Below are 55,485 nucleotides of genomic sequence, written 5' to 3'. Positions count from 1 at the left end.
GTTCCACCGGAACCTGGATGCATCGCCGCACAATGCTTGTCTCATCTTTCGCTGGATCGCTCTCCCTCCTTGGAGGCTGCCACGGGCCATCGCGCTCGCAATCGCCCGATCAGATCGCTCTCTGGCCCGACACGCCACCCGGCGGAGGCGGACCCGGTGGGGTCGAGCAATCCACGGCTACGGGCGCTCTCTATAATATTCGTGAGCCGAGGCTGGAGATATTCCGGCCAGAACGCCCTAATGGCAGCGCCGTTTTGGTGGCGGCGGGTGGTGGTTATCAGCGCATCGGCATGCGCCGCGAGGCCTATCCGGCGGCGCGCTGGCTGACAGCGCGCGGCATTACGGCGTTTGTTCTTGTCTATCGCCTTCCCGGTGAAGGTTGGGCTGAAGGGCCGCTGGCCCCGCTTCAGGATGCGCGGCGTGCGCTGACTCTCATCCGGCATCGCGCTTCGATCGAAAATCTGGATCTGAAGCGGATCACTCTTCTCGGGTTTTCAGCTGGTGGTCATCTCATGGGCATGACCGCTACGAATTGGGCCGGAGCTGGGCCGTTTTCAGTTGGGGCAGGCGAGGGGGAATTGGCGCCTCTTGCAGGCGCTGCCCTGATCTATCCGGTCATCACGTTGGAAAAGCCTTACGATCACACGGCAACACATCGCGACCTTGTAGGGTCAAACCCCGACCCGTCTCTTGCGCGTCTATGGTCTGTGCAAAGTCATGTTGCATCAGGCTATCCGCCAGTTTTTCTGACCCAGGCGGATAATGATCGCATCGCCAACCCTTATAACGCAGCGCTCATGGCTCGTACCTGCGAGGCGATCGGTACTGATGTCGATTATCATCGCCTGCCGACGGGTGGGCACGGCTTTGGTATGGGGGAGCCAGATCGGGTCACGTCGGAGTGGCCCAACTGGTACCAGGCCTGGCTGGCCAAACGTGGGATGCTCTGAAAGGATCGGGTTTTCAGCATGCCATCGGGCGGTGGCGTCGCCCCATAACATAAGTCGCTTCAATGGCGCGGTCGTCCCCCAGCATCGACAGCGCGAAAAGCAGATCCGGCACAGATTCTGCCCGCTCGGCCCGTTGCGCCATAAGGGGAGTGGCCATGGGGTTCATGACGCAGAGATCGGCCTCGGCACCCGGTTCGATCTGGCCGAGCTGCGGTGAAAGACCGAGCGCCTGTGCCGCGCCTGCGGTGGCCAGCCAGTAGGACTGCACCGGATGCAGGCTCGTGCCATGCGATTGTGCCGCCGTATAGGCATCGTTCATGACGCGCAGCATCGAAAGACTGTTGCCCCCGCCAATATCGGTGCCCAGAGCGACCGCCACGCGACGGTCAGGGCGCAACGCCTCGAACAGGCGAAACGCTCCGCTGCCCAGAAAGGCGTTCGAGGTCGGGCAATGAGCGAGGGTGCAGCCCGCGTGTGAGCAGCGCGTGAAATCCTGCTCCGTCATATGCACTGCATGGCCGAAAATGCTGCGCGGCCGCACCAGTCCGGCGCGGTCATACACATCGAGATAGCCTGAGCGTTGCGGAAACAGCGCCTCGACCCAGCGCGCCTCCTGCACCGTTTCAAGCAGATGGGTCTGCATGAACAGCCCCGGTGCCGTGTCGAGCAATGTCCCGGCCAAAATCAGCTGTTCTTCCGTGCTCGTCGGAGCAAAGCGTGGTGTGACGGCATAAAGCTGTCGCCCGGTGCCATGCCAGGTGTCGATAAGGCGCCGCGAATCGTCGTAACCTTTTTGTGCCGTGTCACGCAGATAATCCGGCGCGTTCCGATCCATCAGCACTTTGCCCGCAATCATGCGTGTGTTGCGCTTTTGCGAGGCCGTAAAGAACGCCTCGACCGATTCCGGGTGCACGGTACAATAGACTGCGGCTGTCGTGGTGCCATGAGCGAGCAGACTGTCGAGAAAACCCTCGGCAATCCGATCGGCGTAGTTGCGCTCTGCGAAGCGACGTTCTTCCGGGAAAACATAGCGTTCCAGCCATGAAAGAAGCTGCTCGCCATAAGACGCGATGACACCAAATTGCGGGTAATGCACGTGAGCATCGATGAAACCCGGCCCGATCAGACTGCCTCTGTGGTCCATGACGGACATTTCCGGCGGAAGGTGGGAGCGAGTTCCGCGTAATTGCCGACTGCGCTGATACGACCGGATTCGATCACGACCAGGCCATCGGTGTCAGTCAACAGCGCGTCCTGTGGCGGCATGTCGAACGGGTTGCCGGCAAAGCGCAGGGTCGTGCCGCGCAAAGCGAGGCTTGGCAGTTCGTCTGTCATTGCGACTTCTCCAGAATATGACGGCTCGCGAAGTTCTGGGTCTCGTCGAGAAACGCCGCATTGGCCACCAGCTCATCCCTGATGACCACGAGATAGGAAATGCCTCTGATCAGTTCGAGGCGCGTGACCAGATCGCGCTCGGTGCGATCGAGCGCGCGCAGGCGCCGCACGGCTGCCGCGGCAACGCGTGCAGGTCGGTCATGGCGGTCTCGTGTGTATTCCATCCGGTCAAGCAGCAACTCGATGGCGCGTCGTGCGGTCACGGGCAGATGTTCGCGATCGAGCAGGGTGCGTAATCTGATGGCGTTGAGGCCGATGGTCATGACGGCAAGCGTGCCTTGCAGATAGCTCTCAACGACGGGCAGAGGCGAGGGGCCGGCATGGCGGATCAACCGGGCAAAGCGGTCAATATTACGCCCGATCCAGAGACGTGTTTCGGGCGCTTTGCGCAGGTGGCAGAGCGCGCGCAACTCGCCCAGCATCTGCTTGCGCAGCCGCAGCCGCTCCGATTGCGGGTTGAACGGCAGGAAGGTGTGGAAAACCAGAACTGCAGCGCAGGCCGCCATGACGGTCGAGGTCGCGCCGTTGAAGAAGGCAATCTCATCGAGGCGATGGTGATTCTGCACATTCACCATGCTTGGCATGAGCAGGCCATACGCGGCGGCAGCCCCCGCTGTGGGCAGGTTGAAACGGGCGAGGCCGCCGATAAACATGGCCGGGCCGAAGGCCATGACGAACATCTCGTATGTGTCGAATTTCGGTACGAAGATGAAGGTGAGGATACCCCCGGCAATGACGGACCAGATCGTGCCTTTCAGGAAAGTGGTGGTGCCGAGAACCGGGTTTTCCTGCGTGGCGAATAAACCGCAGATCAGAGAGGTCATTGAAATGAACGCGGTGCCATTCGGCCAGGCAGTGACCTCCCAGACCAATGCCGTGAACAGGATGGCCGCCATCACACGCAGGCCATTATTGACCGCGTTGCGTGGATCGTGATGCGATTGCAGCCGGAACTGGAAGCGATCGCCGCGAATGAGATGGGTGCTGGCATCATATTCGATGATGGCGATCTCGAGATCGTTGAGCAGTTCACCCAGTGCGACATGCAGTACGCGTTCATCGACCGGAGCAAGCAGGACTGGCTCCTCCTGATCGGATCGCATGAACGGGGCTGCATGAACGCGGCAGTCTTCGATCAGGATGTGCAAATCTGCCAGAATAGACTGGACCGGCTCCTGCGTTCGCAGGCGTGCCTCGAGCCCCCGCAGGAATTCCTGCGCGTGATGAGAGGTTTCGCGAAAACTGCCATGGCTGTGGGAGAGGGCTGCCAGACGGGCCGCCATGCCAAAACCACGTGAAAGCAGAATGGACACGGCAGCAAGCGCGGCGCGGGCGTGGTCGCCCTCATGGCCATGTGGCCCCATCTCGATTTCAGCGAACTCGATTTCACTATTGAGACGCAGGATTGTGGCGAAGAGGTCGCGCGCCTTGCGTTGGGTGGTGGCTGCATCGGAGAGAATATCGGCGATGGAAAGCGATACCAGCGAGAGTGCCGATTGCAGTTTGGTACGCACCGCCTGACGTGCCTGGCGTTCCTGCTTGTGGCGAAAATGAGCCCCATCGCCGCCTCGCAGAGCACCCCGAGCGCGATATAGGTCGAACGCGAGACCGCAATCATGAAGACGTTTTCCGGGTCGTAAACAGCGCCCATCGCAATGATGGCGCAGGTATAACCCGAGAGAACGAGCGCGTAAGCGCGGAAATTACTGACAAAAGTGGCAATGCCGGCGCAAAGCCCCATCCAGAGCGCCAGCGTCAGAAAGAACAGAAGGGGCTGCTGAGGAAACACGGTGAAGAGGCCGACTGCTGCGATGGCGCCGATGACCGTTCCGACGATGCGCCACCTGGCTTTGGACAGACTCTCGCCGCGTGTGCTCTGAGCCACGGCCCAGACGGTCATGGTCGCCCAGATGGGGCTGTCGAGTTCCATCCACATGGCGATGCCAAGGGCCAGAAGCGCCGCAACGGTGTTGCGCAAGGCAAATTCGACGGCTTGCCCTGAGGGCGCATAAAGCCACGCCCACCGATCGCGTCTCAAGAACAGAGAGACAGTGCCGAAGGACGCCGGTTTCGAAAAAAATCGGGAGAAGGAGCGCAAGACGAGCAAGACCGGGATTCACACGGTTGAAAAAGGACGATGAGGCACAGAAGTTATCATGATGACAGTCTGCCAGACCGAAGAAAAGCGCATCGGGTCCCTGACGGTCTAAACATTCATTAATTCGAGTCGGGTATAGCCGCAGAATAATTTCAGAAAGAGTGGGTGTTGCGACGCCGGGGGTACGAAAACCGTCGCGAGACCGCTTGCAATCGTAAGAGCGAGTTTGGCGAGCAAAAAAATAGTTAACATTCGTTATTGATGGGGTGATCTCACGCGAACATGCCTCGGCGCAGAGCGAGCAGATCATTGGGAGAGACGCATATTGAGATTCGACCCGCTTCGTTACGGAAGTGTTTCTTGGGTATCAATTGGATACTGAGCAGTTGATAGGCTTGACCTGTCAGGTATGTCGGAAGAACCGTTCAGTCAGCCAGCTGCGATCATGCGGAAAATTCCGGTTAACCGAATCGCGCTCTCATGAACCGGACAAAACTGTCTGTTCTTGTTGTTGCCATATTCCTTCGCATAGAAGATGGCGCATCATGAAGGATCAGAGCAGGGCGGTTTGATGAAAAGACTCAAGAATAGAGGTCGTTAAATATTCAATAATCTTTTATTCTTTCAGCACTCACCTTTGAGGATAAAAAAAACATGACCAGGTATCCTTGATTTATCAAAAAATTTACAAACATATTCTATTATATTTTGACGAGAATTGACGAAATATTCAGCAAAAAATGCTTTCAACCATAACGAATAAGGATTATTTTCTTGAGTGGATGAAGGAAACATTGTGAATTCAAGTTGCTTTTAACAAGATATGATGAAGAGAATAAAAACGAGAGAAGAAATCGTTAAACCTATTTACCTCACAAAGATGATGGTATAAAAGATCTAGTTAAAAGAGTTAAACTTCAACAAAGAGAAAATAAATGTCAGAGTCTGAAACCAACGTCGCCCTGCTCGAGCTGACCGCTCAGATTGTTTCATCTCATGTTGCTAATAATCCCATGGCCGGTGACGAACTTCCGGGGATGATCAAGCAAGTATACAACGCGCTTCAGGGTGCTGGGCAGGCTGATCCCGAGCCGGAACGTCCGCAGCCTGCAGTGCCGATCAAGCGTTCGGTTTTCCCCGATTACATCGTTTGCCTTGAAGACGGTAAGAAGCTGAAGATGCTCAAGCGCCATCTTCAGAGCGCCTATGGCATGACGCCTGAGCAGTATCGCGAGCGCTGGGGCCTGCCGAGCGACTACCCCTTGGTCGCGCCGAATTACGCCGAGCGTCGTTCGCACCTCGCCCGTGAAATCGGTCTGGGTCGCAAGATCAATGCCGGTGTCGATGCGGCGGCCCGTGCATCCGCTGCTGAAGGCACCGAGGGTGAAGAGCGCCCGGCCCGTCGTGGACGTGCGAAAAAGGCCTGATTCTGCCTTTACCTTGTAGACTAGTTCTCAAAGGCAACTCATCTTGTGGTGAGTTGCCTTTTTTATTGCCGCACGGGGAAGTGAGTCATGACGAATGAGACGATGCCGGGGGATGACACCAGTACAGTGAACCGGTACCAGCGTCGCCGCCTTGTTCTCTGGCGAGGGGTCGCCCTTGCAGCGCTCGTCGTCGCAGGTGGCGCTCTCTTCGTACCTGCGCACCCTCATCCTCCGTCAGATGCGATTGCGCGTTTCGACATCAAGGGCGTCATCTCCGATCAGGTCCGACCGCAGGTCGAGGCGATCGGGCGTGCGGAGCATGATCCCCACATCCGTGGCCTGCTTCTCGTCATCGATAGTCCCGGCGGCGGCGTGACCGGGGGTGTCGCATTGCATGACGCCGTGGCCTCATTCGCAGCGCACAAGCCTGTCGCGGTTTCGATGCAGGGCACCGCTGCTCCGCGGGTTATATGATCGCCGTTTCGGCCCAGCGTATCTTCGCGTATTCCTCCACCATTACCGGTTCGATCGGCGTCATCATGATCAGGCCCGACGCATCGGGTCTGCTCGGTCGCATCGGTCTGACGACCGATACGATCACGTCAGGTCCAATGAAGGATCAGTCCCAGCCTTTCGTGCCGCTCAAGCCTGAGGGGCGCGTCATGTTGCAGGGAATCGTCGATGATCTTTTCGATCAGTTCGTGACCATGGTGTCCAAGGGGCGTCATCGCCCGGTCGATGAAATTCGCGCCCTCGCCGATGGTCGCCCCTATACCGGTCGTCAGGCGGTCCCCCTGCATCTGATCGATCAGCTGGGTGACGAAGATCAGGCACTGGCGTGGCTGCATGGTCAGATACATGGCGGTAAAGACCTGCCTTTGAGGACAATCAAGATAGAGAAGACCCCCCATTCGCTTCTTGGTCGTCTCGAGCGCAAGATCGGCGGCGACTGGTTCGGTATCGCGCAGGCAGTCGAAGCCATGACCGCCTATCAGAAGCTTGACGGTGCGGTAGCGATTTTGCCACGGTGAGAAGATCATAGTCCTCGGACGCGCCTCAGGGTGCGTCCAATCGATTTCGAGAGCGCATAGTTTTCTTCATGACGAAATCAGAACTCATTGCTGAACTCTCAGCCGCCCATCCTCACCTGAGCGCTCGCGACATCGAATTGATTGTCCAGACGATCCTGTCCGAGATTTCTTCCGCTCTCTCACGCGGCGACCGGGTCGAGATACGCGGTTTCGGGGCATTCGTGGTGAAGAAGAGGGAGGCCCGACAGGGGCGCAATCCTCGGACAGGATCGAGTGTTGCAGTGGGCGAGAAGACGATCCCGTTCTTCAAGGCCGGCAAGGAGCTGCGCGAACGGGTCAATCGTCTGCATACCCGAAAAGCCTGATAAACGGGCCTCGGTTCGATCATGTTCCGTGCGGGAATGGCGCGTCTGACGGTGAGGCGCGTAGCAACCCGCGTCTTTACAGCTTCGAGCTCTGAATTTCGCTCAGCAGAAAATCGCGCAAGACGGTGATGCGTTTCGACATCTTGAGTTCTTCGGGATAGACGAAAAACGCTTCCACTGTCGGTACGGGCTCATGAGGAAGAATACGCACCAGCTCCGGGTGGGCCTGAGCGAGGTAGGTGGGCAGAGATCCGATTCCTGCGCCATTGGCGACCGCGCTTGCAATGGCAGGAAAACTGTTGATTTCCAGCTTGTTGCGCACTGAGCCATGGCTTTGTCGTCGCACGAGGTCGAGCAGCCAGAAAGCATCGGGCAGCGGTGGGGACAGACCGGCAAATCCGACAAGATGATGCTGGGACAGGTCGGCGATGCTTGTAGGCATGCCATGCTGATCGATATAGGCTTGGCTCGAGTAGATTGGCATCAGGAAATTGGCCAGATGGCGCTGGATCAGATCGGCCTGACGGGGCGGGTGCATGCGAATGGCCACATCCGCCTCTCTCATACCCAGATCGAGATCGGTGTCCTCCATGATGAGGCTTACTTCGATATCGGGATGAAGCCCTAGAAAGCGTTTCAGCCTCGGTGCGAGCCAGCCGAGCCCGAACCCGGAAGTGGTGGTGATCTTGAGCTCGCCCTTTGCTTTGACCTTGCTTTCACTCAGATAGGCCTGGGTGAGAGAGAGCTTGGAGAAGACCTCTCGGACCGTATGGTTGAGTGTCTCGCCCTGTTCGGTCAGGATCAGCCCACGCGCATGGCGGTGAAACAGGGGAACGTTGAGTGTTTCTTCCAGAGCAGAGATCTGGCGTGACACGGCAGACTGGCTGAGATTGAGCCTGTCTCCGGCGTGAGTGAAAGACCCAGCTTCAGCAACAGCATGGAAGATACGCAGTTTGTCCCAGTCCATGCGGCTTTCCTAGAGCTCGTCTCCGACCGCAGGACAGAAAAGGGCCTGTCAGGCTTGAACGTCTGCCAGTGTCCCGTGCGGTCATGAAATGTTGATCTCCTTGACTTGGCAGCATTCTTTGACGCTGCCAAGTCATTTTATGCAGCAGATCTTACGCAAGAATAACGATCTCGCCCTCAGGACAATCCAGCAAGAAGATGCTCGGCCTCAAGCGCGGCCATGCATCCGGTTCCAGCGGCAGTAATGGCCTGTCGGAATTTCTTGTCCTGTACGTCACCTGCCGCGAATACGCCAGGAATCGATGTCCTGGTGCTGCCCGGTGTTGTCAGGATGTAGCCTTCGGAGTCGCAATCGAGCGTTTCGCGGAAGGGAGCCGTGTTCGGGGTGTGACCGATGGCGACGAAAACCCCGTCCACATTCAGGCTCTGCTCGCTGTTGTCCTGCGTGTCGCGCAGCCTGACGCCGCATACGACCTCTGGCTTGCCCGCGCCGAGAATTTCCTCGACCGCATGATTCCAGAGCACCGTGATTTTTGGATTAGCGAACAACCGGTCCTGCAGAATGCGCTCGGCACGCAGCGTATCGCGGCGATGGATCAGCGTCACATGATCGGCGTGATGCGTGAGATAAAGCGCCTCCTCGACAGCCGTGTTGCCGCCCCCGATAACCGCAACTTTCTTGCCACGATAGAAAAAACCGTCACAGGTGGCGCAGGCAGATACGCCGCCGCTCTGAAGGCGGGCTTCAGAGGGCAGACCGAGCCACTTGGCCTGGGCGCCGGTCGCAATCACGACGGTACGGGCCAGATAGACCGCGCCGGAATCGGCAGTCAGCGTGAAATAGCCGTCTTCGGTTTTCTGGTCGAAGCGCACATTGGTAATCAGATCATAATGGATCTGTGTGCCAACGTGCTCGGCTTGGAGCCGCATCTGTTCGACCAGCCAGGGTCCTTGAACCGGTTCGGCAAATCCGGGATAGTTTTCGACCTCGGTTGTGATCGTTAACTGGCCACCAGGCTGTAGCCCGGCTACCAGAATCGGTTTGAGATTGGCGCGCGCGGCATAGATGGCTGCGGTGTAGCCCGCCGGCCCGGCGCCGATGACGAGCAGATCGGTCTTGAAACTCTGGCTCACTGGTGGGGTCCTCGGTCTGGGCCCGGGAGCATGCGCGCCGAGCCAATGTGAAGAGACATGTATCAAGAGACATGGCTCTTGGGTCATGATGCAGATATAGGTGATGCAGCGCGCCTGCCAACCGACTAGTTTTGACCGACCCTCACGGTGACGATGACTGACAACGATCCAGAAGACCCCCATTTCCATCCTGGTCTGTCGCGGGGCGATACGCCTGCGGGGGCACTCTCAGGGACCCTCAGCCGCTGGTATTGTCGATCTCGATCCGATCGATCGTCAGATCGTGGCCGAACTTCAGCGTGACGGTCGCATGACCAATGTGGAGCTGGCCCGACGCACCGGCATCTCGGCGCCGCCTTGTCTAAGGCGTGTCAGACGCCTGGAAGAAGTCGGCGTGATCGAGGGCTATCATGCCGACGTCAATGCGTCGAAGCTGGGCTGGTCTCTCACTTTTTTTGCGCTGATCGGGCTCGAAAGCCAGAAAGGCAGCGTGCTCGAAGCCTTCGAGGCCGAAATCGCCGGCTGGGCCGAGGTGCGTGAATGTCACATGATACGTGGTGGTGGCGATTTTTGGTGCGTCTGGTCGCGCGTGACGCCGCGCATCAGAATCATCTGACCAAGCGATTGACCGATCTCAACCATGTTGTGCGGGTGCAGACCCTTCAGACGATCCGTACCAGCCTGAGCAGGGCTGGCGTTCCGGTATGATTCAGCCGCTCCCTGCGGATCTGACACTCGTCATCCCCTGTTATAACGAGGCGCCCAACGTCGCACCGCTGATCGCGGGTGTGACGCGTGCCCTCGAAGGAGTAAAATGGGAGATCGTGTTCGTCGATGACGACTCTCCCGATGCACGTCTCAGGAAGTCGAGCGCGCAGCGCAGTCAGACCCGCGTGTACGGTTGATTCGCCGCGTTGGGCGCCGAGGTCTCTCTTCTGCGGTCATCGAAGGGGCGCTGTCTTCGACGGCGCCGGTGATTGCTGTGATGGATGGCGATCTGCAGCACGATGAAGCCATCCTGCGTGACCTCGTCACACCGCTCCTCGACAATCGCGCCGATATCGCTGTGGCGAGCCGCCATGTAAAAGGCGGCGATAGCAGTGGGCTGGCCAATCGCTGGCGTCATGTGCTGTCACAGGCGGGGATCAAGCTGGCTCAGAGCATCCTGCCCATGACGCTCTCCGATCCGATGAGTGGTTTTTTCGCCATGAGGCGCCCTGTTTTCGAGCAGGCCGTACCGCGTCTGACCGGCACGGGGTTCAAGATCCTGCTCGAGCTGGTGCTGTCCGTGCCCCATACGTCGCGCTTGATCGAGGTGCCGTTCGTTTTTCGGCCCCGTATCGCGGGAGAGAGCAAGCTCAGCCCGCTGGTCATGGTGCAGTTTCTCGGCATGCTGATCGAGCGCGCTTGTGGCGGCTGGCTGCCAACGCGCTTCGTTATTTTCGCTGCGGTCGGGCTTGTCGGCATTGCTGTCAATCTTCTGGTTTCGGAAACGGCGCGGTTCGCGGGGGCGGATTTTCAGATCAGTCAGGTGATCGGCACAGCCTGTGCCATTCTCGTCAATTTTCAGCTTAATAACCGTGTTACCTATCTCGATCGCCCGCTACGGGGAAAACGCTGGCTGCCAGGCCTCTGTATTTTCGTCTTAGGCGCCACGATAGGGGCTTTCGGCAATATCGGGGTGGCTCAGCTTCTTTATGACACCCATGGACATTGGAGCCGGGCCAGCGCAGCGGGTGCTGTGATTGGCGTGGTCTGGAATTATGCGATTGCCTCTACCCTCGTCTGGCGCTGACAATTTCAGCGTGTTCCGGTTGTGCGGAACACGCGCAGTTGTTTTTTTCTGGGTTCTGCTGATCGGGTTGACGCTGCTGCGTCTTGCTCTCGCTGCCCGCCTCGGCGTGACGCCGGATGAGGCCTATTACTGGCTCTGGTCTCAGCACCTCCAACCGGGCTATCTCGACCATCCGCCCATGGTGGCGCTCTGGATAGGCCTGGGCACGGCTTTGTTCGGCGATAACGCGCTTGGCATAAGGCTGTGCGGCCCGATTTCGGCGCTGCTTGGCTCTGTCGCGCTTTTCTGCGCGGGGCGCGATCTTCTGGGTAGCCGTGCCGCAGGGTATCGCGCGGCACTGTTGCTCAATGCCACGCTCATGCTGGGGCTGGGCGCCGCTACCGCAACGCCCGACACACCGCTGGTCTTTTTTCTCGCCTGGGCGCTCTGGGCGCTGGGGCGTCTGGTCAAAACCGGGCAGCCAGTCTGGTGGCTCGGCATAGGTGTATTTTTCGGCCTGGCCTTTGACAGCAAATATACTGCTGTTCTGCCCGCTCTCGGCGGCGGTCTCTGGGCACTGTCGAGCCCCTCTATACGACGACACTGGCTCTGGTTAATCGGCGGGTGTGTCACGGGGCTATGCACGATCGCCCCCGTGCTGTTCTGGAACGCGACTCACCACTGGGCGAGCTTTGCCAAGCAGGGCGGCAGAGCTGGAGACTGGCATCCCCTACGCGCCCTGAATTTTCTGGCCGAACTGGCCGGGGGGCAAATCGGTCTCGCAACTCCGTTGATTTTCGGCCTGTTCTGCATCGGTCTGGTCTGGTGCCTCAGACGTGCCGGTGACGATCTGGTTGCGCGTCTACTGGCCTGTCTGTGCGTCGTACCGATTGCGGTCTTCATGCAGCATGCTTTTGGCGGGCGGGTTCAGGCCAATTGGCCGGTCGTGGTTTACCCCGCCGCCGCTCTTGCCGCCGCTGCAACGGGACGGCGTATCGGGCTGGCAAGCGCGCTCGGTCTGATCCTGACCGGTCTCGTCACGGTACAGGGCATTTTTTCGCCTCTGAAGCTTTCCGCCCATCACGACGTCATCGCACGCCAGACGGCGGACTGGTCGGGCCTGACGCAGCGCGTGCGTGCGGCACTACCGAAAGATGAGGCGCTGGTTGCAGGAGATTACGCGCTGGCGACGATCATCGCCTATCACGATCCGGGTCATGCCCTGTTCAGCTATGACAAGCGCTGGGCCTATCTGGGGCGCGATCTCCAGCATCCGCACAAGGCGATGCTCATCCTGCGTGAGAGCGAGCAGCCGGATGTGCCGGCGTCCTGGCTCGGCCAGGTCGAAAGCCCGCGCTTCTGCCGGATGCTGCGCGGAACTCCCATGATCTGCTACAAGCTCATTCCGCTTACCCTGCCTGACGATGTGCAGATGTACAGGCTTCCCTGAGGCCGCCAGCCTCCACGCAGAACGCCTGTTTCCCTTGCTCGAACGCTGTTCTACGCTCGCCCACGTTTCCAGAAAGGGAGAGAGCCATGAGGCGCATTCTGTTGGCGATGACATCGCTTGTCTGCACGTCCCTGATCGGGACGGTACCGCTTCAGGCCAAGGCCGATCCTGCTTCTGCCGTGCGTTCGCGGGCGGTGCTGGAGCAGGTCCAGGGGAAGCAGGCCCTGGACTGGGTCCGCGCCCAGAACAGCCGAAGTGCCGCGCTTTTGCAGGCCGACCCGCGCTATCAGCGTTTTTACGACTCCGTCCTCAAGGTCGAGCAGGCTTCCGGGCGTTTGCCCCTGCCTGATCAGGCAGGCGGGCGGATCTGGAATTTCTGGCAGGATGCTTCCCATCCCAAGGGGATCTGGCGGGTTACCACACATGGGTCCTTCGAAGGCGCCAACCCTGACTGGAAGACCGAGCTCGATGTCGATGCCCTGTCCAGGCAGGAGAAGCGCGACTGGGTGTTTCAGGGTGCCGAGTGTTTGTCACCCGACGCGCGGCGCTGCCTGATCATCCTGTCGCTCTCCGGCGAGGATGCGTCTTTCTATCGTGAGTTCGACACGGTCACTCAAAGCTTTGTGGCAGGTGGGTTCGAGCTGCCGCATTCGAAGCAGCGTGCGGCCTGGCTCGATCGCGACACGTTGCTCGTCTCGCGCGACTGGGGCGCTGACAGCATGACGCGATCGGGCTACCCGTTCAACGTGCGCCTGGTAAAGCGTGGCGAGAAGCTCTCGGACGCGAAAGAGCTCTATCGTGGCACGCAGGAGGACATGATTGTCGAGCCCCAAGTGTTGCATGACAATCAGGGCAACCAGATTGCGATCATTCAGCGCAATCTCGATTTCTTCCGTAGCGAGTATCGGGTCTATGACCCGGCCACGCAGAAATTGAACCTTTTGGTCCTGCCGGAGAAGATCGGCTTTCTGGGGTATTACGCGGGCAAACTGATCGTAAGGCTCGATCAGGACTGGAAGCTGGACAAGACCTATACGCAGGGCAGCATTCTTGCTGTCGATCCTGCTGCGCCCCAGACCCGGCCGGAACTGCTGATTGCTCCGGATGCGCATGAGACGACCGCCGATATCGGGGTCACCTCAAAGGGGGTGATCGCCATCATCTATCGCGACGTCCAGCCTTCCGTGCATGTCTATCGTCCCACAGAGGGGCAGGTGCACGGTCAAGGCCAGTGGCAGGCGACGACCATCGCTCTTCCCCATAATGTCTCGGCTTCACTGCAATCGTCGGATCCGGCCGAATCCTACGCCATGCTGAAAATCGAAGGCTATATCGAGCCTCCCCAGCTCTGGAGCCTCGATGTGTCAGCGGCCAAGGTATCGAAAATCAAGGAGACACCCTCGCTTTTCGACGCGCAGGGACTTGTGACCGAGCAATACTGGGTCAAATCGACCGATGGCGTTTCGGTGCCTTATTTCGTGGTGCATCGTCACGATTGGAAGCTCAACGGCCATAACCCGGTGCTGTTTACCGCCTATGGCGGGTTCGATCTCTCCTATCTGCCGACCTATTACGCCGATATTGGCAAGACCTGGCTCGAACGCGGCGGTGTCTACGTTGTGGGTAATATTCGCGGTGGCGGCGAATTCGGACCAGCCTGGCACGAGGCTGGGATGAAATCGGGCCGCCAGCACGCTTATGACGACTTTGCTGCCATTGGGCGCGATCTGGGCAAGCGTGGCATCGCCGATCGCGATCACATGGGTATTCGCGGCCGGTCGAATGGGGGGCTGCTCATGGGTGTGGAGTTCACCCAGCATCCCGATCTGTGGAAAGCCGTCATCATAGGTGTGCCGCTGCTCGACATGGAGCATTTCGAGACGATGGCGGCCGGCGCTTCATGGGCAGCAGAATACGGCCATATGGCTGATTCTGCAGAGCGTCCGTTTCTAGAGCGTATCTCGCCCCTACAACAGCTGAAGAAAGACGTCACCTATCCGGTGCCATTCATCTTCACCTCGACCAAGGACGATCGCGTCGGACCAGTTCATGCACGGCTTTTTGCAGCGCGCCTCGCTGAACTGGGCAAACCCTTCTTCTATTATGAGGATACAGAAGGTGGTCATGCCGGCACGGTGAACGCTAGGGAGATCGCGCATGAGCGTGCGCTGGAGGCGGTCTATCTGTCTCGTAGCCTGATGGATCAGGACTCGACATCCAAACAGTAAAGCCCCACGGGAGCTTTATCCTGAGGCGGGCAGGGGGCGGAGCACCCCCGCCCAGCTTCGGCGCCTCGTCACGGAGGTTACAGACAAGCATCCATCAGCGCGCGCTCGTGAGTCGTTCAGGCACAAAAAAACCGCCGTGAAAACGGCGGTTGATCTGTTTGCCATGGAGGCAGGCTGATTAGAAGCCTTCACGCTCCAGGCGCTTGCGCTCCATCTTGCGGGCGCGGCGAACCGCTTCAGCCGCTTCACGAGCACGACGCTCGGAGGGCTTCTCGAAGTGGCGACGCAGCTTCATCTCACGGAAAACGCCTTCGCGCTGCATCTTCTTCTTTAGCGCCTTGAGCGCCTGATCAACATTGTTGTCACGAACCAGAACCTGCACGGGTCTGTCATCTCCTGTCCGACCATAGGATCATGGTCTTGTTTGTAAATGCGATGCAGGAACGCGATACCAGTGGCAGAGCGTTCCAAAGAGGCCGCCGCCTTAGCACAGGTTTTGAAGAGGACACAAACGGTTTGAGCAGTATCGTCCGAAAATTATTCATGTCACGATGCGCCTCATGATCGAAACTTTTTCCGTCGGTTAAGGACAGGGTAGCTAAATGGCGTTGCTGAAAATCGCGCGAATGGGGCATCCGGTACTGCTTCAGACAGCGCAACCGGTTGAAGACATTCATTCTTTATCCGTAAGGCAGCTTGTTTCCGACATGATCGAAACGATGCTCGATTCCCGTGGCGCCGGGCTCGCTGCGCCGCAGGTTCACAAATCCTTGCGTCTTTTTGTTTATCACGTGCCGGAGCTGCGCTGTGCTGAAGGCGAGGCGCCGATTCCGCCTCGTGTGCTGATCAATCCAGAGATCACCCCAGTAGGTGACGCTATTATGCATTGCACCGAGGGCTGCCTCTCTCTGCCGCTGCTGCGTGGCGTCGTACCGCGTCATGCCATCGTTGCGTATAAGGGGCTCGATCTCGATGGTTCGGTGATCAGCGGTGAGGCACGCGGCTTTCATGCCAATGTGCTCCAGCATGAGTTCGATCACCTCAATGGCATTCTCTACACCATGCGAATCAGGGATTTTGCCAGTTTCGGCTATGCCGATGAGCTGATGGCCCCACGCGACGGCGAGGATTGAACCATGTCAGGCCTGCGTGGCACGCGTGATGCGCCGGGACAGGCGCATCTTTATCTTCGTGAAGAGCAGATACGCCTGACCTACGAGGCGATGCTGCTGGCCTGGCGAGAGCTGAGCGCGACTTGCGACCCTTTGCAGCGCGATCATCAGCTCGGTTCAGCGCATCACAGAGTGATGTTTCTTGTTTCAACCCATCAGGGGCTGACCATGAGCGCCCTGTTGCGGCGTCTCAACATCACCAAGCAGAGTCTCAACCGCGTACTTCAGGACCTTGTGGCGCGCGGATTGCTGGAGCAGAGGCCGGATGAGCGCGACAAGCGTGTGAAGCGCCTGCATCTCACGCAACAGGGCAGCGCCATCGAAGAGGAAATCTTTGCCGCATTGCGCGACCGCATGACCCTGGCCTACCGGGCTTCGGGAGGCCAGGCCGTAGAAGGGTTTCGCCGTGTACTGGCGACCTTGCAGGGTGAGGGAGGCATGACATGAACGAATCGCATGTTCTCGTCGTCGATGACGATGCGCGTCTGCTGCGTCTGTTGCAGCGTTTTCTATCCGAGAACGGCTTTCGCATCACCATCGCGATGGATGCTGAAGCCGCGCGCAAGATACTCGCTGTCACCCAGCCGGACGCGATGGTGGCCGATATCACCATGCCCGGCGAAGACGGACTGAGCCTTACACGCTCGCTGAGAGAAAACGGGCAGGTCTTTCCGATCATTCTCCTGACGGCCAGAGGCGAGCCTGCGACCGGATCATCGGGCTGGAATCGGGTGCAGATGACTATCTGGGCAAACCTTTCGAGCCCAGAGAGCTTCTACTGCGTCTTCAGGCCCATCTGCGCCGCCATGCGCCACGCCCTAGCAGCGCCCCGCGCCTGCTGCGTCTGGGCAAGCTGGAATTCGATACGGGGCGCAATCTGCTGAGCGGACCCGAAGGCATCGTACACCTGACCAGCGGTGAGGCTGCCCTTCTGGGTGTGCTGACGCGCACGCCGGGTGAGATCCTGTCGCGCGAGGTCATCGCCGAGGCGCTGGGCATGGATGAGATCGGGGAGCGCGCTGTGGATGTGCAGGTGACGCGTCTGCGTCGGCGTATCGAGCCCGATCAGAAGGAGCCGCGCTTTCTCCAGACCGTCAGAGGCAAGGGCTATGTGCTGAAGCCTGGTAGTTGAGGGCCGTACCATGCAGATAGCCCGCGTCATGGAGCGTGTGCTCAGGCGGCTTCTGCCGCGCTCCTTTCAGGGGCGTTCCCTTCTGATCGTGCTGATGCCGCTTCTCATCACCCAGATCGTGGCCCTGCAGCTCTTTTACGGCAACTACCTCAATGTCGTATCGCGTCGGCTGGCCGATGGCGTGGTGTCCGATCTCTCTTTCATCGTGGACTCGGTCGAACACATGCCTGACCAGCGTGACTGGCTGGTCACGCAGGCGCGCTGGCGCACGCAGCTCGAGATCGATTTTCATCCGGGCGCTTCGCTGACGACGAAAAGCGCACCTTTCGTGCTCGGGCCGATGGATGAAGATCTGACCAATGCCGTGAAGCGTGTTTTCGACGCGCCTTGCTATATCGACTGGAAAGCGACGAAGCAGAGCGTCAGGCTCGAAATCCCGCTGCGTGATGGCGTGCTTGACGTGATTGTGCCACGCAAGCGGCTGGATGTCGGGCCAATCTGGCTGTTCGTCGCCTGGGAGGTCGGAAGCGCCATTCTGCTCTTCATCGTTGCGGGGCTTTTTGTGGGCAGGCAGGTGCGTGCCGTGCGCCGTCTGGCCAAGGCGGCGGAAAATTTCGGGCTTGGGCGCGATGACGGCCCGATCCAGCCTCAGGGCGCGCTGGAGATACGCAAGGCGTCTCTTGCCTTCAATCGGATGCAGGCGCGCGTCAATCGTTTTGTCGCCCAGCGCACGGCGGTGCTGGCGGGGGTTTCGCATGATCTGCGCACACCGCTCACGCGGTTGCGTTTGACCCTTGCCATGATGCCGGTCGAGGGCAGTGTAGAGGCTCAGGAGCTGCGACCCGATATCGACGACATGGTCGCCGACATCGCAGAGATGGAGCGTCTGATCGGCAGTTATCTCTCCTTTGCCCGTGGCGAGGGAGAGGAGGAGCCGGTACCCACCGACCTTCTGACCCTGATACGCGATGTGGCAGCGGACACGACGCGGGCAGGGGGCGAAGTGCTGGCCATCCATGCCGAGCAGAATCTGGTCGTGCCGGTAAGGCCCGATGCCATGCGTCGCGTGTTGATCAATCTCGCAGAGAATGCCCGCCGTCATGGAGGGCGCATGAGCTTTTCGCTGCGTCAGGCAGGACGGATGATCGAGATCACCCTTGACGACGATGGGCCGGGAATCGCCCAGTCACGGCGAAAGGATGTGTTCAGGCGTTCAGCAGCACGTCCGGCCCGGAAGGCGGGAGCGGTCTGGGGCTGACGATCGCCCGTGACATCATGGCCGCGCATGGTGGCAGCGTGGTGCTGCGCAACAGTCCGCTCGGCGGCCTGCGCGTTATGCTCAAATTGCCGCGCTGAACTCGAACGGTCTGCCGTGATCGGCAGGCAATAAGTCAGGCGGCAAAAAAATACCCGGCCGGAAGAAGGTTCCGGCCGGGTTGGCACGTAAGGAGGCTTGGCGCCTGGCAAGGAGTAAGGAAGTTTACGGGATCGAGTTGCCCGTGCCGCCATGGCCGGTGCCGACACCGGCGCCCAGCGGGCCCTGCGTGCCACCGAAGGTGCTGCCCATGTTGCTCATCGGGTTGTAGCGTCCCACATTACCCAGCAGCTGCTGGAGCACATTGACCTTGGTGCCGGTGTCGGGGTTGTCTCACCGACCATGCCGACGTCATAGCCGTTCTTGCGATGCAGCGTGTCGAGACGGCGCAGCACGCCACCATTATCGAAAGCCAGCACCAGAACATTCTGCTTGGTCACGCGCGGGAAGCCAAGGGGCTGGGGCACGGTCACCATGGAGATATAGATCCAGGTATTGTCATCGAACGTGGCGTGTGCAGTCGGCGAGCCGAGGATATCGGTCACGTCGTTGCGCGTGCTCGTGCCCGGTACGAGCTGGGAATAATCGTCCTTTTCGATCAAAGACCCGCGATTTTGCGGAATCGGACTGAAAACGGAACAACCCGCCAGCGCAAGGGGAGCGATGCAGAGCAGGGCGCGCGCAAAACCCGCATGCGCTTTCTGCCGCGGGGAAGTCTTCTGGGAGGCGCTCTTCATGGCGGGTTATGGTGTCCTGCACTGATCGAGAAAAGGTCGAGCGATCGTTTCGCCACCACGGAAACAGCGTTTCGACGCCATGGCAAGATGATCGAACTCTTCTATATTGCGGAGAGCGACGGTAAGGCAATTCGGAAAAGAAAGCCCGTCTGCGGGTTTTTCATCGTCAGTATCAGGAAATCAGTCATGAGCGACAGTCAGGGGCTCTCCCAGTCCCACTCCCCCCAGCCGGAATTTTCACGCCGTCTGCTGCTCAATCGCATCGGCCATGACGGGCTGACAGAGACGATCAAGGCCAGCGAACCCGAATGTCGGGCTTTGGCTAAGCGTCTGGGGATTCCGGCGGTTCATGCGTTGAGCTGCCGATTCAAGGTCATTTCCGAGGCTTCTGACCATTTTGTGCTCGAAGGTGTTCTGACGGCCCATGTCGCCCTCGAATGCGTGATCACGGGTGAGGTTTTCGAGGATGCGCTGAACGAATCCTTTGCCGTGCGTCTCGTACCGATCCGTCGTTTTTCCGAAGAAACGGCTTCCGATCTCGAGGCGATCGACGAGATCCCCTATGAGGCAATGCGCTCGATCTGGGTGAGATTGCCGCGGAGCAACTGGCGCTGATGCTGCCTGCCTATCCGCGCAAGCCGGGGGCCGCCCTCGAAAATGCGGTTGACGAAGCCCCCCGTGAGGCGGCAGAGGAAGCCGAAGATGAAGCAGGTGGCCGACCCAACCCATTCGGTGCCCTGGCCGGTCTGTCTCTCCCCAGAAAAAAGACGGATCTGAGCTAGAAACGCACAGGATGCTTGCGACCCGGCTTCGGGTCTGCTAGAGCCGCCCGCCTGATCATAGTGAACAGCATCGTATCCTGCTGCGGTCGAATGGCGACCAAAAGCGGGGGCGATCTAAGAAGAAAGAGGCTCCTGCCATGGCCGTCCCCAAAAGAAAGACCACGCCGTCCCGCATGGGCATGCGTCGCAGCCACCACGCCCTGACCGTTCAGGCTCACGCCGAATGCAGCAATTGCGGTGAGCTGAAGCGCCCGCATCATGTCTGCGCACATTGCGGTCATTATGACGGTCGTGAAGTCGTTGCTTCCGGCAAGACGCTCAAGACGACCGTTCGCGTTTGAGGCTCGATGGAGCCGGTCTTTTTCGGGCTGGCTCCTCTTGTTTGAAATGAGACGCGGGGCGGAGCATGACTGACCTGAATGCGACGGCCAGCCAGGCTGCGCCTTATTGTTTGGCTATCGATGCGATGGGTGGGGATCATGCCCCCGAAATCGTTCTGGCCGGTTTGGATCGCGCAGCCGATCGACACCCCTTGGCGAAAATACTGCTGGTTGGTGACGAGGCTGTTCTGCGTCCGCAGCTTGCGCGCTTCCCCAAAGCACAGCGCATATGCGAGATCCGCCACGCTCCTTCGTCCATTTCCATGGAAATGAAGCCGACTGCGGCGCTGCGTCTTCGTGACTCGTCGCTGCGTATGGCGATCGATGCTGTTGCGTCGGGTGAGGCCGGTGGGGTCGTGTCTGCTGGCAATAGCGGTGCCATGCTCGCTCTTGCCAAGATTGTTCTCAAAACTCTGCCCGGGATCACGCGACCGGCCATGGCTGCGGTCAATCCGTCTGCCCGTGGCGATGTCGTCATGCTCGATCTCGGCGCGAATATAGCCTGCGATACCCGCAATCTGGTCGAGTTTGCGGTCATGGGCGAGGCTTTTGCCAAAGCGGTGCTAGGGTTACCTGCTCCGAGTATCGGCTTGCTGAATGTCGGCGCAGAAGAGCTCAAGGGCGATGAACGGCTGCGTGCTGCTGCCGAAATTCTGCGCGAATCGCCTCTCTCATCGCAGTTCTATGGCTTCGTTGAAGGGCATGACATTACGGCGGGGACGACCGATGTGGTCGTGACCGACGGTTTTTCGGGCAATATTGCGCTCAAGACCGGCGAGGGCGCGCTCAAGCTTGTCTCCATGCTGCTTCAGCGCGTGTTCAAGACCAATCTGCTGACCCGCATCGGTTATCTTCTCGTACGCCCCGGACTGGAGCGCATGAAGGAGTGGATTGACCCGCGCCGGTATAATGGTGCTGTTTTTGTCGGGCTGAACGGCATCGTGGTGAAGTCGCATGGCGGCGCCGATGCCGAGGGCTTTGCCGCAGCGATCGATGTCGCGATGGATGCGGTCACCCATTCGATCAACGAAAAAATTCGCGAACGTCTTCGTCAGGTCGAGGCTCTGATGGCCTCTCCCGATACTGAAGGCGAGCTTGCTTCTTCATCACGGCTGCCTGACAGGCATCGTGAGGGAACGGCTGGCTGTGGCCTCACGCCCTGCTGGCACCAGCTCAAGAGGAAGAGACATGTCCCTGCGCGCGCATCTGACCGGATTTGGCAGCTATCTGCCGAAGCGTGTTGTCACGAATGCCGAGCTTGCCGAGCGTATCGAAACCTCTGACGAGTGGATCAGGACCCGCACCGGCATCGCCCAGCGTCATATTGCAGGTGAGGGCGAAACGGCGGTCAGTATGGCGACTGCCGCTGCCCGCGCGGCTTTGACCTATGCCGATGTGCCCGCCGAATCGGTCGATGCGGTGATCGTCGCGACGGCAACGCCGGATCAGGGTTTCCCCGCTACGGCTGTGCGCGTTCAGGCGGCTCTCGGCATGAGCCGGGGCTTCGCCTTCGATCTGACGGCTGCGTGTTCGGGTTTTGTCTTTGCCCTCTCGACGGCCGAAGCGTTCATTCGCAGCAACCAGGCAAAAAAAGTGCTGGTGATCGGCACCGAAATCTATTCGCGCATCGTCAACTGGGAAGACCGCACGACGTGTGTGCTGTTCGGTGACGGCGCTGGTGCGGTTCTGGTCGAGGCAAGTGACGACGAAAAGACGGGAATTCTCTCGACCCATCTGCATAGCGACGGCGCCCATGGCGATCTGCTTTACGTCGATGGTCCGACCACCGAAAAACCCGTTCTGCATATGCAGGGGCGCGATGTGTTCCGCCATGCGGTGGCCAAGCTCTCTTCGGTGGTCGACGAAGCCCTGACGGCCAATGGTCTTTCATCTGAGGATATCGCCTGGCTCGTGCCGCATCAGGCGAATCTGCGCATCATCGAAGGCATGGCCAAAAAGCTGGATCTGCCGCTCGACCGCGTGGTGGTGACGGTTGATCGTCATGCCAATACCTCTGCGGCGTCCATTCCGCTGGCGCTTGATGAGGCCGTGCGTGACGGCCGTATCAAAAAGGGCGATCTGGTGCTGCTTGAGGCACTGGGTGGCGGGCTGACATGGGGCTCGGCGCTGGTCAGGCTGTAGGCCGCCCCGAAGGTAAAACCTTTGCGAAAGCGCCTCGCTTCACTGATTTGATTGACCTTCATTACTGTCATGATACGGTGGTGTCATGACCACGGTGACCCGCGCGCAAATTGCTGAGCATATCTACAGCCAGGTTGGACTGTCCCGGCACGAATCCGCCGATCTGCTCGAGACGGTTCTCGAACTGATTGCCGCGCGGCTCGAAAAGGGCGAGACGGTCAAACTGAGCGGCTTCGGCACGTTCTCCGTCCGTCAGAAGGGCCGCAGAGTAGGCCGCAATCCCAAAACCGGTATCGAAGTACCGATTCTGCCGCGTTCGGTGCTCGTCTTCCGACCGAGCCAGATTCTCAGGGCCGAAGTGAACGGCGAATCGACCGAAGGCCTCGCCAGCGAAAGTGATGATTCATGACCACGACCCACGCCTCTCCCGAACTCTCCAGAGTGACGGAGGAGAGGGCGGATCTGGAGCGTCTGGTCAAAGGTCCGAATGCCTATCGTACCATCAGTGAAGTCGCTGATGAATTGCATGTGCCCCAGCATGTGCTGCGTTTCTGGGAGACCCGTTTTCCCGAGGTCAAGCCGCTCAAGCGTGGGGGCGGACGCCGCTATTACAGCCCTGAAGACGTCGATCTGCTGCGCCATATCACGGATCTGCTCTATGTGCAGGGCTACACGATCAAAGGGGTTCAGCGCGTCCTGAAGATGCCGCAATCCGACGTCGTTGTTGCAGAGCCTACAGTCGCTGTCGAAGGCGAGGAAATCCATCCTGTTCTGGCCGGAGATGATGCCAGAATTCGTGAGGCCTCTCAGGGCGCGGACGAGCGGCGTGCGTCGGATAACGACAGCCAGGAACGGCCAATTGAGGAAACACGTTCCTCGTTCGAAATCCCGGTTTTCCACGACGCCGATAGGCAGGAAGAGGCTGTGCTTCCTTCCGGTGGCGCCGCTGTCGAGCCTGTGACCGATCGAAGCGAGGAGACCGTGAGCCCTGACGCCGCCACGCCGGATGAGGGCGGGTTAGCGACGCCTTACGAAGACGCCTCAAATGAGGTGCCTCCGACGGCAAGCAGCGATTCGGTGATTGCGGCGGTGCTTTTCGACGAACTGCTCGAGTTGCGCACCCGACAGGCCAACTGGCAGCAGGAGAGGAAGGCGCTGCGCCTTGCGCTTGAAGATGTGCTCGGTGAACTCGATAACCTGCGTCACATGGTCCCGAGTGAAATTTGAGTGCCTGCGAGTAAAAAACCTCTTCGGAGGCGCTTGCAGTATCGGCCCCTCACTGCTAAACGGCCTTTACCGCAGGACTGACGGGCAGTAGCGCAGCCTGGTAGCGCATCAGTCTGGGGGACTGGGGGTCGTGGGTTCGAATCCCGCCTGCCCGATATCTTCGTCCTGCGGTTATTTTCTCACAAGTTCGAGTGACATTGCTCCCGCTTCGGTATCCAGCCGGTGCGGGTTTTTTGTGTTCTGCCTGCGCCGATAGCGGTCTGGCTTTCTTTTCTTGCTCTGTGTGGCGGACATGAAAAAGCCCCCTTGAAAGGGGGCTTGGACAGGCATTCGGGCAGGGAAGGGGGACACGACGACCCTTGGGGCGTCAGCCGCCCTCTGCCCGTAACTCCTGTTCCGAATCCGCGCTCCAGATGCGCCAAAGCAGATGCACGGCAGCCATGATTGCAGGGCCTAGAAACAGGCCCAGAAGCCCCCATGTCTCAACGCCGGCGAGAATGCCCAGAAGCACCCACAGGAAAGGCATTTGCGTGCTGCCACCAATCAGCGCGGGGCGGATGAAGTGATCAGCCACGAAAATCACGATGGCGCCGAGAACGACGACGACGATGGCCGAGATCATCTTGCCCTGGATCATGATCAGCAGTGCTGCAAGAACGACGGTAGGCAGGCCCAGAAACGGGATCATGGCGGCAACGCCGGTCAGCATCGCGAAAAGCAGCGGCTGCGGCGTATCGGTCAGCACATAGGCCACACCCATGACGAGACCCTCTCCAAGACCCACCAGAACGAGGCCTGCCACCGTGCCGTGAACCGACGAGATCATCTGTCGGGCAAGCGTTTCGCCGCGCTTGCCGAAGGTGCGGTTCGACACCACCAGCACACGATGGATGATGTCCGCACCGTCACGCAGCAGGAAGAACAGGGTCAGAATAGAAAACAGAAAGAGCGTGGCCCGCTTGGCAACCTGGGTCGTGACTTGACGCGTCACGGCCATGCCATGACCGGCATCGAAGGAGTGGAACAGCCGGTTGAGATGCTCCGGGTTGACCAGATTATTCTGCCACCACCGCGCTACCTGCGCGCGCTCGAAAGGAAGATCATTCAGCCACTCGGGCATGGGAATGCCGGTATGTCGTACCTCGTCGATCCAGTGCAGCGCGCTTTGCGCTTCTTCCGCAGCCTTGAACCCCACGAGGCTCAGGGGGATGAGAAAGATGAGCGCTATTGCTGCCGTAAAGAGCATCGGCAACCACTCGGTACGGCCGAATCTTTTCTCGGTGCGCTGGTAAAGCGGCCAGGACGCGATGGCGAACACGCAGCCCCAGAGGAGGGCAGGCAGAAAGTTCTTCAGCGTGAACAGGGCAAGAACGATGAAGAAAAAGCCAAGCAATCCGCGCGCACGCCGCTGGGCACGACCGATCGGCGAACTGGTCAAGGCAATTTCGTCCGGGAAATCGTCTTCCACTTCCCGTTCCCGGCCCCTTGCGGATATCTTGCCTGGGCCCTTGAGAGGGGCGGTGTTCTGGTCCGTCATCATGTTCCTCGGGCGCTGTGTCACGCGTTCGTCGTTTAGGCGACGATCATCACACCTGATCGTCGTGACGCGCCAACACGGCCTCTATTGCTGGTGAGTCCTGATCTTGTCAGGGCGGCCTGACTCATTTCTTACACGTTACGGCGGCGGGACACCATCGCAGCGTACCGGCAGACAAGTCTATAGGTCAGAAAGATGCGCAGCCGCTCTGGATGAACGCGCCAACCGAATTCTGGTTGAACTGTTCCTTGTAAGCCTTGCGAATGGCGTCGAGCTTCGAGGCAAGTTCGGGGGACTCGGGGGCAATGATCCAGATCAGCCTCGATTTCTCGCGAATGATCGGCGCCGTCGGGCCGTTCTGCCATTGTCCTTGCGCCTCGATGACCGAGAAGCCAGCAGGAAAACGCGGCGTGACGGTCTGGGCCAGAAAATCGGACCACTGGCTTGAGGAGACTGTTCCACCACCTGGTATCGAGAGCCCGAAGGCCAGGGTAATGAAGGCGTTCTGCTGACCGCCGGTTCGGGCGCAGATATCCGAGGTCATCGGGAGCGCGGGTGCACGGGGTGTCACCTGCGCGCAGCCCGGAATACCGGCGATGAGCAGACCAGCGCAGCCCAGCATCGCGAACGAACGTGCTGGGCTGGGGGGCGAAACTCCGGGAAGTATCATGGCCCTTCGAGCGCCTGACGCAGGCGCGCACTGTCCTCGGCCGAGAAGAGGCCCCGGCGCAGGAACAGATCGATCAGCACCAGATTGACGTTGAATTTGATGTCATTTGTGTCACGCACGATCTGGTAAACCTTTTCGATCGGCATGAGTTCGAAAAATTCGACTTCCCCATCGATCGGCTGAGGTACGAAATCTGGGGGGAGGGTCAGGTCATAACAGAACAGCGTATCCTGACGCAGCCCCTCGGGGCGTGCCATGGCGTAGCGCAGCGTCGCGACGGGCTGCGCCTTTGCCGCCAGTCCGGGAGGGATGGCGGCTTCCTCACCAGATTCCTTGATCAGCGCCTCCATCGGAGAGAGGCCAGTGCAGATGCCGCCTGCTGCCAGATGATCGAGCTTGCCCGGATCGAGCCTCTTGTTTTGCGCCCGATGCCCCATCCACAGGAAAATACCCTCAGGCTTTTCGACCAGCCCGTTAAGATGTACGCCCGCCGCGGTGCACCCTAGCAGGGGCAGGGCCCCACGATCGATCTTGCCGATGACGACACCGCTCTTGTCGAAGACGTCGAACAGTTCGTTATGAGGACGATAGAGCCCCTGGGCTGCAAGCGCCTCACCGAGTGGCTGCAGGGCGGCCCCGTCTGGCAGGCGGAAGACGTCGCCGTCCGCGTAGCCAAGCGCCGTCAACGCCTCGAAAAGACGGGGATCGGCAAGGCCGAATGAGCTGCTGCCCGCCAGAACGTCGCGACGAGGACCGGGCAGGATAGCGGTCTGGCAGTTCCGTATATGGGCGAGAAACGGGGCGAGGCTGTCGTCATGCATGAAAAGCGTTACTCTCCTGTCAGGTGCACGACGATATCGCGTATCACGGCGTGATTGCAAAACGCCCTGAGGAGCCTCAGTTTGAGGCAATGATCTTGCCCCGTACCCTGCCTTTTGCCGTGACCAGCCTTGCACGGGCCTGGCGTCTGGTCCTGTCTCATGACATTCGTTATTTCCGGCTCGGCATTGGGGTTACGCTGGTTCTGCTGCTCGCAGAGCGTCTCTGCCTGCTTGGCACGCCCTATCTGTTCAGTCGGCTCGTCGCGCATTTCTCGGTGCCGGATCTCCGGGTCGTCGTGCCTGTGGCGCTCATCCTTTCCTATGCGGGGCTGATCTTTTTTCGCAGCGCGTTCTCGGCATTGCAGGAACTGGTCTACCAGCCTGTAGGCCAGCGGCTTCAGGCCCTGACGGCGCAGGAGGCTTTTCGGCACCTGCTCGATCTGCCTTACCGGTTTCATCGTGACCGCCAGACGGGCGCGCTTACCCGCGCCATCGAGCGTGGTTCAGAGGCAGCGGACACGCTGCTGCGTCTGGCCTTGTTCAATATTCTGCCTGCGATTCTCGATACCGGGCTGACGATTGGCGTTGTCTTCTCGTTTCTCGGCGGGCGCTATGCTTGTGTCATTCTGGTTGCTCTGCTTTTTTACATAGGGCTGGCTCAATGGTTCGTCCGTCAGCGTGTCCGGGCAAGACGGCAGCGCAATGACGCCAATGGCAAGGCCCAGCATTTCCTGCTCGATTCCCTGCTGAACTTCGAGGCGGTTCGGCATTTCGCCAATGAGCAGCATGAATTCTCACGCTACGAAACAGCCCGTCTAGCGCAGGAGAAGGCCAGTCTGCGCATGACATTCGTGGCCGGGCTGTCTTCTGTCAGTCAGAACGCCATGATCGCCGTGGCGACGCTCATCATCTTCTTCATGGCAGCGAGTGATCTGGCAGCCGGAAAGCTCGACGTGGCAGCGTTCGTGATGATCGGCACCTATTTGCGCACGCTCTATCAGGCGATTATTTCGCTCAATATCGTCTATGCGGGCTGGCGCAATGCCTGTGTCGATCTGGAACATCTGACCGATCTGATGGATGAGGCGCCACGTGGTGGTAGTCTCGAGCGAGGCGATACGACCTGCGGGCGAGAAGACATGACGCCAGCAGCACTCGACTTCGAAACGGTCAGTTTCGATTATGACGGAAGAGAGATCCTGCATGATCTTTCCTTCAGCGTTGTTCCCGGCGAAACGATCGCGCTCGTCGGTCCCACCGGCGCAGGTAAATCGACCATCGCGCGGCTGATCCTCGGCGCCTATGCCCCGGCATCGGGGCGCATCCTGCTAGATGGGCGTGACCTCTCCGGTATCTCGCCCGCAGAATTGCATCGAATGATCGGTGTCGTGCCGCAGGAGACACAGCTTTTCAACGACACGATCGGCTATAATATCGCCTATGGCCGTCTCGACGCGACGCAGGACGAAATCCGAGACGCCGCGCGTCTCGCCCAGATCGACGGCTTCATCGACGGGTTGGAGGAGGGCTACGAGACGCTGGTGGGCGAACGGGGGCTAAAGCTCTCGGGAGGAGAGCGGCAGCGTATCGCCCTGGCGCGAATCATCCTGCGCAAACCACGCCTGCTGCTGCTCGACGAGGCGACAAGTGCGCTCGATACCGGAACAGAGCAGCGTCTGATGGACGCTCTGCGCCAGGTAACGGCGCGCCAGACCACTATCGCTATCGCCCATCGCCTTTCGACCATACGTCATGCCGATCTGATTCTGGTGATCGAGGCAGGCCGTATCGTCGAGCAGGGTACGCATGACGCGCTGATGAAGGCGCAAGAAAGGTATTTTGGCATGGTTACCAATCAATCCGACCCTGTATCTGGTTTTCCCGATGAGGCGTCCTACGTGTTGAGACGGGACATCCAGTGAAAAGAGGAGAGAGTCCATGACGAAACAGGCCGAAGCACTTGCCCGAGACTTCCACCCTGACAAAGCCGTCGAGGAGGAAATTCGAGTCCAGGCCGCTCATGAGCTCTCCAGCGAGCACGACGCGGTGGAAATCCCCGAGGAATTGCTCAAATGCGGCGTCGTGATCGACAAGGCCATAAGCTATCTGGTGGAGCAGGATCTGCCTGCCGAACTCATCGCCTCCGCTCTGCTCGGTGGCTCGCTCGGCGTTCTGGCGCGCACGACCGATGCCGAAACGATGATCCGCATGCTTCAGACGGCTATCGACAGCGTCAGATCGGGTGAACTGATCTGTGCGGACGCGTTTTCCGACGGCGAATGACAGTTTGCGACGCTTTCGGCTTGACGAGAACGGGGGGGTCCGTCATAAGCCGCGCCTTAACGCATCGTCGTATGCCGGGACTGGTCTCGGCGAACATATTACTACCGAGGATCAAGTCCATGTCACGCCGCTGCCAAATCACGGGCAAGGGTGTGCTGACGGGCAACAACGTCAGCCACGCCAACAACAAGACCCGTCGTCGCTTCCTGCCGAACCTGCAGGAAATCACCCTGCTCTCCGACATTCTCGGCACGGGCGTTCGTCTGCGTCTCTCCACTCAGGGCATTCGCACGGTTGAGCATAACGGCGGTCTGGACTCGTTCCTGATCACCACGCCGAACCGCAAGCTCCCGGTCGAAGCTCAGGTCATCAAGCGCCGCATCCTGCGCGCTCAGGAAAGCAAGGCCGCTCAGACCGCTTGAGTCTGGCGGCGCCTACCTCGCGGCCTCTGGCTGCAAAAGGCGGGCAGCAATCAAATTGGCCTTGAAAACGTGGTCGGGTTGTTTCATTCAGCCACTCGATCACAAGGCCCGACTTGGTCGATCCGGCTTCGACGTCTTACCGGAGTATTCCGAAAATAGCGTCGATCTGTGACGGCCACGGCAAAAGGTGTTTCGGGGCGTCCTGAAGCACCTTTAATCGCATTCTGGAGGTACTCCGTGTCCGAAAGCAGCATCGCAGAAGCCAAATCGGCTCTCTCGAAGATCCGTAATATCGGTATTACCGCGCATATCGATGCCGGCAAGACCACGACGACCGAGCGTATTCTGTATTACACCGGCGTGTCGCATCGCATCGGCGAAGTACATGACGGCAACACCACCACCGACTACATGGCGCAGGAACGTGAGCGCGGCATCACGATCACCTCGCAGCCGTGACCTGTGAGTGGGAAAACCACCGCATCAACATCATCGACACCCCGGGCCATATCGATTTCAACATCGAAGTGAACCGCTCGCTGCGCGTGCTCGATGGCGCCATCTTCATTATCGAAGGCGTTGCTGGCGTTCAGCCGCAGTCCGAGACCAACTGGCGTCTCGCTGACCGTTACAACGTGCCGCGCATCATCTTCATCAACAAGCTCGATCGTACTGGCGCCGATTTCTATCGCGCTTTCGATACGCTGAAGGAAAAGCTCGACATCGTCGCTATTCCGCTTCAGCTGCCGATCGGCATTGAAGAAAACTTCCTCGGCGTGGTCGACCTGGTCGAAATGCGCGCCATCATCTGGGAAGGCGGCGAGCTGGGCGCGAAGTTCCACTATGCCGAGATCCCCGATGACCTGAAGGAAAAGGCTGCCGAAGCACGCCAGAACCTTCTGGACACGGCGCTTAGCGTCGATGAAGCCGCAATCGAAGAATACTTCGAAAAGGGCGATGTAGACGTTGCAACGCTGAAGAAGTGCATCAAGAAGGGCGCCATCTCCGGCGTGTTCCGTCCCGTCATGTGCGGTACGGCCTTCAAGAACAAGGGCGTTCAGCCGCTTCTCGACGCCGTCATCGATTACCTGCCGGCTCCTGACGAAGTCGAAGGCATCCGCATTGCGCCGCCGGAAGACGAGGAAGTCGACGAGAACTTCCTGCCGATCGTGCCTGTTGATCCCGATGGCAAGTTCGCTGGTCTTGCGTTCAAGATCATCTCGGACAAATACGGCACCCTGACCTTCGTGCGCGTCTATCGTGGTGTTCTGAAGTCGGGCGACACCGTGCTGAACACGACCAAGGGCCACAAGGAACGCGTCGGCCGCATGTTCCAGATGCACGCTGACAAGCGTGAGGAAGTCAAGCAGGTCGGCGCTGGCGACATTGCTGCGTTCGTTGGTCTGAAGGACACCCAGACGGGTGACACCCTCGCCGATGCCGCCGATCCGGTGGTTCTGGAGCGTATGCAGTTCCCGGTTCCGGTTATCGACATCTCGGTCGAGCCTAAGACCAAGGAAGCTGTCGAGAAGATGACGCTGGCCCTTCAGAAGCTTGCTGCTGAAGATCCTTCGCTGAAGCTCAAGACCGATCAGGAAACAGGTCAGACCATCCTGTCCGGCATGGGCGAGCTGCATCTGGACATCATCGTTGACCGTATGCGTCGTGAATACGGCGTTGAAGCCAATGTCGGTGCGCCTCAGGTTGCGTATCGTGAGACGATCTCGCGTCCGCATATCGAGACCTACACCCACAAGAAGCAGTCCGGTGGTTCGGGTCAGTACGCTGAAGTCAAGATCGAGTTCACCCCGGTCGAGCGTAACGAAGGCATCAGCTTCGAGAACAAGGTCGTCGGCGGTACGGTGCCGAAGGAATACATCCCGGCTGTCGAAAAGGGCATCCGCATGCAGTCCTCGACGGGCGTGCTGGCTGGCTTCCCGACGGTGGACTTCAAGTTCACGCTTCTCGACGGCAAGTACCATGACGTTGACTCGTCGGCTCTGGCCTTCGAAATCGCCGCCAAGGCCTGCTTCCGCGAAGGCATGAAGAATGCTGGCCCCGTGATCCTTGAACCGATCATGGACGTTGAAGTGACGACCCCGAACGATCACGTCGGTGACGTGGTGGGCGATCTTAACCGTCGTCGTGGCATCATCCAGAGCCAGGAAACTGCCGGTTCGACCGTCATGATCCGCTCGCAGGTGCCGCTGAAGGAAATGTTCGGCTACATCTCGCATCTGCGTTCGGCTACCAAGGGCCGTGCATCGTTCACGATGCAGTTCCATCATTATGATCCGGTGCCGCGCAACGTGGCTGACGAGATCATGGCGAAGAGCGCCTGATCCCTTCGGGCTCAGTCCATCGCTACGAGAAAGCCGCCCTTCGGGGCGGCTTTTTTCGTTTTAGCCTCGTTCTTCCTCAACAGGGTCGTAGCCCCGGCAGGCTGCATAGAGACGGTAAAGCGTCTTACCCCGGAAGCTGAGCAAAATCATGACAACCAGACTGGTTTTCAAAACGATCCCGGCCGTGAAAGCATCACGTGCATGCGCGTCCAGATGAAGCAGGTAAAATCCTCTCAGCATGAAGAAGCCAGCCCATACACGCGCGTAGAACCGGAAGAAGCTGCCCAGGAATGGTGTTTCACTTCCAAAATTCGCGCCCTGCCTCTGCTCGGCAAGTGCCTGGATAAGCGAGATACGCGTCAGGCTGCCGACAAGAAATACGAACCCCAGAAGGAAGGCGCAGAGTGCGCCAAAGTTCTCAGGCGAAAGCCATCTTGCGATGGTGAGGGTCAGCACGCCAAAGCCGAGCGCCATACCGTTGAAAACGAACCAGATTGTCGGGAAACCGATATGGGCCCGCCACCGCCTAAGAGCATCGATACCGATCACGGCGAGGGTCGCAGGAAGGACATAGCTCTGCAGTCCTGTGGCGTCGCCCAGCCAGACAAGGCCCAGCGCTCCCAGTTCTCCTGCGAGGGGGCGCAAGCGGCGCAGGCGTTCCGGGTTGGGATGGAGAGCGGGCATGAGAGAAATCCTCGATAGTCTTTACAATGTAAAGACCCCTTGTTGACCTCTCGTCAAGATGAACTTTTCGATGTAAAGTTCTGGATCAGGAGATCAGTATGAAGACCGATGCGACGCCTTACCATCATGGCGATCTTGCCAATGCGCTCTTGCAGGCTGCGCGGGCTCTGCTGGAGGAGGGCGGGTTGGAGGCACTCTCGCTTCGTGGTGTAACGCGTCGGGCCGGTGTCTCGGCTACCGCCGCTGTGCCTCATTTCGGTACACTTACCGGGTTGAGATCCGTTTTGGCAGCGCAGGGGTATGACGAGCTTGCTGATGCGCTCATCAGGGCTCAGGGGAGCTTTGATCAACCTGACGATACAGCGAGGCCAACTATTTCCAGCAGTGCAGGGCCTCACACCACGGCGGCTCATGCTGCGGGGAGCGCCTACATCGCTTTTGCGCTGGCTAATCCCGATCTCTTTCGGCTGATGTTCCGCAACGCATTACTCGATCATGGCCGGAGGGAGCTGGCTTCCGCCTCAAGGCGCGCTTTCGAGGCCTTGCGGCATCTATCCGACGGCGAAGTGACCGGAGCAGAGCAATCGGCGCATATGGCGGGGCTGTGGGCGCGCGTCCACGGACTCGCGCTGCTGGCGATTGACGGCATGCTCGGACCATTGCTGGAGGAGGCGAAAGCCTCTCACTGACTGAATTTCTGCAAGATGCCCTCGCGATGTCGTCACGACGGGATTGGCGGTGACGCATTCGAGAGGAACATGAACGGTAATTAACGTTCACGTTCCAGTGACTAACCAAAATATTGCAAAAACATTATATAAAATTAATCATAACTCTGCTTCTCTCGTTTTCGGCAGAGGGGCCTATCGGGCAAAAACCCCCGCTGCTTCAGGCTCAAATCGGGAGGCTGGTCCCATGGCATTGGCCCAACAGACCACAACGGAAACGCAGGAAAACGGGGCACCGCTCCTGCATGTGGCGGGTATTTCTAAGACATTTTCCGGGATCAAGGTTCTCAAGGATGTCTCTCTCAGCGCCTATGGCGGTGAAATCCTCGCTCTGATGGGCGAGAACGGGGCTGGCAAGTCCACGCTCATGAAAATTCTGTCAGGTGCGTATATCGCCGATCCTGGTGGCGAAATTCGCATTGCCGGTGAGATTGCTAAAATCACCAACCCTGCTTCGGCCCGGGCTCTGGGGATTGGCATCATCTATCAGGAGCTGGCGCTCGCGCCCAACCTGACCGTGGCAGAGAATATTCATCTCGGCTCAGAGCTGCGCAAAGGAGGCATGATTGATCGTGCAGCCATGAACGAGGCCTGTCGCGGTCTGCTCAAGGAACTCGGCGCGCCCTTCGGCCCTGAAGAAAAGCTCTCGACCATGTCGGTTGCTGAGCAGCAACTGGTCGAGATTGCGCGTGCGCTGCATCGTGATGCACGCATTCTGGTGCTCGACGAGCCGACGACGGCCCTTTCGGCACGCGAGACGGACAGGCTTTTTGCCCTCATCCGGCAGCTTCGAGCCAAGGGTCTGGCGCTCATCTATATCAGCATCGTATGGATGAAATCGATGAGCTCGCCGATCGTGTTTCTGTGCTGCGCGACGGTGCGCATGTCGGCACCCTTGAAAAACATGAACTCTCTTCCGGACGTATCGTCAGTCTGATGGTCGGTCGCGATCTATCGAGCTTTTATGAAAAAGATGGCAATCACGTCCGTTACGATGCAGCGCCGATCCTCCAGGTTGAAGGGCTGACCGATGGCAAGCGCGTGCAGCCAGTCAGCTTCAGTGTTCGCCCCGGCGAGGTTCTCGGAATCGCAGGGCTCGTAGGCGCAGGACGCACCGAACTCGCCCGGTTGATTTTCGGTGCTGACCCCAAAGCTGCGGGTACGGTCACGCTCGATTCCCGCAAACTCGACATACGCTCGCCGCGCGACGCTTGGCAGCAGGCATTGCCTATTTGACCGAAGATCGCAAATCGCTGGGATTGTTTCTCGACATGTCCTGTAGCGGCAACATCAATCTCGGCGTGGTCGAGCGCGACTCACGGCTTGGCGTGCTTGATCAGGGGAAGGGGCGCACCCGCGCAACGGGCTCCTTCGCCGCGCTGCGCATCAAGGCCCAGAACATGCTGACCAATGTCGGCGGGCTTTCCGGGGGTAATCAGCAGAAGGTCCTGCTTGGGCGCCTGCTCGAAACCGGTCCAAAACTGCTGATTCTCGACGAGCCGACGCGGGGCGTCGATATCGGCGCGAAGACAGAAATCTACCGCATCATCAATGACCTGGCAGCCCAGGGGCTCGGGATCATCGTCATATCGAGCGAAATGGCCGAGATCATCGGCGTGAGCGATCGCGTGCTTGTCATGCGCGAGGGTCATCTCACGGGTGAACTCACGGGCGATGCGATCACGCAGGAGGCGATCATGTCTCTTGCGGTCGGTCTTGCCCCCGCTTCCTCAATCGCCGCCTAGGATTCTATCTCTATGAGCACCACTCTCAACCCGGCGGTTGCGGCTACCCCCGCCGCCCAGCTCAATGCACGTGCAACGACCCGCAGCATTCTTCAAGCAGCGGGTATGTTGCCGGTTCTCATCCTCCTCGCCCTCGGTTTCCATTTCCTTGGTGGGCATCGTTTCCTCTCGGGGCAGAATCTCTCGATCATCGCCCAGCAGGCATCGATCAACACCGTGCTTGCCTCTGGCATGACTTTCGTCATTCTGACGGGCGGTATCGATCTTTCAGTGGGTTCCATTCTGGCTTTTGCCGCGATGTGCGGACTGATCGTTTCCCTTTTGCCACATCTGGCCTGGCTTGCCGTTCCGGCCTGTCTGGGGGCGGGTCTGCTGATTGGCGTTTTCAACGGTGCGCTGATCGCGGGGGTCAAGATTCCTCCCTTTATCGTCACACTCGGTACGCTCACCGCCGTGCGTGGCCTGGCGCGCCTGATGGGCAATGACCGCACGATTTTCAATCCTGACCTGTCTTTTGCCTGGATCGGCAATGACGGCATCGCCGTGACTTCCACTTTCACCATTCCCTGGCTTGCGGTTATCGCCCTTGCCGTCGTGGTGGTGAGCTGGTTCATCCTGCGTCGTACCGTGCTCGGGGTGCATATCTACGCCATTGGCGGCAATGCCTCTGCAGCGCGTCTCGCAGGTATCCGTGTCGGTCTTGTGCTGATGTTCGTCTATGCGGCTTCGGGACTTCTGGCCGGTCTGGGGGCCGTCATGTCATCCGCACGGCTCTATGCTGCCAACGGCCTGCAACTCGGCCAGTCTTACGAGCTGGACGCCATTGCTGCGGTTATTCTCGGCGGCACCTCGTTCGTTGGCGGCGTCGGAACGATCTGGGGCACGCTGGTTGGTGCGCTTCTGATCGCGGTTCTGACCAACGGCCTCATCCTTATTGGCGTGTCCGATATCTGGCAGTTCATCGTCAAGGGACTCGTCATCATCGTGGCGGTCGCTCTCGACCGGTTCCGCGCTCCTGCGGCGCGCACCTGATCACAGGCCGCGCCTTTTCATTTTTCGAGTTTGTTTTTCTTCCGTTTCGGATGTTTCAAGATGATCACTCGTTCCAAAATCCTCCTCGGTGCGCTCGTTCTCTCCACCGCTCTGGCGGCTCCCGCTGTGCGCGCCGAAGGCATCAGCAATGTCGGCGTCTCGGTCGGCTCGCTCGGAAATCCGTATTTCGTGGCGCTGGTCAAAGGGGCCACAACCCAGCTCAAGACGACGGCGCCTAGCGCCAAAATCAACGCTCTGTCAGCCGATTACGATCTCAACAAGCAGTTCTCCCAGATGGACAGCTTTGTGGCGTCAGGCGTGAATCTGATCCTGCTCAACGGTGTCGATCCCCAGGCCGTCATGCCTGCGATCAAACGCGTGCAGAAATCCGGTGCAACGGTGATCGCCGTCGACGTAGCTCTGCCGGGGTTGATGGCACAGTTCAGACCGACAACGTGGCGGCTGGACGCGTCTCCTGCGAGTATCTGGCCAAGAAGATCGATGGCAAAGGCGAAGTCGCCATCGAGAACGGGCCTCAGGTTTCGTCGATCATCGACCGAGTGAAGGGATGCAAGGAAGTTCTGGCGAAATATCCAGATATCAAGATTGTCAGCGACGACCAGAACGGTGGCGCCGAGCGCGACCTGGGCTTCAAGGTCATGCAGGGATACCTGGTGCGCTTTCCGAACCTGAAGGGCGTCTTCGCCATCAACGATCCTGAGGCGATCGGTGGGGACCTCGCCATTCGTCAGGCACGTCGTCAGGGTATCACTGTCACGTCAGTCGACGGTGCGCCGGATATTGTGGCGTCGCTGAAAGACCCGAGATCGTCCATCGTCGCTTCCGCCAGTCAGGATCCTTACCAGATGGGCAAGGATGGCATTGCCATGGGGCAGGCGATCAAGGACGGCAAGTTGGCCAAGGGCACAGTGCGCCTCATGGCGCCGACACTTATCACGCGCGACAATGTCGGCAGCTACAAGGGCTGGACGGGCGAATAAGCCCGCTTTCCTCCCCGGCGTCGAGAGCCGGGGAGGTTTTTTTCACGCCTGATTATTGTTGGAGGCGAAGAGGCGGTAGATGAGCAGCAGGATCATCGCGCCGAACACCGATGCGACGAAGCCGGCAGGCTGGCCCGCGTGGTAGAAATGGAGTTTCTGCCCGATCCATCCGGCGAGCAACGCGCCTGCGATGCCAGGAAGATCGTGATGATGAAGCCACCCGGATCACGACCGGGCATCAGGAATTTGGCGATCAACCCAACAAAAAAACCGACGATCAATGTCCAGATCAGATGCATGTCATCTCCTCATGCGGATAGGCAGGTAGTCACATTCCCGTGACTAGCATGAGGGGAAGAGTCGGTCCACGCCCGCGATAACGCGCATAAAAAACGAGCCGCAAAGACCTCTTATGACCTGTGAGAAAATGCTTTTTCCAGCGCGTCATCTGAAGAGACAAATTGTCCGGGGAGATCGACCGTTTTTTCGTAGCGAAAATAGAGCGGCGTCCAGCCGGGGTCGCCATCGGAGGCCACAAGCCGGAAATAATAGAGGCTTGCCGGGGCAGGGTCAGGCACCGGGCCGTCCTGATGTCTCAAAGCCTCGACGACAAAGAGCCCGGGATCATGAGGATCAGTCGATTGCGCGAAGGCAAAGGAGAGCAACGCGTCTTCGCCAGTGTGAGGCGTATCGATGAGGTGATCGCGCAGCGCCTGCGCCTTGTCCTTTCCGTTCGGAATTGGGTCAAAACCGATCAGCGTGGTTTTGCCGTCAGGATCATGCAGGAGCACGATGGCGAAATGGTAACTCCAAGCATTGCCGTTCTCCCGCCAGGTCTTGATCACCGAAAACGACGTGCCTGGCACTACAGCCCATAGACGTTGCGGATCGAGCGCGCTGGTGAAGGTGAGCTTTGTCTCACCGTCACCCAGAGTCAAAGGCTTGAGCGCAGGTAAGGGGCTGGCCTGTGCCGGGTAAGCCCCCAGCATGGCGAACAGGCCGCAGAGAGACAGGAGAAGACGCTTTCTCTTTCTGTTCATGCGGCTGCTGCCCCTCAGCCGAATGAGCCGTTGGCGTGCATGACGGCCACGCTGATTTCGCGCAGCACGGCGAAAAGACGCGCCATGGGGGCAAAGATATCTTCATGCTCACGGGTAAAGCCGTGATCGTCACGCGGGCCGCTTGGCTCGTGAAAATCGAGATCGGTTACCATGCCTGCCGATTGCGGGAAAATCTCCGACAGCCGTTTGAGCACAGCCGGGATTTCAAGCTGAAGGACCAGCTTCAGCAGCGTCTCGCGATTGATGTCATTGCGCGGGCTGAAATAGGGGATGCGCGTGGCGAGAAGCCAGATCTGGCCGATTACGGCATGACGGATCGCATGCAGCGTGCGCTCCTGCGCACTCATTTTGAGAGTATGGCTCCACACCGATTCAAGCGCGATATGATCGGCCTGAATGCGCCGGAACATGGCGGGCAGGCTGCGCCAGAATTCCAGCCCCTCGAGTCCGCTCGCCAGAACGAGGTGCTGGCTACGCTGTGCTTCGTTGCGGGCCGAAGCTGCGCGATCGAGCCAGGTGCCGGGGTCGAGCAGCCGCACGATACCGCGCAGGGCACCGATATCGGAATGCGCGGCCGCCTGACGGGCGAAATCGAGCGCAAGGCCGAAGCGGCGGCTGCTGCGAGCTAGCTTTTCGAAGGTTTCGGGATGACGCGAGGCGGCCGTGCCAAAACCCTGCAGCACATTCGTCCACCAGCCAAGCTGTTCGAGAATGGCGTTATTCGGAATGGCGCGCAGCTGGCTCGGATGGGTGATGCGCGTCACGCTGATGCCATCGCCCTGTCGGGCAGAGGGGCGCGAGCCCGATTTGTCGATCAGCGCCGGACCGAACGCGCCAAGAAGCCCGGCATAGCCAGGATCTTCGACAAGGCTGCTCATGTCGAGCGCAATGGTCGAGAAGAAATCCGACGAGAAGTCAGGTTCGTCATAGATCGGATCGCGCGCGCTCGAAAGCGGCCGCGTCAGATGCTCGGCAAGCGTTGCAATGGTCGAGGCGGCAAGCGGGGCCGTGCCGAACAGCGTGTAGCCATCGCCACCCTGAAACGCCGCTTCCTCACGCAGGCTGATACCGGCCTTGGCGAAAAGACCGCGCGTATGGTCGGGCGAGAAATAGCTGAGGCGATCCGACAGGCTGAACGGATGAGCGCCGCGTCCGATGCTTTCACCATGCGTATCGAACAGAACGAGTTCGATGTCCTTCATGCCGTGTTTCTGCATGAGCGACAGTGTACGCAGGCGCAGGCGCTCGACGAGGTTGGTCGCGGCGAGCTGACCGATATAACGGCCCGAATCCGAATAGCCGAATTGCAGGCAGAGACGGCCATTATTGCGGATGTAGTCGCGCCAATGCGGGGAGCGGAACGCTTCTTCGAGAATGATCTCGCCATGTTCGAGCGCGCTTTGCGTCTCGAAAAGCGGAGAGATCTGGATCTGATCGTCACGGATGCCGAGCAGACGCGCCAGCCAGAGCGTGGCGAGCAGCGTGTAGCCACTTTCGGTTTCGGCAATCAGGAAGCGGATCGGTGTGCCGCAATCGATATGCTTGAGAATCTGCGCCATGGTCATCATCAGACGACCGGCAGAAGACTGCTCCATCATCAGCGCCCCGAAATCGACCGGGATCGGGGCTTTCAGCGATTCGAGGGCATCGTTGATCTGCGACAGAACAAGCCGACGACGCGACGGTATGGTGGGGTCGTCTTCAATACCGAGGCGATGACGCACCACATTGTAGATCTGGGTCGCATTCAGGCGGGTATGGATATGAGCCGCGCCCAGACCATGCGCCATGAAGCCGGAACGTGCGGTCAGCAGCGCCGCGCGTTTCGGGCCTTCCAGCAGAGAGAGCGCTTCGTCGAAAAGCGGAGCCAGCGTCTCGGCGGAGGCGAGGGCGGCTTCGCGCCGGCTGACCAGCGTCTGGGCGAAGGCGGCGATGGCGGTAGCATCATGACGCTGCTGGTCGGGGCAGGCAGCTTCCTGCTCCTTCACCGCGCCGAGCGCGACATCGATGCGTGCGACAAGTTGCGAGCATTGCGGAAGCAGGGATTCGAGCTGCGTGCGCAGGCGCTCGAGCTGCGTGCGTTTCAGCGCAAGGCGGATGCGCAGTGTGTCCCACCAGTGGATATCGCTGCGACCATCCGTGTCGAACCCGACCCAGGTGGCCAGAATGAGGGTTCTGATATCGAACGCGGCGAGTGCGGCTTCCTGATCGGGCCAGCGTGCGGCGGCGTGCTTCAGAATGGAGGCATTGAAGATGTCGAGCGCATCGCGCCCGCGCAGAATGGCGGTGAGCGCCAGATTTTGTTCATGGGCCAAAGTGGGCGCCGCTTCGCGGCGATGCGATTTCAGCTCGGGCAGGCGATGGCTGGGGTCTGTCGCCATCTCGACAATGTGGCGATAGACATTATCAGCTAGAGCGAAGGTCGGATGAGCCGTGAAGACCGCCGCGAAACCGGGGCGCGAGAGTTTGGCGATCAGCCTTCGACCGTGTCGCAGCTTTCGACCGTCCTGCGCGCCGCCTCATCCAGACGGTCCTCGGGGCCTGCCTCATCCTTGAGGCCGACATAGCTGCGCAGACGCGCGGCGCGCTCTTTGAGATTGCCGTCGCGGAGCACGCGCACAGCGTTTTCAAGCGTCGCGACCGAAAGTGCGCCGTCTATCAGTTCGTCACCGATCGCACTCGAAAGCGTCTCGATAGGATCGGGGGCGTGGCGCTCATGCGCGGCGCGATCCTGGAGCGCCTGCATCTCGCCTGTCAGACGCTCGGCAAAAACGACGCCTCATTGGCGATGGCGGCAGGTTTCTGATCCGCCTTCTGGGCGGGCGTTCCGTCAGGGGCGTGATGCGGCGCGGTATTGGACAAGGCACTCTCGCTTGAATTCGGGTCACGGGCTGCGTTTGGTTTTCCATGCCAAAGACATGATGGCAATGGAGGATCGCGGGAGGTGCAGGACTTTTTATCCGAGTGATGATAATCGGTTGGGAATGCATCATCCGAATTCCGATAATTCCCCCGGTACAGAGCGCCCGGCAGAGAGCGGTGCCTCGGAGGCAGAGGCGCTTGCCGGGTTGAGAGCCTCGCGGCGTCTGGCGGGAGGGCTGCTTGTCTCCATGGGCGGGCTGATGGTCTGTTCCGCCGGTCTGCCCGCCATGGGGCTGGTGAAGGACAATTTCCTGCTTGAAGTGCTGCGCTCCGGCGCGCGGGCAGGCGTTGTTGGTGGCATTGCGGACTGGTTTGCCGTCACGGCCCTGTTCAGACACCCGCTCGGCTTACCCATTCCGCATACGGCCGTGCTGCCTCGTCAGCAGCGACGTCTGGCGCGCGCGCTGGGGCGTTTCGTCTCAACGCAGTTCTTTACGGAAGAAGATGCAGGCCGTGCCCTGGCTTCAGCCGATGTGGCGCGTATTCTCGCCAATCTGCTGCGTCAGCCGCGCACGGCCAATGCAACGGCGGCAGCGCTCCGTCGCAGCGTGCCCGACATGCTCGACCGACTGGAAGATGGGCGTGCCTCCGCAGCTATAGGCAAGGCGCTGCCGGTGCTGGCTCGGGGCGAGGCGTCCATCAAGGTCGTGACGCGTGCGCTCAGGGCGCTGGTTGATAACGAGCTGCATCAGGAGGTCCTGTCCGCGCTGCTCGAGCGCTTCAAGGGGGGCGTGCAAAAGCGCGAGGCCACGCTCCGCAGCTTCATTGAAGAGCGTGTACGCGAGCAGGGAGGGCGCATGATTGGCTGGGCCATCGGTCCTTCCGTCGCCAATCGCGTCATAACGGCGCTCTATCTCGAACTGGACCGGGTGGATCCGCAGGATTCGGAACTGCGTGAGGGTTTTACCGGCTGGATCAGGCAGGAAATCGACCGGCTGGAACAGGACCCTGAACGTCGGGCGCGTTTTGGCGATGCGATGTCGGGTTATCTGGGGCATGACAGCCTGAAGCTCTGGTGGAAGGAAATCTGGCAGCGTTTCAGAGGGATTGCAGAAGCTGACCTTGCCTCTGAAGAGGGGTGGAGCCGTAGCGTGATCGAAGCGGCTCTGCTCAGCCTGGCCGATCAGCTAGATCATGATCCTGCGATGCGGGCCCGCCTGGAGCAGACGCTCAGAACGACCCTCGTGCGCATACTGCCCTCATTGCGCGACAAGCTTGCGGCCTATATCGCCTCGGTCATGGAGCGGTGGAACCCAACAGAGCTATCAGCGCGGCTTGAGCAGCGTGTGGGGCGTGACCTGCAATATATCCGTATCAATGGCACGCTGGTTGGTTTCGTCGTCGGCGCGGTTCTGGACATGCTCATGCGGCTCTGCTTCGGCCATCTCGGCTAGGCAGAGTTTATCTCTTTGTAACAGGTGGCGAAAAGGGTTGACGCAGAGGCCCTCAGCGCGCATCTGCTACTAAAAATAGCACCATTTAGGTCTTTAATTTCTGTCCATGCGGGACTGATCGAGGGAGCACAATGCTCAGGTTATCGAAACTCGCTGATTACGCAACGGTTCTGCTCGTGCAGCTTGGCCAACAGGACTCGCTCGTCACAGCTACCGCCCTTGCGGGGGCGACTGGCGTGCCGGAGCCGACCGTTGCCAAGCTGCTCAAGGGCCTGGCCGCTGACGGTCTGGTCGCATCGCACCGTGGCGCGAGGGGCGGTTATCGCCTCGCGCGTGCTTTCCGAAATTTCGATTGCCGCAGTCATTACCTCGGTCGACGGGCCGATTGCGTTGACCGCCTGCGTCGAGGGGCGGGTTTGCGAGGCGAAATCGCTCTGCGCCCTCTCATCCGGTCAATGGGACATGGTGAACAAGGCCATCCGCTCCACACTCGAATCCATCAATCTTGACGATATGAGTCGTGCGCATCTGACAGGCGGTTTTGCGCCTGCGTCGCGCTGCGTCGCTCATGATCATCATCCTGCCAGGGAGGGATGAGATGCCAGCCGTAACGGAAACCCGTGAAGCCGTCGAAACGCTCGGTCAGTCGACCTATAAATGGGGTTTCGAGACCGATATCGAGATGGAATTCGCGCCGAAAGGGCTGAGCGAAGAAACCATCCGGTTCATCTCCGCGCGCAAGCAGGAGCCTGAATGGATGCTCGACTGGCGTTTGCAGGCGTTTCGCGCCTGGCAGGCGATGGAAGAGCCCAGCTGGCAGAAGCCGGAATATCCGGCCATCGATTATCAGGACGCCTTCTACTTCGCCGAGCCGAAAAGCAAGCCCGGCCCGAAATCGCTTGAAGAAGTCGACCCGGAATTGCTGCGTACCTACGAAAAGCTCGGGATACCGCTGCATGAACAGGCCATTCTGGCCGGCGTCGAAGGCGCAGGTGAGCAGGAAGCGCGTCTGCCGGTAGCCGTCGATGCCGTGTTCGACTCAGTGTCGGTCGTGACCACGTTCCGCAAGACGCTTGAGGAGGCCGGGGTTATTTTCTGCCCGATCTCCGATGCCATTCGCGAGCATCCCGAACTGGTGAAGCGCTATCTTGGCTCGGTTGTGCCGGTAAGCGATAATTTCTTCGCGGCGCTCAACTCCGCAGTGTTCACCGATGGGTCGTTCGTCTACGTGCCTGAGGGAGTGAAATGCCCGATGGAGCTGTCGACCTATTTCCGCATCAATGCGCGCAATACGGGGCAGTTCGAGCGTACGCTGATCATCTGCGAAGATCGGGCGAGTGTATCCTACCTTGAAGGGTGCACGGCGCCCATGCGCGATGAAAACCAGCTTCACGCGGCTGTGGTCGAACTGGTGGCGATGAACGACGCCAAGATCAAATATTCCACCGTGCAGAACTGGTATCCGGGCGACGAGAACGGCAAGGGCGGCATTTATAATTTCGTGACCAAGCGCGGCGCCTGTCGCGGCCGCAATGCCAAGATCTCTTGGACGCAGGTCGAGACGGGGTCGGCCATCACCTGGAAATATCCTTCCTGCATTCTGGCAGGCGAGGGGTCGGTGGGCGAGTTCTACTCGGTGGCCGTCACCAATAACCGCCAGCAGGCCGATACCGGCACGAAGATGATCCATCTGGCGCCCAATACGCGCTCGACCATCATCGCGAAGACCATTTCCGCCGGTCACTCTGACAGCACCTATCGCGGTCTGGTGCGCATGATGCCCAAGGCACGCGGCGCGCGTAATTTCACGCAATGCGACAGTCTGCTGATCGGCGATCAGTGTGGCGCGCACACGGTGCCCTATATCGAGAACCGCAACATGACGGCGCGCGTCGAGCATGAGGCGACTACCTCGAAGATTTCTGAAGACCAGCTCTTCTATTGCCGGTCACGTGGCCTGTCAGAAGAGGATGCTGTGGGTCTCATCGTCAACGGGTTCTGCAAGGATGTCCTGAAGGAACTCCCCATGGAGTTTGCAGTGGAAGCTCAGAAGCTCCTGCAACTCAGTCTTGAAGGTAGCGTCGGGTAAAGAGCCGCATCATGAATGATTTTCTGAAAATTTCCGGTCTCTGTGCGCAGATCGACGATAACGGAACCCCTAAGGAGATTCTGCGCGGTCTCGACCTCGAAGTCCCCAAGGGCCAGATCCATGCGATCATGGGGCCGAACGGTTCGGGCAAGTCGACGCTCTCCTACGTGCTGGCGGGTCGTGAAGACTATGAAGTCACAGGTGGCAGCGCCGAATTTCTCGGTGAAGACCTTCTGGCGCTTGAGCCTGAAGAGCGCGCAGCGCTTGGTGTGTTCCTGGCGTTTCAGGCGCCGATCGAGCTGCCGGGTGTGAATAACGCCAATTTCCTGCGTACCGCCGTCAACGCCGTGCGTCGCGCCCGCAAGGAAGAAGAACTCGATGCCGTGGGCTTCCTCAAGGCCGTTCGTGCCGAGACGAAGCACCTGCACATGTCTGACGACATGCTCAAGCGCAACGTTAATGTCGGCTTTTCCGGTGGTGAAAAGAAGCGCAATGAGGTGCTGCAGATGCGTATGCTGCGCCCGAAATTCGCTATTCTCGACGAGACGGATAGCGGTCTGGACATCGATGCGCTGCGCATCGTGGCAGAGGGTGTGAATAGCCTGCGTGGCCCCGATTTCTCGGCCTGATCATCACCCATCATCAGCGTCTGCTGGATTACATCAAGCCCGATCGCGTGCATGTCATGGCCAAGGGCAAGATCATTCATAGCGGCGGTGGCGAAGTGGCGCTCGCCCTTGAGGCGCAGGGCTATCAGCAATATCTCGAGGCGGTGGCATGAGCGGCGCGACCGCTATTTCTCCCGCGATCGACTCCTTTCTGTCGCGGGCGCATCAAGGCGAGGCGCGCAGCCTGTTGCAGCGTCACGGCCTGCCCCAGCGTCGCCTCGAGGCGTGGCGCTACACGCCCCTACGCGAACTCGACAAGACCGGCTTTGCCGCTCCTGAGGCCGTGTCGGCTGAGGACGCCAAGGCGCTCCTTGCTCGTCTGGCCCCTGAGGCGCTGGAAGGCCATCGCGTCGTTTTCGTCAATGGCGTTGCGGTCTCTGCCCTGACCAGCCTGCCGGATGCGGTCGAGACAACCGATCTGGCCGTGCCTCTTCTGGCCGATCGCCCCCTAAGCGTGCTCAATAACGCCATGCAGCAGCCTGGGCTCGCCCTGCGCGTGGCGGCGGGTGTGGATGCCGGGCAGATTGCGCTTGTTTCTCTGGTGACCAGTGCGAGCAAGGTTTCGACGCATCTTGCGCATCAGATCACGCTGGAGGCCGGAGCGAAACTGACGTTGCTCGATATCCAGTCGGGTGAGGGGGCGTATCTCGCTAATCCGAGCCTGACGGTTTCGGTGGCTGAAAAGGCGCATCTAACCCATCTGCGCGTGCAGCAGGACAGTATCGAGGCGACCAATCTCGCCTTGGTCAACGCGCAGATTGCCGAGCATGGCACTTATGACAGCTTCACCCTGACACTCGGGGCAAAGCTCTCCCGTCATGAAGTGCTGGCTCATCTGGATGGCAAGCATGCCATCGTGCATGTCAACGCGGCCCAGCTTCTGGCGGGCACGCAGCATGCCGATCTGACTTCGGTCATTACCCATGCCGCACCGGATTGCAATTCGCGCCAGACGGTGAAGAACGTGCTGATGGATGCAGGTCATGGCGTTTTCCAGGGCAAGATCTATGTCGATCGCGTTGCCCAGAAGACGGACGGCTATCAAATGAATCAGGCGCTTCTCCTGTCGGAGAAAGCACAGATCGACAGCAAGCCAGAGCTCGAGATCTACGCCGATGATGTCAAATGCAGTCATGGCGCGACGGTCGGCGCGCTCGATGACGAGCAGCTCTTCTATCTGCGTGCCAGAGGTATCCCGCATGCCGAGGCCCGCGCCATTCTGGTGCGCGCCTTCCTGCTCGACGCTTTGGCTCTGGTAACGGATGAAGCGGCTTACGCGCTGCTTGACCAGCGTGTCGAGGCCTGGTGGCAGAAAAGAGAGGCATGATGACCTCGAACAACGTTCTCGACCGCTTCGCGACGCTGCGCAGCCGGTTTCCGATCCTGTCGGAAACCGTGCATGGGCGTCCGCTCGTTTTTCTCGATAGTGCCGCCTCGGCGCAAAAGCCCGATTGCGTCATCGACGCCATGGCGCAGGCCATGCAGCACCAATACGCGAATATTCATCGCGGGCTGCACTGGATGAGCGAGCGCACGACCGAAGCCTATGAATCGGTACGCACGCAGGCTGCCCGCTTCCTGAATGCGCCTGATCGTCACGAGATCATCTTTACGCGTAACAGCACTGAGGCGATCAACCTCGTTGCGCATTCTTTCGGGGCGCTGCTCAGGCCGGGTCAGGCCGTTCTGATTTCCGAACTGGAGCATCACTCCAATCTCGTTCCCTGGCAGATGCTGCGTGATCGTGCCGGGATCGAGCTACGCGTCGCACCGATCACCGAGCAGGGCGATCTCGATCTCGAGGCCTATGAGGCCCTGCTCGAAGACGGGCGTGTCGGTCTTGTTGCCATCACCCATATGTCCAATGTGCTTGGCACCTTGACCCCGGCGAAAGAGCTGGCGCATATCGCCCATCGTCACGAGGCGCGTATCCTGTTCGACGGGTCGCAATCTGCGGTGCATCGTGCCATTGACGTGCAGGATCTGGACGCCGATTTTTTTGTCTGCACCGGGCACAAACTCTACGGGCCGACCGGCATCGGTCTGCTCTGGGGCAAGGCCGAGCTACTCGATGCCATGCCGCCTTTTCTGGGCGGTGGCGAGATGATCGAGAGTGTCAGCTTCGAGAAATCGACCTGGGCGAAAATACCGCATAAATTCGAGGCAGGCACGCCGCCGATCATCGAGGTGATCGGTCTGGGTGCAGCGCTCTCGTTCATGGAAGAGCTCGGTGCCGAGGCGATTACGGCGCATGAAGAAGCGCTGGTTGCCTATACCCGTGAGACGCTCGGTGCCTGCGAAGGCGTGCGTCTTGTCGGCGCACCGAAAGAACAGGGCGGTGTGGTCTCTTTCATTGTGGAAGGGGCGCACCCACATGATCTCGCAGTGCTGCTGGACCGCTTGGGTATTGCGATCCGCGCCGGACAGCATTGCGCTGAGCCCCTTATCCGCCGTCTCGGTCTTACGGCGACGGCGCGGGCGAGCTTCGGCGTTTACACGACACGTGACGATATCGATGCACTGGTCAAGGGCGTGTCACGCGCCCGGCAGATGCTGGTCTGATACAGGGAGGGCCTCTCATGACTGATGAAAACCATATCCTGACCAGACCGCTCGGCGCCTCGGCTGAAGATGGTGCCCCTGAGGCCGCGTCTTTGGGGGTGCCGGACGAAGATAGTGTCATTTCGGCTATTGCGACCGTTTATGACCCTGAAATTCCGGTCAATATCTACGAGCTCGGCCTGATCTATGCGATCGACCTGCATGATGACGGTCGGGTCGATATCGAAATGACCCTGACGGCGCCGAATTGTCCGAGCGCGCAGGAACTGCCTGAGCAGGTGCGCGAAGCTGTGGCGGCTCTGCCCGGTGTCAACAAGGCCAGTGTCGTGATCGTCTGGGATCCGCCTTGGGATATGAGCCGCATGAGTGACGATGCGCGTCTTGCGCTGAACATGTTCTGAACGGGGAAGAAAAGCCATGAGCGAGACACAGACCGCCCCATCGCCCGTCAAGCGGGCATTGCCGCCCCTGATGCAGATGACCGAGCGTGCCGCAAAGCGCCTGAAGCAGCTTTATGAGGGCGCCAATAAGGGGCAGATCCTGCGTATCGGCGTCAACACCCGCGGCTGTTCAGGCATGTCCTATGACATGAGCTTTGTCGAAAGCGCTTCGCCGGGTGATGAGAGCGTGACCGATCACGGATTACAGGTGCTTGTCGACCGCAAGGCCACGCTGTTTCTGATCGGGACGGTGATGGATTACGAGATCAAGGATCTCGAATCCGGCTTCACCTTCACCAATCCGAATGAAAAAGGCCGCTGCGGGTGCGGCGAAAGCTTTCACGTCTGACGACGTGAAAGCCTCTTTTTGCTTTTCGTGAAGCTCACCACGGCTTCGACTTCGGTCGACCACAGAAACTGGTCGATGACCGAGACAGACAGCACCTCGTAACCCGCCTTGGCCAGAAGTGCTGCGTCCTTCTGCAGCGCCTGCGGGTTGCAGCTGACATAGATGATGTCTTCCACGTCCGAGCGCGCGATATGATCCATCTGCGACAGGGCCCCTGCATGGGGCGGGTCGAGAACGATCACGCGTGCCTTCGCAAATTCCTTCGCGATCAGCGGCTGGCGTGTGAGATCGCGATGAGCCGTCTCGATACGCTGGCCGACCGCGCCCGATTTGAGCGCCGCGATCGCGTCATAATGGCCTTCATAGGCCAGAACGCGACCTTTTTGCGCGAGCGGAACGGTCAGCGTGCCGAAGCCGGCAAACAGCTCGATAATCGGATCGCGTCTGTTCAGGGCGGGTAGAGCCGCGAGCACGGAATCGGCAATGGCCGTTTCGCTCTGCTCGGTCGCCTGCAGAAAGCCGCCGGGCGGTGGCGTGAGCTTGACCGCACCGAAGGCGTGAAACACCGGGCCCTGCTGGGCAACGATTTCGAAGCCATCGGCTGGACGACGCTTCGATCGCCAGGAAATGCGTGGGATCTTGTGCGCACGGCCGAAGGCGGCCAGCTTGACCCGGTCGGTCGGGACCATCGCCGCATCAGTGGCGATCAGGAGATCCGGCCCGGAGCTATAGAGATTGATCTGCAGATCGCCGCCGCCCGTAACAGCACCAAGCGAGCCCAGAACCTCACGCAACGGATCGAGCAGCGCCAGAAGCGCGGGTTCGATCACGTGGCATTCGGTCATGTCCACTACGTCACCATGGCGGCGATGCAGCCCAAGGGCAATCTTGCCCGGCTGGCGCTGGAAGGCGAGATCGATCCGACGACGGCTTTCTGCTGGGACCTGCATCGACTCGAAGTACGGCAGCGTCTCGAATCCGGCACGAAGCAGGGCATGACGTACGAGACCGATTTTCCAGTCCAGCAAGGCAGGGCGTGCCGTCGTCTGCATCGCACAGCCGCCGCAACTCCCGAACAGGGAACAGACAGGGGTAACGCGGTCAGGTGAGGGGGCGACCAGATCGATCAGCTCGACATGGCGGGAGTCGTCATAACGTAGCTTGAGCGTGTCGCCTGGAACGGTCTCCGGAACGTAGGCGGCTTGTTCTCGATCAGAACAAGCCCGTCGCCATTCGCGCCGAAAGAGAGAACTTTCGTCTCGATAAGGGAGGCCATCAGAACTCAGACAGTGCCACGATGCTGGATCGGCCCGATCTGGTCGTCATTTTCAGCTCTCCGGTTGCGGCGGGGCAGAAGCATGAAGGCAGGTGTATCATGCCAAAGCCGGTGCGCGGAGCGTCGTGATCGAATGGCATGGTCGGCGCAATGGAGACACCGCTCGCCTCAGCCTTGTCACGGGGCTGTTGACGCGCCGTCTCGCTGGCCACACGCCGGTCACCACGGTCACCACGGTCACCACGGTCACCACGGTCACCACGGTCACCACGGTCACCACGGTCACGGTTCTCACCATGACGGTTCTGGCGTCCGTCACGCTCCTTGCCACGACGGTCGCGACGCTCGGGCTGTGCGCCTTCCTGCTCCGGATCGGCCCAGGGCAGGGTCTCGATTCCGTCAATCTCAATCATCGGAATCGGCGCGTGCTTCAGCTTTTCGATGGCTTCGGCCAGCAGTTTCTGACGCGGCGAGGCAAGGCTGAAAGCATGACCCGTCTTGCCTGCTCTCCCGGTGCGGCCGATGCGATGGATGTAATCCTCGGCATTGAAGGGCAGGTCGAAATTGAAGACATGCGACAGACCGCCGATATCGATGCCGCGCGCAGCGACGTCGGAGCAGACGAGAATCTGCAATTCGCCAGTCTTGAAACGCTCAAGCGTTTTGAAGCGCAGCGACTGCGCCAGATCACCGTGCAGATGGCCCACCGAGAAGCCGTGCTTGTGCAGGGATTTGTGGAGAACATCGACATCGCGCTTGCGGTTACAGAACACGATAGCGTTCTGAACATTCTCGCGCTTGAGCAGCTTGCGCAGAACGCGGCGCTTGTCGTGTTCGTCGACAACCAGCAGCGCTTCCTCAATGGTCGTCGCGACGGATGACGGGCGCGACACCGTGATTTCTTCCGGCAGATGCAGGAACTGATCGGCCAGAGTGCGGATTTCCGGTGCCATCGTGGCCGAGAAGAGCAGGGTCTGGCGATTGACCGGCAGCATTGAGACGATCCGCGTGATATCGGGGATGAACCCCATATCGAGCATGCGGTCAGCCTCGTCGATCACGAGAATACCGGTCTGGGTCAGAAGCAGGCCGCCGCGATCGAACAGGTCCATGAGACGACCCGGCGTGGCAATCAGGATATCGACGCCCTGGTTCAGCACGGCGCGCTGATCGGCCATGCTTTCGCCGCCAATAAGAAGCGCGTGGTTCAGACGCAGATGCTTGCCATAAAGGGCAAGGTTCTCGGCAACCTGGAGCGCCAGTTCGCGCGTCGGTTCCAGAATCAGCGAGCGCGGCATGCGAGCGCGGGCGCGCGAACCGGCGAGGCGCTCCAGCATTGGCAGGGTGAAAGAGGCCGTCTTGCCTGTGCCTGTCTGAGCAACGCCGAGCACGTCCTGACCCTTCAGCACGACCGGAATGGCCCGAGCCTGAATCGGTGTCGGATGTTCGTAGCCCATCTCTTCGATGGCGCGCATGATCGGCCCCGACAGGCCAAGCTCGGAGAAGAGCGGCTTGGGCGCCTCGACGATGGCTTTCATGGCCGGATCGGCTTCGGGCGCATTTCCAGCTTCTGCCACAGCCTCGGCAGCAGGAGCCGTCCTGGGCGACGGGCCACGCTTGCGGCGCCCGTGCTTCGCAGGGGCATCGGCTCCGGATGCAGGCTCGGCCTTCGCGGCTTCGACAACCGGCGCATTATCCTGCGCAGCGACTTTTTCAGCCGCGTCGCTCACTGCCTGGGTGCGGGTCTCAGCCTTGGTCGTGCTGCGCGGCGTGCGCTTGCGCGCTGCGGGTGGGGCAACGGCTTCGAGAACAGGGGCGGCGGGCTCTGCGGCCACTGGCTCGACCTTGGTGCTGACGCGGGTCTTGCGAGCAGCGGGCTTGGCCGCGACAGGTTTTTCGACCGGGGCTACGCTGCTGGCTGGCTTGCGACCGCGCCTGGGCTTTGGCATTTCCGCCGGGGCCGTGATTTCATTGGCAGCAGCTTCGCTCACGACAGCCGCAACGGGGTTCTTGCGCGGGCGACCGCGCCCACGCTTGACAGGCTGTTCTGTCTCGGTGGCAGCCCTGTTTTCAGGCTCGAGAGGCTTTTCTGCGACTGGCTTGGCAGCTGCCGTCCTGACGCGCGCGACCTTGGCGGCAGCTGGTTTCGGTGCAGTGACGCTGACCTGCGGCTTGCGGCCGCGCTTCGCCTTGGCCGGAGTTTCGGCGGCGGAAATCTCGGACTGGATGTCGCGCGGCGGCGCTTCCGCCACGGACTCCACCACACCATTCTCCGCCTTGGAAGAGGAACGTTTCTTGCGTGCGGGGGAGGTTTTTGCCGAACCTGCGGTCGATTTTGCGGTCAAACTGCTCTCTGATAACTATGGAGGTCTAGAAAAGATGCGGCGCTCAGGCATTGCCTCGCTGAAGCTGGGCAAGCGCAGAGCGGTGGCCAATCGCCCGTGCGTTATCTTGAAATACCGCAAAAGGCAAGATTTTCCGGCGCTTGGACACAATAACGCGCAGAATGACGCGTTTTTTCCTGACCTTGGCCGGATCGAGCGCGGGTAACGTCAGATATTGCCGCCCATGGCTGCGAAGAAAACGGTCAGGACACCGACTGCTACCATGACGATAACGCGCTGGCGCACCTTGGCGAAAAGCGCGGGCTGCGGGCGGATCGCCCGGCGGAGGGTCTGGAATGGACCGAAATATGCATTGACGAAAATGAGCGCCATGATCAGTGCGAGGCCCTGCATGATGTTGATCGGCAGGCTCATTGCGCCGAATCCCCCCATATGGAGCACCAGAAGCCAGCCTGTTACCAACGCTGTCGGCACGATATGCAGCAAGGCGCGGAAATAGCGGGCGATCAGCTGGATCTGCACGTTCTGACGCTGTGCCGGTTCGAGCAGGGCAACGGTGGAGCGACTGACTATCGCGGCATAGAGACCGCCGCCAATCCAGTAGGCCATGCAGAGCAGGTGCAGCGCGAGGATCACGCTCCAGAGAAACGGGTTCGACATGTCTTCTCCACCAGAGATCAGGTCCAGCATAGGATCGCGGCCTAAAAAGCGCGGGATCAGGAATACCGGAAGGTTGTGCGACGTTCCCTAGCAGTATGCGCGAAATCATCAACCACGGAGTGTAACGATCATGAAGCCGAGTCTGCGTTTTTCCCTGCCCACGCCGGCGCAATATGGGGTGATGGACGAGAAGGCGAGCGAGACGATCGGAATCGGCACGCTGATGGATCGTGCAGGCTGGACGGTCGCACAGGCAGTCAGGGCACGTTTTGCGCCGTGTCGCGTGCTTGTGCTGTGCGGTCCAGGCAATAATGGCGGCGATGGTTATGTGGCAGCGCGTTATCTCGAGCGTGCGGGCTGGCCGGTTCAGATAGCCTCGCTTGCGCCGCCCCGTCAGGGGAGCGCGGCATTCGAGGCATCGTCGCGCTATCGGGGGCGCCGAACGTCTTTCACGGCCGAAAATGCCCGTCGAGCCGATCTGGTGATCGACGCGGTTTTCGGCGCGGGGCTCGACCGACCGCCAGCGCCCGAGGTGATGCAGGTTCTGTCGGCGGCTCGTGTTCTGGTGGCTGTCGATCTGCCGAGCGCGGTCAGTGGCGCGACCGGGGCGGCTCTTGTACAGGGGCCGGATTACCGCATGAGCGTGACCTTCGTGCGGCCCAAGCCGGGTCATGTGCTTTATCCTGGCAGAGAGATTGGTGGTGAGCTTGTCTGCGCGGACATCGGCATGCCCGAGGCGTGCCTTGCCGAAGCTGAACCACGGATCTGGCTCAACAGGCCCGGTCTTTGGCATGTGCCTGCCATGAGCCTGAAGATCATAAATATCGGCGTGGTGTGGTGAGTCTCTGCGCTGGGCAAATCATGCCCGGCGCGACACGGCTGGCCGCCGCCGGGGCGCGGGCGAGCGGGGCAGGGTTGGTGCGTATCAGCGCCGGAGAGGGCGCCGCCGCCTATCGTCTGGGGGCGCCGGGCCTCGTGATCGATGACGCGCCGCTTCAGGTATTGCTCAAGGATGAGCGTCGCAAGGTCTGGCTCTGCGGCCCGGGTCTGACGGAGGACGAGGTAGCGGCGAGTCTGCCGCTTCTGCTTGCGGCCAAACGGATTGTTCTGGCCGATGCAGGCGCTCTGGGCTGGGCGGGTAATTGCCCTGAGAAATTGCGTGGTGTGTCAGTGATAACGCCTCATATCGGAGAATTTACCAAACTCTTCGGCGCTCCCGGTGACGATCTTGTCTCGGCGGCACGTGAGGCGGCAGAACGCGTGGGTGCTGTCGTGCTGCTCAAGGGCGCCGTCAGCGTGATTGCCGCTCCGGATGGTCGGGTCGCGCTCAACGACCATGCGAGCCCGTCATTGGCGACAGCCGGCTCGGGCGACACGCTGGCGGGGGTGATCGCGACGATGCTGGCAGCCGGGATGTCATCGTGGGACTCTGCCTGTGCGGGGGCATGGCTGCATGGCGAGGCCGGATTGAGGGCTGGGAACTGGCCGATTGTCGAGGCGCTGGACGCTCATCTGGGCGATGCACGTGCCAAGGCGATCGCGCTGGCTTGTGAAATCGAAAATCTTGCTGTAAAGCGGCGCGCTTGACGGTCCGGCTTCGGCTGGACTGCGTGTGCGGGCGTGGTGGAATTGGTAGACACGCCAGATTTAGGTTCTGGTGGCGCAAGTCGTGGGGGTTCAAGTCCCTCCGCCCGTACCAAAAATTTTCTCCTTAGTCGGGGCTTCCTGCCTTGCCTGTGCTGCGATGAAGCCGGGTGCAGGGCCCCGATGGCAACCCGGTCAATAGAGGATCGCCTGACAGATGCAGGTTACCCAAACGCAATCCGAAGGTCTGAAGCGCGGCTTTACCGTCACTGTGCCGGCTGGCGATCTGGAGGCGCGACGCGCCGCTCGTCTCGCCGAGCTCGGCCGCACGATCAACCTGCCCGGCTTCCGCCCCGGCAAGGTGCCCGCATCGCTCGTCAAGCAGCGCTATGGCGCCGCCCTGAATGGCGAGATCCTCGAGCAGGTCGTCAACGAGACCACCACCAAGGTGCTGGATGACAACAAGCTGCGGCCGGCTGTCCAGCCCAAGGTCGAGCTGGTTTCCGGTGGCGAAGGTGAAGGCGATCTCGAATTCAAGATCGAACTGGAAGTTCTGCCCGAAATCGCTGTTCCCGATCTTTCCGGTCTCGAGCTGACCCGTCTGACGGCCAAGCCTGCTGACGAGACTATCGACAAGGCTCTTGCAGAGCTGGCCAAGCGTCAGCGCAGCTTCGAGACGATCGAGGAAGACCGCGCAGCCCGCCAGGGCGACGTTGTCAACTGCGATTTCGTTGGCAAGCTCGACGGCACGCCTTTCGATGGCGGTACGGCGCAGGATGTCAATGTCGAGATCGGCGGCGAAGGCTTCATTCCCGGTTTTGCCGAGCAGCTCGAAGGCATGAAGGCCGGCGAAGAGAAGGTGATCACCGTCACGTTCCCCGCTGAGTATCAGGCTGCGGAACTGGCGGGCAAGGAAGCGACCTTCGACATCAAGGCGAATGCGCTCAAGACCCCGGTTGACCCGGCACTTGATGACGAGCTGGCCAAGAAAATCGGTTTCGAGAACATCGCTCAGGTGCGTGACATTATCGTCAAGCAGGCAGAAGGCGAATACGGCCAGCTTTCGCGTCTGCGCATCAAGCGCGAGCTGCTGGATGCCCTGTCGGGCAAGACCGCTTTCGAAGCGCCCGAGAGCATGGTCGAGAGCGAATTCGGCCAGATCTGG

General features: G+C 59.9%; 48 protein-coding genes, 2 tRNA genes and 12 pseudogenes (2 of these 62 only partly in view). 43 read left to right on the top strand and 19 right to left on the bottom strand.

The window, feature by feature from the left end; genetic code table 11:
• A protein-coding gene (locus JCM25414_RS04345) for an alpha/beta hydrolase (RefSeq protein ID WP_199897585.1) crosses the window boundary here: on the top strand, window positions 1-950 show its 3' portion. It extends 13 nt beyond the left edge of the window; only the last 950 of its 963 coding nucleotides appear in the window; the start codon falls outside the window, past its left edge; its stop codon occupies window positions 948-950.
• A gap of 13 nt (window positions 951-963) precedes the next feature.
• Here JCM25414_RS04345 and guaD read toward each other — a convergent pair.
• The 3 genes and pseudogenes from guaD to JCM25414_RS25780 all read right to left on the bottom strand — a co-directional run.
• Window positions 964-2,285 (bottom strand): annotated as a pseudogene (guaD, locus tag JCM25414_RS17070) (guanine deaminase).
• Window positions 2,282-3,859, bottom strand: coding sequence for an FUSC family protein (locus JCM25414_RS17065; RefSeq protein ID WP_277911006.1), 1,578 nt, complete (start codon window positions 3,857-3,859; stop codon window positions 2,282-2,284). Before JCM25414_RS17065 ends, guaD begins: the two are co-directional and overlap by 4 nt.
• Before the next feature lie 86 nt (window positions 3,860-3,945).
• Window positions 3,946-4,275, bottom strand: a pseudogene (locus JCM25414_RS25780) (FUSC family protein); the annotation flags it as partial.
• Window positions 4,276-5,378: 1,103 nt separating this feature from the next.
• Here JCM25414_RS25780 and JCM25414_RS04330 point away from each other — a divergent pair.
• The 4 genes from JCM25414_RS04330 to JCM25414_RS04320 all read left to right on the top strand — a co-directional run bounded on the left by JCM25414_RS04330 (window position 5,379) and on the right by JCM25414_RS04320 (window position 7,266).
• On the top strand, window positions 5,379-5,870 hold the full coding sequence (locus tag JCM25414_RS04330) for a MucR family transcriptional regulator (RefSeq protein ID WP_025840837.1): 492 nt from the start codon (window positions 5,379-5,381) through the stop codon (window positions 5,868-5,870).
• Window positions 5,871-5,957: 87 nt separating this feature from the next.
• Window positions 5,958-6,344: an ATP-dependent Clp protease proteolytic subunit gene (locus tag JCM25414_RS22850; protein ID WP_148300938.1), complete on the top strand. Its 387-nt coding sequence runs from the start codon at window positions 5,958-5,960 to the stop codon at window positions 6,342-6,344.
• The gene (locus JCM25414_RS22845) at window positions 6,341-6,901 is read left to right on the top strand and encodes a S49 family peptidase (RefSeq protein WP_148300937.1); all 561 of its coding nucleotides are present in this window, start codon (window positions 6,341-6,343) and stop codon (window positions 6,899-6,901) included. Before JCM25414_RS22850 ends, JCM25414_RS22845 begins: the two co-directional genes overlap by 4 nt.
• A 68-nt stretch (window positions 6,902-6,969) precedes the next feature.
• Complete coding sequence (locus JCM25414_RS04320; protein ID WP_025840836.1) at window positions 6,970-7,266, top strand: integration host factor subunit beta; 297 nt, start codon at window positions 6,970-6,972, stop codon at window positions 7,264-7,266.
• A gap of 76 nt (window positions 7,267-7,342) precedes the next feature.
• On the opposite strand, the gene JCM25414_RS04315 is transcribed toward JCM25414_RS04320, so the two are convergent.
• Both JCM25414_RS04315 and trxB read right to left on the bottom strand, forming a co-directional pair.
• Window positions 7,343-8,233, bottom strand: coding sequence for a LysR family transcriptional regulator (locus tag JCM25414_RS04315; RefSeq protein ID WP_025840835.1), 891 nt, complete (start codon window positions 8,231-8,233; stop codon window positions 7,343-7,345).
• A 176-nt stretch (window positions 8,234-8,409) separates the two neighbouring features.
• Complete coding sequence (trxB, locus tag JCM25414_RS04310) at window positions 8,410-9,366, bottom strand: thioredoxin-disulfide reductase (RefSeq protein ID WP_025840834.1); 957 nt, start codon at window positions 9,364-9,366, stop codon at window positions 8,410-8,412.
• A 310-nt stretch (window positions 9,367-9,676) separates the two neighbouring features.
• On the opposite strand from trxB, the pseudogene JCM25414_RS17055 reads away from it, so the two are divergent.
• The 4 genes and pseudogenes from JCM25414_RS17055 (at window position 9,677) to JCM25414_RS04290 (ending at window position 14,818) form a co-directional block, all read left to right on the top strand.
• Window positions 9,677-10,074: pseudogene (locus JCM25414_RS17055) on the top strand (Lrp/AsnC family transcriptional regulator).
• Window positions 10,071-11,161: pseudogene (locus tag JCM25414_RS17050) on the top strand (glycosyltransferase family 2 protein). The pseudogenes JCM25414_RS17055 and JCM25414_RS17050 overlap by 4 nt, the downstream one beginning before the upstream one ends.
• Window positions 11,136-12,590 (top strand): glycosyltransferase family 39 protein, encoded by a 1,455-nt coding sequence (locus JCM25414_RS04295; RefSeq protein WP_242403337.1) that lies wholly within the window; start codon window positions 11,136-11,138, stop codon window positions 12,588-12,590. Before JCM25414_RS17050 ends, JCM25414_RS04295 begins: the two are co-directional and overlap by 26 nt.
• 86 nt (window positions 12,591-12,676) lie before the next feature.
• On the top strand, window positions 12,677-14,818 hold the full coding sequence (locus JCM25414_RS04290) for a prolyl oligopeptidase family serine peptidase (RefSeq protein WP_051535677.1): 2,142 nt from the start codon (window positions 12,677-12,679) through the stop codon (window positions 14,816-14,818).
• Window positions 14,819-14,996: 178 nt separating this feature from the next.
• On the opposite strand, the gene rpsU is transcribed toward JCM25414_RS04290, so the two are convergent.
• A complete protein-coding gene (rpsU, locus tag JCM25414_RS04285; protein ID WP_007283570.1) occupies window positions 14,997-15,200 on the bottom strand; it encodes a 30S ribosomal protein S21 in 204 nt (67 codons plus the stop codon).
• 220 nt (window positions 15,201-15,420) lie between these two features.
• On the opposite strand from rpsU, the gene def reads away from it, so the two are divergent.
• The 4 genes and pseudogenes from def (at window position 15,421) to JCM25414_RS17040 (ending at window position 18,478) form a co-directional block, all read left to right on the top strand.
• Window positions 15,421-15,951: a peptide deformylase gene (gene def, locus JCM25414_RS04280; RefSeq protein WP_025840831.1), complete on the top strand. Its 531-nt coding sequence runs from the start codon at window positions 15,421-15,423 to the stop codon at window positions 15,949-15,951.
• 3 nt (window positions 15,952-15,954) lie between these two features.
• Window positions 15,955-16,437 (top strand): MarR family winged helix-turn-helix transcriptional regulator, encoded by a 483-nt coding sequence (locus JCM25414_RS04275; protein ID WP_025840830.1) that lies wholly within the window; start codon window positions 15,955-15,957, stop codon window positions 16,435-16,437.
• A pseudogene (locus JCM25414_RS17045) lies at window positions 16,434-17,122 on the top strand (response regulator). Before JCM25414_RS04275 ends, JCM25414_RS17045 begins: the two are co-directional and overlap by 4 nt.
• A gap of 10 nt (window positions 17,123-17,132) precedes the next feature.
• A pseudogene (locus tag JCM25414_RS17040) lies at window positions 17,133-18,478 on the top strand (ATP-binding protein).
• A 124-nt stretch (window positions 18,479-18,602) separates the two neighbouring features.
• Here JCM25414_RS17040 and JCM25414_RS17035 read toward each other — a convergent pair.
• Window positions 18,603-19,174, bottom strand: a pseudogene (locus JCM25414_RS17035) (outer membrane protein assembly factor BamE).
• 186 nt (window positions 19,175-19,360) lie between these two features.
• Here JCM25414_RS17035 and JCM25414_RS17030 point away from each other — a divergent pair.
• The 8 genes from JCM25414_RS17030 to JCM25414_RS04225 all read left to right on the top strand — a co-directional run bounded on the left by JCM25414_RS17030 (window position 19,361) and on the right by JCM25414_RS04225 (window position 23,860).
• Window positions 19,361-19,789: a hypothetical protein gene (locus tag JCM25414_RS17030; RefSeq protein WP_242403336.1), complete on the top strand. Its 429-nt coding sequence runs from the start codon at window positions 19,361-19,363 to the stop codon at window positions 19,787-19,789.
• Entirely contained in the window at window positions 19,789-19,956 is a 168-nt protein-coding gene (locus tag JCM25414_RS24475; RefSeq protein ID WP_242403335.1) for a hypothetical protein, read from the top strand. Before JCM25414_RS17030 ends, JCM25414_RS24475 begins: the two co-directional genes overlap by 1 nt.
• Window positions 19,957-20,093: 137 nt before the next feature.
• A complete protein-coding gene (gene rpmF, locus JCM25414_RS22285) occupies window positions 20,094-20,297 on the top strand; it encodes a 50S ribosomal protein L32 (RefSeq protein ID WP_023977526.1) in 204 nt (67 codons plus the stop codon).
• Between the two features lie 65 nt (window positions 20,298-20,362).
• Entirely contained in the window at window positions 20,363-21,619 is a 1,257-nt protein-coding gene (gene plsX, locus JCM25414_RS04245) for a phosphate acyltransferase PlsX (RefSeq protein WP_025840828.1), read from the top strand.
• On the top strand, window positions 21,525-22,478 hold the full coding sequence (locus JCM25414_RS04240) for a beta-ketoacyl-ACP synthase III (RefSeq protein WP_025840827.1): 954 nt from the start codon (window positions 21,525-21,527) through the stop codon (window positions 22,476-22,478). Before plsX ends, JCM25414_RS04240 begins: the two co-directional genes overlap by 95 nt.
• Window positions 22,479-22,563: 85 nt before the next feature.
• The gene (locus JCM25414_RS04235) at window positions 22,564-22,887 is read left to right on the top strand and encodes an integration host factor subunit alpha (RefSeq protein ID WP_025840826.1); all 324 of its coding nucleotides are present in this window, start codon (window positions 22,564-22,566) and stop codon (window positions 22,885-22,887) included.
• Window positions 22,884-23,705, top strand: a complete 822-nt coding sequence (locus tag JCM25414_RS24470; protein WP_025840825.1) for a MerR family transcriptional regulator — start codon at window positions 22,884-22,886, stop codon at window positions 23,703-23,705. The genes JCM25414_RS04235 and JCM25414_RS24470 overlap by 4 nt, the downstream gene beginning before the upstream one ends.
• An 81-nt stretch (window positions 23,706-23,786) precedes the next feature.
• A tRNA-Pro gene (locus JCM25414_RS04225) sits at window positions 23,787-23,860 on the top strand.
• Window positions 23,861-24,072: 212 nt separating this feature from the next.
• Here JCM25414_RS04225 and JCM25414_RS04220 read toward each other — a convergent pair.
• The 3 genes from JCM25414_RS04220 to JCM25414_RS17015 form a co-directional block, all read right to left on the bottom strand.
• The gene (locus tag JCM25414_RS04220) at window positions 24,073-25,173 is read right to left on the bottom strand and encodes an AI-2E family transporter (RefSeq protein WP_035442629.1); all 1,101 of its coding nucleotides are present in this window, start codon (window positions 25,171-25,173) and stop codon (window positions 24,073-24,075) included.
• Window positions 25,174-25,429: 256 nt separating this feature from the next.
• Window positions 25,430-25,864, bottom strand: coding sequence for a DUF3574 domain-containing protein (locus JCM25414_RS04215; RefSeq protein WP_035442592.1), 435 nt, complete (start codon window positions 25,862-25,864; stop codon window positions 25,430-25,432).
• 44 nt (window positions 25,865-25,908) lie between these two features.
• Window positions 25,909-26,733 (bottom strand): NUDIX hydrolase, encoded by an 825-nt coding sequence (locus JCM25414_RS17015; RefSeq protein ID WP_035442591.1) that lies wholly within the window; start codon window positions 26,731-26,733, stop codon window positions 25,909-25,911.
• A 95-nt stretch (window positions 26,734-26,828) separates the two neighbouring features.
• Between JCM25414_RS17015 and JCM25414_RS04205 the strand changes: the two genes are divergently transcribed.
• From JCM25414_RS04205 to fusA, 4 genes and pseudogenes are all read left to right on the top strand, one after another.
• Window positions 26,829-28,655: an ABCB family ABC transporter ATP-binding protein/permease gene (locus JCM25414_RS04205; protein WP_159101711.1), complete on the top strand. Its 1,827-nt coding sequence runs from the start codon at window positions 26,829-26,831 to the stop codon at window positions 28,653-28,655.
• 16 nt (window positions 28,656-28,671) lie between these two features.
• Entirely contained in the window at window positions 28,672-29,016 is a 345-nt protein-coding gene (locus JCM25414_RS04200) for a hypothetical protein (protein ID WP_025840821.1), read from the top strand.
• Between the two features lie 119 nt (window positions 29,017-29,135).
• Window positions 29,136-29,438 carry a 50S ribosomal protein L28 gene (gene rpmB, locus JCM25414_RS04195; RefSeq protein WP_025840820.1) on the top strand — a complete coding sequence of 101 codons (303 nt, stop codon included), beginning with the start codon at window positions 29,136-29,138 and terminating at the stop codon, window positions 29,436-29,438.
• Between the two features lie 237 nt (window positions 29,439-29,675).
• Window positions 29,676-31,780 (top strand): annotated as a pseudogene (gene fusA / locus JCM25414_RS17010) (elongation factor G).
• Window positions 31,781-31,840: 60 nt separating this feature from the next.
• On the opposite strand, the gene JCM25414_RS04185 reads toward fusA, so the two are convergent.
• Entirely contained in the window at window positions 31,841-32,464 is a 624-nt protein-coding gene (locus tag JCM25414_RS04185) for a hypothetical protein (protein ID WP_025840819.1), read from the bottom strand.
• A gap of 98 nt (window positions 32,465-32,562) precedes the next feature.
• Between JCM25414_RS04185 and JCM25414_RS17005 the strand changes: the two genes are divergently transcribed.
• The 6 genes and pseudogenes from JCM25414_RS17005 to JCM25414_RS16995 all read left to right on the top strand — a co-directional run bounded on the left by JCM25414_RS17005 (window position 32,563) and on the right by JCM25414_RS16995 (window position 36,970).
• A complete protein-coding gene (locus JCM25414_RS17005) occupies window positions 32,563-33,153 on the top strand; it encodes a TetR-like C-terminal domain-containing protein (protein WP_051535675.1) in 591 nt (196 codons plus the stop codon).
• A 226-nt stretch (window positions 33,154-33,379) separates the two neighbouring features.
• Window positions 33,380-34,129 carry an ATP-binding cassette domain-containing protein gene (locus JCM25414_RS24465; RefSeq protein WP_242403334.1) on the top strand — a complete coding sequence of 250 codons (750 nt, stop codon included), beginning with the start codon at window positions 33,380-33,382 and terminating at the stop codon, window positions 34,127-34,129.
• Window positions 34,129-34,428, top strand: coding sequence for an ATP-binding cassette domain-containing protein (locus JCM25414_RS25775; RefSeq protein WP_277910984.1), 300 nt, complete (start codon window positions 34,129-34,131; stop codon window positions 34,426-34,428). Before JCM25414_RS24465 ends, JCM25414_RS25775 begins: the two co-directional genes overlap by 1 nt.
• Window positions 34,425-34,937 (top strand): ATP-binding cassette domain-containing protein, encoded by a 513-nt coding sequence (locus JCM25414_RS25770; RefSeq protein ID WP_277910982.1) that lies wholly within the window; start codon window positions 34,425-34,427, stop codon window positions 34,935-34,937. The genes JCM25414_RS25775 and JCM25414_RS25770 overlap by 4 nt, the downstream gene beginning before the upstream one ends.
• 12 nt (window positions 34,938-34,949) lie before the next feature.
• A complete protein-coding gene (locus JCM25414_RS04170) occupies window positions 34,950-35,969 on the top strand; it encodes an ABC transporter permease subunit (RefSeq protein ID WP_025840818.1) in 1,020 nt (339 codons plus the stop codon).
• A 60-nt stretch (window positions 35,970-36,029) separates the two neighbouring features.
• Window positions 36,030-36,970 (top strand): annotated as a pseudogene (locus JCM25414_RS16995) (ABC transporter substrate-binding protein).
• Window positions 36,971-37,012: 42 nt separating this feature from the next.
• On the opposite strand, the gene JCM25414_RS26955 reads toward JCM25414_RS16995, so the two are convergent.
• The 4 genes from JCM25414_RS26955 to JCM25414_RS26470 form a co-directional block, all read right to left on the bottom strand.
• Window positions 37,013-37,150: a GlsB/YeaQ/YmgE family stress response membrane protein gene (locus JCM25414_RS26955; protein ID WP_408734866.1), complete on the bottom strand. Its 138-nt coding sequence runs from the start codon at window positions 37,148-37,150 to the stop codon at window positions 37,013-37,015.
• Window positions 37,151-37,380: 230 nt separating this feature from the next.
• Window positions 37,381-38,010 carry a hypothetical protein gene (locus JCM25414_RS16985; protein ID WP_025840817.1) on the bottom strand — a complete coding sequence of 210 codons (630 nt, stop codon included), beginning with the start codon at window positions 38,008-38,010 and terminating at the stop codon, window positions 37,381-37,383.
• Window positions 38,011-38,024: 14 nt separating this feature from the next.
• A complete protein-coding gene (locus tag JCM25414_RS16980; RefSeq protein WP_369345992.1) occupies window positions 38,025-40,412 on the bottom strand; it encodes a phosphoenolpyruvate carboxylase in 2,388 nt (795 codons plus the stop codon).
• A 92-nt stretch (window positions 40,413-40,504) separates the two neighbouring features.
• Entirely contained in the window at window positions 40,505-40,777 is a 273-nt protein-coding gene (locus JCM25414_RS26470; protein ID WP_369345991.1) for a hypothetical protein, read from the bottom strand.
• Window positions 40,778-41,015: 238 nt separating this feature from the next.
• Between JCM25414_RS26470 and JCM25414_RS04145 the strand changes: the two genes are divergently transcribed.
• The 8 genes and pseudogenes from JCM25414_RS04145 to JCM25414_RS04110 all read left to right on the top strand — a co-directional run bounded on the left by JCM25414_RS04145 (window position 41,016) and on the right by JCM25414_RS04110 (window position 48,455).
• Window positions 41,016-42,347: a DUF445 domain-containing protein gene (locus JCM25414_RS04145; protein ID WP_025840816.1), complete on the top strand. Its 1,332-nt coding sequence runs from the start codon at window positions 41,016-41,018 to the stop codon at window positions 42,345-42,347.
• Window positions 42,348-42,478: 131 nt separating this feature from the next.
• A pseudogene (locus JCM25414_RS16975) lies at window positions 42,479-42,944 on the top strand (SUF system Fe-S cluster assembly regulator).
• Between the two features lies 1 nt (window position 42,945).
• On the top strand, window positions 42,946-44,436 hold the full coding sequence (gene sufB, locus JCM25414_RS04135) for a Fe-S cluster assembly protein SufB (protein WP_025840815.1): 1,491 nt from the start codon (window positions 42,946-42,948) through the stop codon (window positions 44,434-44,436).
• An 11-nt stretch (window positions 44,437-44,447) separates the two neighbouring features.
• Window positions 44,448-45,217 (top strand): annotated as a pseudogene (gene sufC / locus JCM25414_RS16970) (Fe-S cluster assembly ATPase SufC).
• Entirely contained in the window at window positions 45,214-46,431 is a 1,218-nt protein-coding gene (gene sufD / locus JCM25414_RS04125) for a Fe-S cluster assembly protein SufD (protein WP_025840814.1), read from the top strand. The pseudogene sufC and the gene sufD overlap by 4 nt, the downstream one beginning before the upstream one ends.
• A complete protein-coding gene (locus JCM25414_RS04120) occupies window positions 46,431-47,666 on the top strand; it encodes an aminotransferase class V-fold PLP-dependent enzyme (protein ID WP_242403333.1) in 1,236 nt (411 codons plus the stop codon). Before sufD ends, JCM25414_RS04120 begins: the two co-directional genes overlap by 1 nt.
• 17 nt (window positions 47,667-47,683) lie before the next feature.
• Window positions 47,684-48,067 (top strand): SUF system Fe-S cluster assembly protein, encoded by a 384-nt coding sequence (locus JCM25414_RS04115; RefSeq protein WP_025840812.1) that lies wholly within the window; start codon window positions 47,684-47,686, stop codon window positions 48,065-48,067.
• Between the two features lie 16 nt (window positions 48,068-48,083).
• Complete coding sequence (locus JCM25414_RS04110; protein ID WP_025840811.1) at window positions 48,084-48,455, top strand: HesB/IscA family protein; 372 nt, start codon at window positions 48,084-48,086, stop codon at window positions 48,453-48,455.
• Here the strand turns inward: JCM25414_RS04110 and JCM25414_RS16965 are convergent.
• The 3 genes from JCM25414_RS16965 to JCM25414_RS16960 all read right to left on the bottom strand — a co-directional run bounded on the left by JCM25414_RS16965 (window position 48,446) and on the right by JCM25414_RS16960 (window position 51,983).
• A complete protein-coding gene (locus tag JCM25414_RS16965) occupies window positions 48,446-49,507 on the bottom strand; it encodes a class I SAM-dependent RNA methyltransferase (protein WP_242403332.1) in 1,062 nt (353 codons plus the stop codon). The genes JCM25414_RS04110 and JCM25414_RS16965 overlap by 10 nt on opposite strands.
• 74 nt (window positions 49,508-49,581) lie before the next feature.
• The gene (locus JCM25414_RS24455) at window positions 49,582-49,731 is read right to left on the bottom strand and encodes a hypothetical protein (protein ID WP_242403331.1); all 150 of its coding nucleotides are present in this window, start codon (window positions 49,729-49,731) and stop codon (window positions 49,582-49,584) included.
• Window positions 49,731-51,983 carry a DEAD/DEAH box helicase gene (locus JCM25414_RS16960; RefSeq protein ID WP_408734865.1) on the bottom strand — a complete coding sequence of 751 codons (2,253 nt, stop codon included), beginning with the start codon at window positions 51,981-51,983 and terminating at the stop codon, window positions 49,731-49,733. Before JCM25414_RS16960 ends, JCM25414_RS24455 begins: the two co-directional genes overlap by 1 nt.
• Between JCM25414_RS16960 and JCM25414_RS04095 the strand changes: the two genes are divergently transcribed.
• A complete protein-coding gene (locus JCM25414_RS04095) occupies window positions 51,958-52,281 on the top strand; it encodes a hypothetical protein (RefSeq protein WP_206777946.1) in 324 nt (107 codons plus the stop codon). The two genes, JCM25414_RS16960 and JCM25414_RS04095, sit on opposite strands and share 26 nt — an antisense overlap.
• A 2-nt stretch (window positions 52,282-52,283) precedes the next feature.
• Here the strand turns inward: JCM25414_RS04095 and JCM25414_RS04090 are convergent, their stop codons facing one another.
• Complete coding sequence (locus tag JCM25414_RS04090) at window positions 52,284-52,766, bottom strand: hypothetical protein (protein ID WP_242403330.1); 483 nt, start codon at window positions 52,764-52,766, stop codon at window positions 52,284-52,286.
• A gap of 100 nt (window positions 52,767-52,866) precedes the next feature.
• Here JCM25414_RS04090 and JCM25414_RS16950 point away from each other — a divergent pair.
• From JCM25414_RS16950 to tig, 3 genes and pseudogenes are all read left to right on the top strand, one after another.
• A pseudogene (locus JCM25414_RS16950) lies at window positions 52,867-54,323 on the top strand (NAD(P)H-hydrate dehydratase).
• A 27-nt stretch (window positions 54,324-54,350) separates the two neighbouring features.
• Window positions 54,351-54,435: transfer RNA gene (locus tag JCM25414_RS04080), tRNA-Leu, on the top strand.
• 102 nt (window positions 54,436-54,537) lie between these two features.
• Window positions 54,538-55,485, top strand: the 5' portion of a protein-coding gene (gene tig, locus JCM25414_RS04075) for a trigger factor (RefSeq protein WP_025840808.1). Its footprint extends 384 nt past the window's final position; only the first 948 of its 1,332 coding nucleotides appear in the window; it begins with the start codon at window positions 54,538-54,540; its stop codon lies beyond the right edge, outside the window.

Source organism: Asaia platycodi JCM 25414, assembly GCF_000614545.1.
GTDB classification, from domain to species: Bacteria; Pseudomonadota; Alphaproteobacteria; order Acetobacterales; family Acetobacteraceae; genus Asaia; species Asaia platycodi.
This window is presented reverse-complemented; position numbering and strand designations above follow the sequence as displayed.

Coding starts and splice junctions, on each gene's coding strand:
- JCM25414_RS04330 (WP_025840837.1), top strand. CDS start 5,379: ATGTCAGAGTCTGAAACCAACGTCGCCCTGCTCGAGCTGACCGCTCAG.
- JCM25414_RS22850 (WP_148300938.1), top strand. CDS start 5,958: ATGACGAATGAGACGATGCCGGGGGATGACACCAGTACAGTGAACCGG.
- JCM25414_RS22845 (WP_148300937.1), top strand. CDS start 6,341: ATGATCGCCGTTTCGGCCCAGCGTATCTTCGCGTATTCCTCCACCATT.
- JCM25414_RS04320 (WP_025840836.1), top strand. CDS start 6,970: ATGACGAAATCAGAACTCATTGCTGAACTCTCAGCCGCCCATCCTCAC.
- JCM25414_RS04315 (WP_025840835.1), bottom strand. CDS start 8,233: ATGGACTGGGACAAACTGCGTATCTTCCATGCTGTTGCTGAAGCTGGG.
- JCM25414_RS04290 (WP_051535677.1), top strand. CDS start 12,677: ATGAGGCGCATTCTGTTGGCGATGACATCGCTTGTCTGCACGTCCCTG.
- def (WP_025840831.1), top strand. CDS start 15,421: ATGGCGTTGCTGAAAATCGCGCGAATGGGGCATCCGGTACTGCTTCAG.
- JCM25414_RS04275 (WP_025840830.1), top strand. CDS start 15,955: ATGTCAGGCCTGCGTGGCACGCGTGATGCGCCGGGACAGGCGCATCTT.
- JCM25414_RS17030 (WP_242403336.1), top strand. CDS start 19,361: ATGAGCGACAGTCAGGGGCTCTCCCAGTCCCACTCCCCCCAGCCGGAA.
- JCM25414_RS24475 (WP_242403335.1), top strand. CDS start 19,789: ATGCTGCCTGCCTATCCGCGCAAGCCGGGGGCCGCCCTCGAAAATGCG.
- rpmF (WP_023977526.1), top strand. CDS start 20,094: ATGGCCGTCCCCAAAAGAAAGACCACGCCGTCCCGCATGGGCATGCGT.
- plsX (WP_025840828.1), top strand. CDS start 20,363: ATGACTGACCTGAATGCGACGGCCAGCCAGGCTGCGCCTTATTGTTTG.
- JCM25414_RS04240 (WP_025840827.1), top strand. CDS start 21,525: ATGTCCCTGCGCGCGCATCTGACCGGATTTGGCAGCTATCTGCCGAAG.
- JCM25414_RS04235 (WP_025840826.1), top strand. CDS start 22,564: ATGACCACGGTGACCCGCGCGCAAATTGCTGAGCATATCTACAGCCAG.
- JCM25414_RS24470 (WP_025840825.1), top strand. CDS start 22,884: ATGACCACGACCCACGCCTCTCCCGAACTCTCCAGAGTGACGGAGGAG.
- JCM25414_RS04215 (WP_035442592.1), bottom strand. CDS start 25,864: ATGCTGGGCTGCGCTGGTCTGCTCATCGCCGGTATTCCGGGCTGCGCG.
- JCM25414_RS17015 (WP_035442591.1), bottom strand. CDS start 26,733: ATGCATGACGACAGCCTCGCCCCGTTTCTCGCCCATATACGGAACTGC.
- JCM25414_RS04200 (WP_025840821.1), top strand. CDS start 28,672: ATGACGAAACAGGCCGAAGCACTTGCCCGAGACTTCCACCCTGACAAA.
- rpmB (WP_025840820.1), top strand. CDS start 29,136: ATGTCACGCCGCTGCCAAATCACGGGCAAGGGTGTGCTGACGGGCAAC.
- JCM25414_RS04185 (WP_025840819.1), bottom strand. CDS start 32,464: ATGCCCGCTCTCCATCCCAACCCGGAACGCCTGCGCCGCTTGCGCCCC.
- JCM25414_RS17005 (WP_051535675.1), top strand. CDS start 32,563: ATGAAGACCGATGCGACGCCTTACCATCATGGCGATCTTGCCAATGCG.
- JCM25414_RS24465 (WP_242403334.1), top strand. CDS start 33,380: ATGGCATTGGCCCAACAGACCACAACGGAAACGCAGGAAAACGGGGCA.
- JCM25414_RS25775 (WP_277910984.1), top strand. CDS start 34,129: ATGGTCGGTCGCGATCTATCGAGCTTTTATGAAAAAGATGGCAATCAC.
- JCM25414_RS04170 (WP_025840818.1), top strand. CDS start 34,950: ATGAGCACCACTCTCAACCCGGCGGTTGCGGCTACCCCCGCCGCCCAG.
- JCM25414_RS16985 (WP_025840817.1), bottom strand. CDS start 38,010: ATGAACAGAAAGAGAAAGCGTCTTCTCCTGTCTCTCTGCGGCCTGTTC.
- JCM25414_RS16980 (WP_369345992.1), bottom strand. CDS start 40,412: ATGGCGACAGACCCCAGCCATCGCCTGCCCGAGCTGAAATCGCATCGC.
- JCM25414_RS26470 (WP_369345991.1), bottom strand. CDS start 40,777: ATGCAGGCGCTCCAGGATCGCGCCGCGCATGAGCGCCACGCCCCCGAT.
- JCM25414_RS04145 (WP_025840816.1), top strand. CDS start 41,016: ATGCATCATCCGAATTCCGATAATTCCCCCGGTACAGAGCGCCCGGCA.
- sufB (WP_025840815.1), top strand. CDS start 42,946: ATGCCAGCCGTAACGGAAACCCGTGAAGCCGTCGAAACGCTCGGTCAG.
- sufD (WP_025840814.1), top strand. CDS start 45,214: ATGAGCGGCGCGACCGCTATTTCTCCCGCGATCGACTCCTTTCTGTCG.
- JCM25414_RS04120 (WP_242403333.1), top strand. CDS start 46,431: ATGACCTCGAACAACGTTCTCGACCGCTTCGCGACGCTGCGCAGCCGG.
- JCM25414_RS04115 (WP_025840812.1), top strand. CDS start 47,684: ATGACTGATGAAAACCATATCCTGACCAGACCGCTCGGCGCCTCGGCT.
- JCM25414_RS04110 (WP_025840811.1), top strand. CDS start 48,084: ATGAGCGAGACACAGACCGCCCCATCGCCCGTCAAGCGGGCATTGCCG.
- JCM25414_RS16965 (WP_242403332.1), bottom strand. CDS start 49,507: ATGCAGACGACGGCACGCCCTGCCTTGCTGGACTGGAAAATCGGTCTC.
- JCM25414_RS24455 (WP_242403331.1), bottom strand. CDS start 49,731: ATGGCCTCCCTTATCGAGACGAAAGTTCTCTCTTTCGGCGCGAATGGC.
- JCM25414_RS04095 (WP_206777946.1), top strand. CDS start 51,958: ATGTCGCGCGGCGGCGCTTCCGCCACGGACTCCACCACACCATTCTCC.
- JCM25414_RS04090 (WP_242403330.1), bottom strand. CDS start 52,766: ATGCTGGACCTGATCTCTGGTGGAGAAGACATGTCGAACCCGTTTCTC.